Origin of the sequence: Ectopseudomonas khazarica (assembly GCF_017915135.1) — a bacterium.
In the GTDB taxonomy this organism is placed as follows: Bacteria; Pseudomonadota; Gammaproteobacteria; order Pseudomonadales; family Pseudomonadaceae; genus Aquipseudomonas; species Aquipseudomonas khazarica.
Genome location: NZ_CP068551.1, coordinates 4,001,547 through 4,057,623, shown reverse-complemented (window position 1 = coordinate 4,057,623; position 56,077 = coordinate 4,001,547). Strand labels below are relative to the sequence as shown.

Below are 56,077 nucleotides of genomic sequence, written 5' to 3'. Positions count from 1 at the left end.
CGGCCAGCGCGCCGAGGCGCTGGCGCTGGTTGCGCAGCTGGCCCTGCATGGCGCGTGGCAGGCGTTCGGCCAGGCCGTCGAGACGCTGGCGCAGCAGGGCCAGACTGCGTCCCGGATGCTGGGCCGCAAGGCGGGCGTCGAGACGGGCCAGGCGCTCGCGCTGGCTGGCCAGCTGCTGGTTGAAGGCGCGGCGCAGGCGCATGTCCAGGTCATCCAGGCGCTGCGCCTGCTGGCGCAAACGCTCGCCGGGGTGGCGCAGGCGCTTGCTCACGCCGTCCAGGCGCAGGCGCTCGCGGGCCAGGCGACCCTGCATGTGCAGGACCAGGCGCCGCTGCAGGTTGTGCAGGCGCTGCAGCAGTTCGCTGCTGTCCGGAGCCAGCAGTTCGGCGGCGGCGGAGGGCGTCGGGGCACGCACGTCGGCGACGAAGTCGGCGATGGATACGTCCGTCTCATGGCCCACGGCGCTGACGATGGGCGTGCTGCAGGCCGCCACGGCGCGGGCCACGGCCTCTTCGTTGAAGCACCAGAGGTCTTCCAGCGAGCCACCGCCACGGGCCAGGATCAGTGCGTCGAAGTCTTGCGCGTCGGCCCGTTGCAGGGCACGGACGATCTGCGCGGTGGCCTCGCGTCCCTGGACGGCGGTGGGGATCAGGTTCAGCTCGACCTGCGGCGCGCGGCGGCGGAACACGCTGATGATGTCGCGGATCACCGCGCCGGTCGGCGAGGTGACGATGCCGATGCGCCTCGGATGGGCGGGCAGGGCGATCTTGCCGGTGCTGGCGAACAGCCCCTCGGCGCCGAGTTTTTCCTTCAGCGCTTCGAAGGCCAGGCGCAGGGCGCCATCGCCGGCGGGTTCGACGGCATCGAGAATCAGCTGGTAGTCACCCCGGCCCTCGAACAGCGACACCTTGCCACGGACCTTCACCGCCAGCCCGTCGCGCAGCGCCTGGCGCACCCGTGCGGCGTTCTGCCGGAACAGCGCGCAACGCACCTGGGCCTGGCCATCCTTCAGGGTGAAGTAGATGTGCCCGGACGCCGGGCGCGCCAGGTTGGAGATTTCCCCCTCGACCCAGATGCCGGAAAACACATCCTCCAGCAGCAGGCGGGCGCGGTTGTTGAGCTGACTGACGCTGAGCACCTCGCGGTCGAGGTTCAGCCGTGCAAAGGGATCGTTGATCATGGGGCGGCATGATAAGCGCAGCGGGCTGCGGGCGCGACCTCCGTCAGGTACCGCCTTGCAGGCGCTGCAGCAACCAGGCGGCAACCGGCCCGAGCGTGCGCTGGCGCGACCAGATGGCATCGACCGCCATGCGCCGTGGCCAGCCGCTGCAGGGCAGTTCGTGCAGGGCCTCGAAGCCATAGGTCTCGACCAGTTGCCGTGGCAGCTCGGCCCAGCCGAAACCCAGGCGGGCCATCTCCAGCAGCATCAGGTAATCCGGTGCCGCCCAGCAGCGCCCCCCGCTGCCGGGCAGGTCATCGCGGTTGGCGTCATCGTCGGCCACGCTGCTCAGGCGCAGCAGGCGCCAGTGCGAGAGGTCTTCCGGGCGCACATGCGAGCGCTCGGCCAGCGGGTGTTCCCTGGCGACGAACAGGCCGAACTCGCTGCTCATCTCCAGGCGGGCATGGGCGATGTGCGGCGGGTAGCGATCCTGCGCCGCCAGCAGGCCGATCTGGGCCCGCCCCTGGTTGACCAGGTCGAGCACGTCGGCCTGCTCGGCGATCAGGCTTTCGAACTGCAGGTCGGGAAAGCGTTCGTCCAGTTCCTGCAGGCGGGCTTCGTACTGCTTCGGCTGGTAGGCGTCAGAGAGGGCCAGGGTCAGGCGCGCTTCCTGGCCGCTGGCCAGTCCGGCGGCGTGGCGGGCCAGGCGGTCAGCGGCTGCCAGCACCTCGTCGGCGTGGGCGAGCAGACTGGCGCCGGCCTCGGTGAGCTGCAGGCGACGAGGGCCGCGCTCGAACAGCGCCACGCCCAGGTCGATTTCCAGTCGAGCGACGGCTTCGCTGATCGTCGACTGGCTCTTGCCCAGGCGCCGTGCCGCTGCACTGAGTGAGCCACTGTGAGCGGCCTGGGCGAAGGCCTGAAGGGATTCGGGAGATATGTTCATATCGGTTTCACCGATGGCAACTCACTTCGTCATGGCAGGTTTGCCGATGATCATAGCGCCATCGCTTCCTGTCACGAGGTTTCAGTCATGAGTCAGCCACTGCCACGCACCCTGCGCGAACGCATCGTCCATGCCCTGGCGTTCGAAGTCATCGCCGTACTCATCTGTGCGCCAACCCTGGCCTGGCTGATGGGCAAGCCGCTGCTGCATCTGGGCGTGCTGACGCTGATGTTCTCCACGGTGGCCATGCTCTGGAACATGCTGTTCAACTACCTGTTCGACCGTGCGCAGCGGCGCATGGGCTTCGAGCGCGGCCTGGGCGCCCGTGTCAGCCACGCCTTGCTGTTCGAACTCGGCCTGGTGGTGGTGCTGGTGCCGCTGGCTGCCTGGTGGCTGTCGATCGGTCTGCTGCAGGCATTGCTGCTGGATATCGGCCTGCTGCTGTTCTTCCTGCCCTATACCCTGGGCTTCAACTGGGGCTACGACGTGCTGCGGGAGCGGGTCCTGGCCCGGCGCGAGGTGGCGATCTGCCGGGGGGCTTGATTTGCCCGCGGCAGGGCCTAAGCTGCCGCCTCTGTTCGCTGCCAGCCCAAGCCTCATGACCGCACAACTCGTTCTCGTTCCACAGATATCCACGCTTCCCGCGCATGAGCAGAAGGCGAGGGCGCTGCTGCGCTGGTTGGTCAAACGGCGCATCGTCGAGGCGCTGCCGACCACCTGTGGCCAGGGCGGCAACGGCATGGCCTATGCCATCGGTCCGGGCGCGCGGCAGATCGCCGAGCGCCCCGAGCTGCTGCCGTATGGCCAGCCCCACAATGGTCTGGAGATCATCACCCACCGCTGCATCTATGTGCCGACGCGCGGCTTTCTCGAAGAGGCGGGGTGTGCCGAGTGTCGGCGGGAGGTGGGGGTGCCGCTGTTCGACAGCCTGGAGGTCTGGTGGCCAGGGGAAACCGACAATTTCACCTGCCCGGAATGCGGGCATGAGGATGACATCAACGGTTTCCTGTTCCTGCAGCCCTGCGGCTTCTCCAACCTGGGCTTCATCTTCAACGGCTGGGTGGAGGCCGGACTGCGCCCGGCATTCGTCGAGGAGTTCGGCGAACGCCTCGGCTTCGCCCTCCGCCAGGTGCGGGTCGACGACCCGGCCTGAGCCGGGCGGCGACCGCGACGTCTGCCAGCGGCGGTCGTCGCTGGCACATCGCCTCAGAAGGTGATGCTGGCCGAGAGGCGGGCGGTACGCGGCTGGCCGACGCTGACGTTGAGCTCGCTACCCGTGGTGGAGGGGTAGTAGTGCTTGTCGAAGATGTTGTCCAGGTTCAGCTGCAATGCGGTCTGCTGGCCCAGCAGCGGATACTCCCAGCGAATGAACGCATCGGCCAGCGTGTAGCTGTCGAGGCGGAAGCTGTCGGCATTGTCGCCGGTGCGTTCGCCGACATAGCGAGCGCCGCTGCCGATGCGCCAATGGCCCAGCTGTTCGTCGATGGGCAGATCGTGGGTCAGGTAGAGGCTGCCGGTGTGGCGTGGCGCCTGGGCGAGCCGGTTGCCTTCGTTGGCGGGGTCGTCGAGAACTTCCGTGTGGGTGTAGGCGTAGGTGGCGATCAGCGCCCAGCGCTCGGCGATCTGCCCGGCGAGATCCAGCTCCACGCCGCGCGAGCCGACCTTGCCGGCGGCTTCGATGTCATCACCGGAGCCCACCACGACGTTCTCCTTGACGATGTCGAACAGCGCCAGGTTCAGGCTCAGGCCCGGTCGCAGGTCGTATTTCGCGCCCACTTCGTAGCTGCGTCCTTCTTCCGGGTCGAAGGTCTGGCCGCTGTCGGTGACGCTGGTGTTGGGGACGAACGAACGGCTGTAGTTGCCATACAGCGAGAGTGCCTCGCTGGCCTTGTAGACCAGCCCGGTGAAGGGAATCAGGGTCTGGTCATTCTTGCTGTACAGCTCGCTGCGACTGGCGCCCAGCCCCTGGGCGATGTACTGGTCGTAGTGCTGATAGCGGCCGCCCAGTACCAGAATCCAGCGTTCGTCGAGGTGCCAGTTGTCCTTGAGGTAGAGCGAGGTCGACGTCAGCTCGTTGCGACGGTTGCTCTGCGTGGCGCTGACCACGCTGGGTTCGGGCAGGTTGCCGTAGACCGGGTCGTGGATGCTGATGTCGCGCCGCATGCTGGCGAGGTTGCGGTAGGTCTTGCCGCGGTACTGGTCATTGAGTTCGTGCTCGACACCGATCAGCAGGTCATGCCGTTGGCCGAACAGGCGCTGCTGGCCGATGAAGTCCAGGCTGCTGTAGCGGGTTTCATCGTCGTAGTGCGCGCCGTTGCCGACGCGCCTGAAGGTGCCGGTCGTGGCGTTCAGCGAGTTGGCCACCGGCTGGGCGATGGAGAGGCCGTAGGTGTCATTGTTCCAGGCGTGGGTGAAACGGGTCTTCCAGTCGTCGTTCAACTGATACTCGAATACCGCGCGGGCGCTCTCGGCGATGCCCCGGGTTTCGGCCCAGCGCTCATCCAGGCGCTTGGCGTAGTCGTCAGCGGCCGGGTGGCCGTCGCTGAACACGGTGCCCCGGTCGAACGGAGCGGAGTAATCGTTGTATTCGTACGCCAGCGTCAGGCTGGCACGCTCGCCGGTCCAGGTCAGCGACGGGGCGATCAGCACCTGCTCGTGGCTACCGTAGTTGCGCCAGTAGTCTTCGTGCTGGCGCTCGGTGATGAGGCGGTAGGCCAGGCCGCTGTCACCCAGCGGGCCGGTGGTGTCCAGCGACAGCGAGCCGCCGCCCTCGCTGAACAGGGAGCCGCTCAGGGTCGTGCGCTGCTGGTGCTGCGGCAGTTTGCTGATGACGTTGATCAGCCCGCCCGGGTCCATCGCGCCATAGAGCAGCGCGGCAGGTCCCTTGAGTACCTCCACCCGTTCGCTGGTGGCGGTGAAGTTCTTCGACAGGTTCGAGCGGATGCCGTCACGCAGGATCGAGCCGTCGGAGTTGGTGCCGAAGCCGCGCTTGATGAAGGCATCCTTGGTGCTGCCCAGGGTGTTGCTCTGGCTGACACCGCTGACGAACTTCATCGCGTCGTCCAGCGAGCGGACCTGAAAGTCTTCGATGGTCTGCGGTGTCACCACCTGGACCGATTGAGCCTCATCCTTGAGTGCAACGGAGGTTTTGCTGGCCGTGCTGCTGCGCCTGGCCTGGTAACCGTCATCGTCGACGACGGGGGCGGCGACGATGTCCTGGCTGGGCAGTTCCAGTTCCTGTGCCAGCAGCTGGGAGGTCGGGAGCAGGCAAAGGCTCAGCAGCGCTGCGCGCGGGCAGCACCGGGATAGGCGGGTGAGTTTCATTTGTTACTCGGGTGCGGATGTTTTTGAGAATCATTATTTTATGATCTCTCTGCCATCGCTGCCTAGCGTCACACTTTGCATTGAGTGCATCGCGGTGGCTGGGTATAATGCCGCGCTTCTTATTTTCCCGCTCGGGAGCCCGCCCATGCTGCGCATCAGCCAAGAAGCACTCACTTTCGACGACGTCCTGCTCATCCCCGGATACTCCGAGGTACTGCCCAAGGACGTCAGCCTGAAGACCCGCCTGACCCGCGGCATCGAACTGAACATCCCGCTGCTGTCCGCTGCCATGGACACCGTCACCGAAGCGCGCCTGGCCATCGCCATGGCCCAGGAAGGCGGCATCGGCATCATCCACAAGAACATGACCATCGAGCAGCAGGCGGCGGAAGTCCGCAAGGTCAAGAAGTTCGAGGCCGGCGTGGTCAAGGACCCGATCACCATCGAAGCTGACGCCACCGTGCGTGACCTGTTCGAGCTGACCCGCCAGAACAACATCTCGGGCGTACCGGTGCTGTCCGGCGGCGACCTGGTGGGTATCGTCACCTCCCGCGACGTGCGCTTCGAGAATCGCCTGGATGCCCTGGTACGTGACGTGATGACGCCGAAAGAGCGCCTGGTCACCGTCAAGGAAGGCGCCGACAAGGAAACCGTGCGTGAGCTGCTGCACAAGCACCGCATCGAGAAGGTCCTGATCGTCGACGACGCCTTCACCCTCAAGGGCATGATGACCGTCAAGGACATCGAGAAGGCCAAGGCCTACCCGCTGGCCAGCAAGGACGACCAGGGTCGTCTGCGTGTCGGTGCTGCCGTCGGCACCGGTGCCGATACCGGTGACCGCGTGGCTGCACTGGTCAACGCCGGGGTGGACGTGATCATCGTCGACACCGCTCACGGTCACTCCAAGGGCGTGATCGACCGCGTACGCTGGGTCAAGCAGAACTTCCCGGAAGTCCAGGTCATCGGTGGCAACATCGCCACTGGCGCGGCTGCCAAGGCGCTGGTCGAAGCCGGCGCCGACGGTGTCAAGGTCGGTATCGGCCCAGGCTCGATCTGCACCACCCGTATCGTTGCCGGCGTCGGCGTCCCGCAGATTTCCGCCGTGGCCAATGTGGCTGCCGCCCTGGCCGGCACCGGTGTGCCGCTGGTCGCCGATGGTGGCATCCGCTTCTCCGGTGACCTGTCCAAGGCCATCGTCGCTGGCGCCTCCGCCGTGATGATCGGTTCCATGCTGGCCGGCACCGAAGAGGCACCGGGCGAAGTCGAACTGTTCCAGGGCCGTTCCTACAAGGCTTACCGTGGCATGGGTTCGCTGGGTGCCATGGCACAGGCGCAAGGCTCGAGCGACCGCTACTTCCAGGACTCCTCGGCCGGTGCCGAGAAGCTGGTGCCGGAAGGCATCGAAGGCCGCGTACCCTACAAGGGCGCCATGGCTGCCATCGTTCACCAGCTGATGGGTGGCCTGCGTGCCTCCATGGGCTACACCGGCTGCGCCACCGTCGAAGAGATGCGCACCAAGCCCGAGTTCGTGCGCATCACGGGCGCCGGCATGGCCGAATCGCATGTCCACGACGTGCAGATCACCAAGGAAGCCCCGAACTACCGGGTGGGCTGACGCCCACCAGCTTCAAGTTCCAAGCGACAGGCGACAAGCCATCAGGCTTCGTGGCTTGTCGCTTTCTCGTTCAACTTGCAGCTTGCAGCTTGAGGCTTGCAGCTGGCTCGCAGAGGCGCCCATGGCCCAAGACATTCACGCCCACCGCATCCTGATTCTGGACTTCGGTTCCCAGTACACCCAACTGATCGCCCGTCGCGTGCGCGAGATCGGCGTCTATTGCGAACTGCACCCCTGGGACATGAGCGACGAGGACATCCGCGCCTTCGCCCCGCGCGGCATCATCCTCGCCGGTGGTCCGGAGTCGGTGCACGAAGCCAACAGCCCGCGTGCACCGCAGGCGGTGTTCGACCTGAATGTGCCGGTGCTGGGCATCTGCTACGGCATGCAGACCATGGCCGAGCAGCTCGGTGGCAAGGTGGAAGGTTCCGACCTGCGCGAATTCGGCTACGCCCGTGTCGACGTGGTCGGCAAGAGCGAGCTGCTCACCGGCATCGAAGACCATGTCGACGCCGACGGCGTGCTCGGTCTGGATGTGTGGATGAGCCACGGTGACAAGGTCACCCGCCTGCCGGAAGGCTTCCACGTACTGGCTGCCACCCCGAGCTGCCCGATCGCCGCCATGTGCGACGACGCCCGCCACTACTACGGCGTGCAGTTCCACCCGGAAGTGACCCACACCAAGCAGGGTGGTCGCATCCTGTCGCGCTTCGTCCTGGAAATCAGCGGCTGCGAAGCCCTGTGGACCCCGGCCAACATCGTCGATGACGCCGTTGCTGCAGTACGCGCCCAGGTTGGCGATGCCAACGTCCTGCTCGGCCTGTCCGGCGGCGTGGACTCCTCGGTGGTCGCTGCGCTGCTGCACAAGGCCATCGGCGACCAGCTGACCTGCGTGTTCGTCGACAACGGTCTGCTGCGCCTGCACGAAGGCGACCAGGTGATGGCCATGTTCGCCGAGAACATGGGCGTCAAGGTGATCCGCGCCAACGCCGAAGAGCAGTTCCTCGGCAACCTGGCCGGCGAAGCCGACCCGGAGAAGAAACGCAAGATCATCGGCCGCACCTTCATCGACGTGTTCGATGCCGAGGCCAGCAAGCTGGACAACATCCGCTTCCTCGCCCAGGGCACCATCTACCCGGACGTGATCGAGTCGGCTGGCGCCAAGAGCGGCAAGGCTCACGTGATCAAGAGCCACCACAACGTCGGTGGCCTGCCGGAGGAAATGAACCTCAAGCTGGTCGAGCCGCTGCGCGAACTGTTCAAGGACGAAGTGCGCAAGATCGGCCTGGAACTGGGCCTGCCCTACGACATGGTCTACCGCCACCCGTTCCCGGGCCCGGGCCTGGGTGTGCGCATCCTCGGCGAAGTGAAGAAGGAGTACGCCGACCTGCTGCGTCGTGCCGACCACATCTTCATTGAAGAGCTGCGCAAGGCCGACTGGTACCACAAGACCAGCCAGGCGTTCGTGGTGTTCCAGCCGGTGAAGTCGGTCGGCGTGGTCGGTGACGGCCGTCGCTACGCCTGGGTCGTCGCCCTGCGCGCCGTGGAAACCGTGGACTTCATGACCGCTCGCTGGGCGCACCTGCCCTACGAGCTGCTGGAGACCGTCAGCGGCCGCATCATCAACGAGATCGAAGGCATCTCCCGCGTCACCTACGACGTGTCGAGCAAACCGCCAGCGACCATCGAATGGGAGTGATGTAGGGTCCTTCTGGGCTCATTGAGATGTATCGATAGCCAATTGCAACATGTTGATTTAAAAGGAAATTCGTTGCAATGGTTATCGAGGCCTATCGCCGATTAGCAGAACGGATTGGCGGTAGCGGTGACGGTAGTAAACAGCGGTCGGATTGAGACCGTTCTGTTTACTATCCGGTCAAAACCGGTCTTTGACGGTAAATCGCTCCTTGGGAAAGCTTGCCCCGTGCGGCTTTCCCGGCATCAACAGGTCTCCTGACCCTTGACGGTAAAAGCCGTCATGAACAGGAGTAAAAACCTCGATGCTTACTGATACCAAACTGCGCAATCTCAAGCCCAAGTCCAAGCTGTACAAGGCTTCCGACCGCGATGGTATGTACGTGACGGTATCGCCTACCGGTACCGTCACCTTTCGCTACGACTACCGTCTCAATGGACGCCGAGAAACGCTGACCATCGGGCGCTATGGGCCAACTGGCATTTCCCTGGCCATGGCTCGCGAGAAGCTGCTCGATGCCAAGCGCATGGTCGCCCTGGGCAAGTCTCCCTCTCTTGAGAAGCAGCGCGCTAAGCGGCGCCTCAACGCAGCCAAGAATTTCGGTGAAACGCTGACGAAGTGGTTGGCCGGTGCGCGCATGGCCGATAGCACGCGTGCGATGCGCAAAAGCATCATCGACCGCGACATCCTGCCGGTCTTCGAAAATCGGCTGCTGACCGAAATCACCCCTGACGATCTACGAGCCCTGTGTGCCAAGGTGAAGGCTCGCGGGGCCCCGGCAACTGCGGTCCATATTCGCGACATCGTGAAACAGGTCTATGCGTTCGCGATCTTGCATGGCGAGAAGGTCGAGAATCCGGCTGACGACGTTAAGGCGTCTTCTATCGCTATTTTCGCACCGAAGGACCGGGCGCTGAGCCCGACCGAAATTCGGCTGGCCTTCCATCAACTGGAGACAATCGCCGCGTATCCCACGATCAAGCTGGCCTTGCGGCTGGTGCTGCTGACCTTGGTACGCAAGAGCGAGCTGATCGAGGCGACCTGGGACGAGGTGGACTTCGAAAACGCCACCTGGACGATCTCCAAGGAGCGGATGAAGGGGCGTAACCCGCACGTTGTCTACCTGTCGCGCCAGGCCTTGGACATCTTCGTGGCGCTGCACACCTGTGCGGCTGGTTCCCGGTATGTGTTGCCCTCGCGCTATGACATCTACCGCTGCATGTCGCACGCCACCCTGAACCGCATCACCCAGCTCATCGCCTCCCGTGCGAAGGAAGCAGGCCTGCCGTTGGAGCCGTTCACCGTCCACGACCTGCGCAGGACTGGGTCCACTCTGCTCAACGAGGTGGGCTTCAACGGCGACTGGATCGAGAAATGCCTGGCTCACGAAGATGGTCGCTCCTCGCGCTCGGTCTACAACAAGGCTGAGTACGCGGAGCAGCGCCGGCACATGCTGCAGGAGTGGGCGGACATGATCGACGCTTGGATCGACGGCCGCACTCATGTTCCCAAGCTGCTGCCGGACCGCGTTGTAGTGCCGGTATTGAGTGCCACGGTTTAAGGAAAGTGCAAGGTTGTCAGTTGACAACCTTGCCGGTCATGCGAATACTGGAGATCACTGATGACCCGTCCTTCTCACTCGAAGAAAGAGGTCGAAGAAGCACTCAGGCATGTCGAAGAGCAGGGCTGTCGCGTAGAACTGGGTGGTAGCCACGCTTGGGGACGAATTTACTGCCCCTACAACGATGAAGAGTGTCGCTGCGGCGAGTTCTGCATCACCAGCGTGTGGAGCACACCGAAGAACCCAGGCAACCATGCGCGTGCCCTTCGGCGCGTCGTCGACAACTGCACCACGCACCGTAAGCAGCGGCAGACCGCTGAGGGCGCAGAGGAGTAGCGCTATGGAATACATCTTCACTCTGAAATACCAACTGGCTGACGATGACCGTGACCCGGAAGCGTTGGTTGAGCGCCTCGGCGAAGCTGGCTGCGACGATGCCTTGATCGGCATTGGCCAGCCAGGCCGGCTGGCGCTGGAGTTCACCCGTGAGGCGGAGAACGCTGAAGCGGCTGTGCGCAGCGCACTGGCCGACGTGCGCAGTGCCGTACCGTCGGCCAGGCTGATTGAGGTGGCACCAGATCTGGTCGGTCTCACCGATGTGGCGGAGATCGTCGGCGTGTCGCGCCAGAACATGCGCAAGCTGATGTTGGCTTATCCGAGCAGCTTTCCTGCACCAGTACATGAGGGCAGTGCATCGATCTGGCACCTGGCAGACGTGCTGACCTGGCTGCAAGCCAGAGGCAGCTATTTGCTGCCTGGCGGTGTCTTGGACGTGGCTCAGGTGGCTCTGCAGGTCAATCTAGCCAAGGAAGAACGACGGCTAACGCGCCCCGCCTCCAAGGAACTGCAAGCCCTTGTCGGATGAAGACGGCGCCGACTTCATGATTGGTTTGAGCCCGCCCGGACAGGGCGGGTTTTCCTGAGGTAAACATCCGGCTTGCTGATGTTGACCCGAGGTGCTTGCTTGCGCTCCTCAATCCAGGCCTCCACCTCGGCCAGATCCCAGACCACGCAACGTGGTGTCAGGTTGAAGCGCCGGGGGAACTCACCGCGACGTTCCATTTCGTAGATCGTGGATTCAGCCAGGGGGACGATCTGTCTTAGCTCATGCTTGCGAATTGTTCGCCGGAAGGGCAGGGGGCTGCCCTTCGGAAACTGCGGAAGCGACTCGTAGGCCTCCGTGCCCGGCAATGGGAGGGACTGATCAGAGTCGATATCGAGAACCTCGGTAGTACGCGAAGAAGTATCCATCTCTATCTCCATGATTACGCTCCATGGGGAGATGGTGGGTTTCAATACCAGGTGAGCCAACTTGCTGTAGCGTAGTCTGGTGTAGGAGATGCCTTCGGCCCAGGCTGTGTTGAAGCTCCTGCTACGTTCTGGGGTTCGCGTTGCGAACCGTGGGCCAGAGGATTATGAGTTGCCTAGAAATGCCTCAAACCCAGTAAAATCGGGAGCAGCTTACTGTAAGAAAAATAAGCTGAAAGTAGCGTGGTTACTGGGCTTGAGTGAAGTTTTGCTAAAATGACAGAAACTAAGCACTGTACCGTCAGTGTACTGTTTTTGTACCGTGAAACGCTCAGCATTGCTTGTCATAGCTCCAATAGGCCAACGCTACCGTAGGCGAACTCTAAGCGTTCTGTTCCTCTAAGTGGTCGTGGCTCTCGAAAATCTCTTCAAGGGTACGTCGAAAATCGGTTAAGAACCTAGCAAGATCTTTGGCGTTTGCAAGAACAAGAGCGGCTGGATAGCTTGGGTACTCACTTGCATGTGCAGCAGCATTCATCAGCTGATAAGCTTGATAGAAGGCGAGGATTCCTGCGTGGCAATTTTCTTCTGCTACTGTCAAGGCTATGGAGGGTCTCAACATTACGGAGAATAAGCTCGGTTTCAGCCTTTGCATTTCTGAAAGAGAAAGAGCAGACGCTAGTTTTTTTGAGAAAGCTGCAGTGGCATCTGGTGAGTTTTTAATGACTTGGTAGATTAGCTTTGAAAGAAGCGAAGCCTTGGACTTCGCACCAGGGCGGTAGGCCCTCGCCACTGAAACACTTGCAAGGTGATTCTCGTACTTTTGGATGTATGAGACGGTAGACCCCCCTTGGGGTTCGCCATCAGATCGAAGAGAGTCAATTAACCCTCTCACCTTGCCTTCCTGATGTGTGATTTGATATTTCAGCCGATTAACAAGTAGCGTCTCGGTATCAAATAGCAGGCTTGCGAGTTGTTCGATTCGGGCTCCCTCACTATTCAGCGGCGCAAGCTCTGCAGTTTCAAAGACATCTGAAATTTTTACAAAGATTTCCTTCCCGCCCAAGATTGGAAACCATTCCGGTAAATATACAGGCGAGCTCGCCTGTGGGATCGATAGCGGTTCATTTGAAATAATCACGACAGTAAGGTTAGTAAAGTTCACGCTTTTTAGTGCTTTGAACTCCTGCTCATTTCCTGAAATTAGAGTAGCCAAGTCCGCCATTAGAGCGTTAGAAGTAAGAAAGAGATTGCTTCTCAATATTATTGGAAAGATTATATGGTCCTGAAGTTGCTTGATGCTTTCAGCTAGCTCAGATCTAGGTTTTCCGTTGGCATTCAGCCAAAGGATTCTGATGGTTGCACCATCTTCCCAAGGGATGTTTTTGATTAGCTTCTTAATATCCATATTTTAACTCGTTGATACTTTTAGTTGGTGCCTGCAATTCTAGCCATCAGCTTGATCCCGGGTTTTACGATACCCCTCTCGGTTTTTAAGAAGTTAGCCATTACAGCGCTGCTCAGTAGTTGGTCGCGTGGTATTGTTAGCCCAAACGTCGCTTCTTCTACAATTTGGCGGTATTTAATCATTGAGCATTGCAAAACCTTAGGGTGTTGTTTAACTATCTGCCGCAGCACACTTGCTACACAGTACAGCCATGGATCGGTGCGCCTTGCATCTTCACTAAGGTACTCCGAAAGCATATGAGCGAAAAAGCTATAGTACTTGCTATTTCTTAGTACCGGTGCTGCTAGTCGCTGCTGTGCAAAGAGCTCAAATATAGACCGGTCTAGCTTAATTTTGGACTCTAATGCGCGTTGCTCGATTAGCCAATCACATAGGTCTATCAGGAGATTAACCGTTAAATAGGGATGTCCGCTCGTTTCTTCATACACCGCATCTGCAAATGAGACTTCAAATTGGAGTTTTTGAGAAAGTACTCGCTTGATGAGTTCTACGAATTCTGAATCCGGTGCTGATTCTTGGTGTGCAAATAGCGGGAAGTCAAGTTGCTGTACAAGTGGGCTCAACTGGTTTTGCGCAGAGAGTATGTAGTGGGCGTCAGGTCTCTGTCCCATGAAGACTATTAAGTTTCTGGTCGCAAAGCTAACCATCTGACTGAGGAGGGGAAGGCAAACCAGATGCCTCAAGTCCTCATCGCGTCGGCTCATTGCTGCAATTTTTCCAAATAAGGATTCATACTCGTCAATTATGAATATGCGCTTGGCTCCATCTAAATCACCATAGGTGGTCGAAATTTGGCATTCGTTCACTAGGCTTTCGAAGAAGTCGCGTGGGATCGGCGCGCCATTTGCTAACGCGTCTTCGATTCGTTCGGCAAATATAGTGTGTTGAGGCTGATGGCGCATGTTATCCATTGTTTGGAATATCACCAGCGAGCTATTTGATTTGTCTCCAAAATTAAGCGCGGCAGTTGTCTTTCCCGAGCGTCGAACACTACACCAGAGATGTATTCCCGTTTTGCTTGCGATGCTTTCAAGAAGCTGTTTTACCGTGTATCGTTCAACCATATACATTTGGCGATGATTCGGATCCTCCAGCGGGAAGTCTTTCGCATAATTGCGAGTCAGGCTCCCTTGCATAACTAGCTTCACGCTTGAAGTAAGCCAATCTTCTATTTTGCTGACTATTAGCGCTGCAGTGTCATGTGCATGAGTGGCATCAGACATGACACCGGAAACGTCCACAACAACACTTTTTTCATGCTGCGCAACCCAATCACCCACGTCCTTATCTAAGCATGCCAGGCAAGCAATTGGGTTGGCGTTCAAGGCTCGCTCTAAATCCCAGCGGCCATGTAAGTTTTCGCTGAAAAAGCATGAAATTATCACTTCATAAGGATTGACACCCAGGGCTGGCGTCAGGGTGACTTCTAAAAAAGGTGGGTTTCCAGACACGACACGGCTTAAGCTTGGAGTTAAATAGCCAATATCATGCGTTTTATCAATAATTAACTCGAAAGCCATGAGCATTGGTACGATGGTTGAGAAACAGTGATTCTCTCCTACAGCGTCCGCAGCTTCATTTAGTAAAGTGATAGCATCACTACCTTTGAGAAATCCTAGGGCATGTACCCAGCCACTGTTGCTGAGAAGTGTTTTCCAACCTAATACAGTAGCGTACCCCTTCACGACTCCATGAACTATGCTTGAGCACACGCCCCAGGTGAGCTTAACTTCAGATACGTTTGACGCTTTCTCACGTAGGCGTAGATATGGTTGGATCGCTAAGAGTAGGAATTTTAAGAACCCCCCTAATGCCTTGGATTGTATAATCGTTGGCTCAACACCTTTCCGGGATGAAAACTCTGTTCCTCGCTCGCAGATCTCTTTGGCATGTTCGTAGAATAAAACAGATAAACTGTCTAAGTGGCTCTGCTTGATTGCCTGTTCACGATTACACAGATCTTTGAATATAAAGGACACTACGTCGTTGTAGTGAGTTGCCCACTGGAATATATGGTGCTCTTTTAGTTCGTTAAGCATTCCCCTGTATAATTCAAGGGCCAGTTCTTCAGGGGTCAGAGTGGCAGACAATGATTCCGTATGATCTGCGGTATACTCAGCTATTCGATTTTCGAGTATTGCTGTAAGGTTTTTCTTTCTCTTTTTTTCGAATCCGTCGTTTATTAGGCTTTTCAGTTCAGGAGCGAGAAGGGCCAGTTCATCCTTATCAAGCGAATTCATGAGATTTATCAGAACTTGCTCTGCTTCCGAACGTCTCCATTCCTTAGCTAATCTTGTTGCAACCTGTAGTAAGTGCCTACTGCTGCCACTTATGGACGCCATAAATTTCCTTAGTTATCTTTAGCTGGGCTTAGGAGGATGCGTAGCGATCTCTCTCTGTTGAATGGCCCCACCTACCCATCGATCGAAGTACCATTGACTCCCAGAGACGGTTGCCAACTCCGCCTAGATAGCGGTATCAAACGTATCATGGCGGTCGGCGCCCCTATCTCAGCCGAATATCGCATGATCTCAAGCTGCCGTTATGCACATCTGAAGACAATTTCTAGTCTCCGGGTAATTTTGAGTGAACCGCATAGTACCGAAACTTAGCGTAATGGCACGATAATGTCTCGGTGCTGCCGATGCACCGTTTTGTCGCTATGGGTCAACCTTGAGCGTTTGTCGAGTACTGTATCTGGTAGCGCGTACTGCGCCCGCCACCGGGGGAGGCGGGCAAGGCAGCCCTCCTCCACAAGATCGCTCAGATCGCTCAGATCGCTCAGATCGCTCAGATCGCTCAGATGGCGCGTGGCCGTCGCTTTCGAGACCTTCGCCACGGCTTGGTATTGAGCGGCACTGATGCCGCTCTCGAACCCCCGTTCGCCGTCATCAAGCAGGCGATTAAGCACTTTGATCTGCACCGCCAATATTGTTTGGCTGCGGTGTGCCTGCCAGAAGCGTGCCTTGACCTGCACACGATTGATACGAGCAAGGGCCTGCCCCAGGCTGTTGAGCAATGTTTCGAGGAACCATTGCAGCCAGGCTCTGATATCCGGAGTGCCTTTCTGGCTTGCTTCGAGGGTGTGGGGATAGCTGGTGCAGTCCTCGAGGATGCTTGCCGACATATCGTAAAAACGGATTGCCTAGTGTTCGCCTTGGTCCAGCGCCAAGTCGGTGGTGGCGCGCGTAAGGCGACCATTGCCGTCATCGAATGGGTGCAGGGTGACGAACCAGAAATGGGCGATGCCGGCGCGCAGAAAGGGGTCAAGGTTGGCATCGCTGCGGCTGTTCTCGAACCAGGCAAGAAAGTCTGCCAGTTGCGCTTCGAGCCCTGCGCGAGGAGGGGCTTCGAAATGTACGGTAGGGCGGTCGATTCGACCGGAAACCACCTGCATGGGCTCTTCGCCGCGCAATGCGCCGATGTGTAATGGTCGAGCCAGCAGTTGGTCATCGCTGGGGAATAGCCAGCGGTGCCAGGTGAACAGTCGCTGTTCGTCTAGCGGCTCTTGATGCGCGTAGGTGGCATCGAGCAGCAGCTCTGCCAGGCCTTCGGAGCGCGAGGTGGTACGGCCTTCTTCGCTTAGCCCCAAGCGCCGCGCCAGTGATGAGCGCACCGAACCGGTATTCAGTTGCTCACCCTCGATGGCTGAAGAGGTAACGATGTTCTGAAGCATGGCATCCAGGCTGCTCTGCTCTTCGGTGTCACTGCCCACCGCACCGAGCATTTCCAACAAACGTCCCTGAGCCTGGCTGCAAGCGCGCAGCAGCGGTGCACGCGTTTCGGCTTGCAACTGAAGTGCGGCCAGTCGGGTGTTGCCAGATCCAGAGAGGGTCATTCATAAGAGTGTCATCTATGAGCCGATTAGCGGGCCTATTCGGCTCACTCAGTGAGCCGATAATGCCGGCTATTCGGCTCACTGCCTAATTCTCAGGCCGGTATTGCTAGGTTGATGAGCGCGTCTGATCAGGGTTGTTGCTCCCACGCTTTTTTCAGCGTTTCAGAAACCTCGTCGAAAGAGGTCATTTGTGGCCTTGGGGCTACAAAATGGCTCAGTCTGAGCTGTCTTGTAGCTCAAGGGCTACAAGATTCCAGGCATGACTCTGCCTCTGCATCGGTTTCCGGCTGTAGGTTCGGTTACCGATGTCTGTTCCAAGCTGATCGCAATGAGGAGAGCTAGGCACGCGCCAAAGCCAGAGCTGGCGGGTGTTTGCGCTGCGTACGGCACGCCTATGCATGCTTTGAGTGCCGTCTCCAACCCTCGTGCAGACTGCTTTTCTGGCCAACGAAGTGCCGCCACCTTTTATCTTGCCCTCCGCTTTTTCCGTGTCTTTGTGCACCTGAGCAGGGTAATCAGGTTGGGAGATACTAAGGATCTCGCAGTTGCTAGGTGGTAGCCGAGGGCAGAGGTAACCGCAGGTCCGCGGTGCTTGAATGCGCAGGCTGAGCACAGGCTATCGACATCATGATCGACGCGATAATGGGCAGCTCATCGACATGAGCCCGATCAGAAGAGCTGCACCCGAACGATCATCCCATCGACAGACACTGTGCCGAAGTAGCGGCTGTCGAGTGACTTCGGGCTGGTGCTGCTGAGCCGGAGCAGTTCATCGCCAGCCAAGCGCCGACAGGCCTGCCAGACTAGTAGCGCGACTCTGTCGATCCCTGCGCAAGAGCCAGGCAATAAGGACGCCATTGATGTGCACAGCACCTGACTATCTTGCATGCACACTTGCTGCGGCACCATCGCCGCCACGGTCTTCAATGGCGGTGCATTCGCCGGCAGGTAGCCGTGCTGCGCAGCCATTGCATTCCTCCAGTAGTAGGTGAGCCAGCATCAGATCGCCAGGCGCCAGTGAATTGGCCGGCGAAGTGCGATACCTGCCGTCAGGGACGCTGTCGGACCTTTTGTGGATCAACCGTGGTGGCGACGTTGCGAGCGCTGTCGAACCTGGGGCGAACATGCGCCTGTGAGCAGTGTCAGCGGTCGCCATGCCCGGTGAGTTCCCGACGTCATGAGGTTGCCCGCTGCTCCAGCACCTCGCGCAGCATCTTTGCCATGGTCACGCCGCGGTCGAAGGCCGCCAGCTTGATGCGCGTGCGCAGTGTTGGCGTCACGTCCAGCGTCAGCCATGCGCTGTAGCGCTCGACCTTGCCGCTGTCGACGGCGGCGCCCTGGCGTATCCAGGCTTCGGCCTGCGGATCGGCCAATGGGCGTGCACCGATACCGATGCGCTTGCCGTTCATGGCGACCACCTCAGTGGCTCGTCGACCAGGCTGCTGACCTCGCGCGCGGCGGCGCTGTCCGGCGCCAGTTCACGCGCCAGGCGACCGGCCGCCACGCTCTCGGCAAAGACGAGGCGCTGGCATACCTCGGCCTGCAGTGCCGGCAGCGGTTGGTCGGCCAAGGCGCCGCGCGCTTCCTGGCCGATCACCGTGGTGCTGACGCGGCGGTTGATGGCAAATGCCGCGCGCAGCGTCGGCCTGAACACCTGCGCCTCGCGGATCAGGTTGACCATCTCCGCGCTGGCCCACAGGTCGTAGGAGCTGGGCTGTACCGGGATCAACACGCGATCCGCTGCCAGCAACGCCGAGCGGGCGAGGGCAGCGATGCGCGGTGGCCCGTCGATGATCACATGATCGGCACGACGAGCCAGCTCCGGAGCTTCCTGGTGCAGCGTCTCGCGCGCCAGGCCGACGGCGCTAAACAGCCTGGGCAAGCCCTGCTGGCTGCGCCGCTGTGTTCAGTCCAGCGCCGAGCCCTGCGGGTCGGCATCGAGCAGGATGACGTTCTGCCCGCGCAGGGCCAGTTCGCCGGTGATATGGGTGACCAGGGTGGTCTTGCCCACCCCGCCTTTCTGGTTGAACAGGGCGGCGATCATGGCCGGATCTCCCCGACCAGACTGCCCCGATCAGCACCTGTCCACACACCGGCGCTGCCCCAATAACAAGTTAGAGCTTTTAAGTTAGTTAAGTTAAGGGAGGCTGAAAGCCGCACCAGCCGCGGCCTGCAGAGGAGTTCGTGCGCCTGATAGCACGAGAGTGATGCGCCTGATAGCACGTGCCGGCGTGCGCCTGATAGCACGACTGCATTCACAGCTTTTCCCGAAGTTATCCCCGTGCCGTTGACGGCACGCGCCGGAGATCCGCTCGCCTGGGGGCAAGCGCTGCGATGTTTCAGCGGTTTCTGAGGCTGGAGACGGCGTCGCTCCGAAGCTGGGCGCGGGCGGCTCCAGATAATCTCGCCGAGGAGATGCGTTGCGATCTGCGGCGCATCGTCCTCGTGCTGGAGTTAGCGCCGATGGTTGCCCTCCGGGCCTGTGCGCGTTTGCCGGAAACGGGCCAGGAGCGCGTTGAGGCGCTTCAGGTGACTTGGGAAAGGGCCGCAGGTGGGGTAAAGCGGCTGGAGCGTTCTAAGGGGCTCTGGAGGCGTTCCTGGCCGCTGTCGTTGAGCGTGGCACAAGGGTGAACAGACGGGCCTAACTGGTAGACCCTGGCCTGTTCGTGTGCGAGCTCGCGTCTCGCAGTCTCGCCCAACGGGCGGCATATGGCGCGTATGGCTGCAGTCTCCGAAGGTGTGGTTCTACGGCTTTCTGCAAGACCGGAAAACCGCATCGGCGGATTTCCGTAAATCCGTAAAAACGTAAATCCGCTTCCCCACCAATCCGTAAATCCGTGGATTCGGATCGACGGATTTGGGCAAAACCGTATGACCGTAACGGTCTCAATCAACTAGCGGCACAACGTGGTTGTTTCAGGCTGATCGCCGGGGGCGCGCACCCGTGCATCAGTCTTGCGGGTGGGGCGCGCGGGTGGCCGGTAGGGCAGGGGCGCAAAAAACAAGGCACCGGGGCGACCCGGTGCCTTCTGCTGGTTTAGCGATTCCAGAACACATGCACCTGCTCGAAGCCGGTTTCCAGGGTGAACAGGTCGCCGCCGTACTCCATGTCGCGGGCCATGGCGCGGTAGTCGATGTACATGGCCAGATGCTGCGAAATACTGCTGGTTTCCTCGGTCAGCTCCTGGGCGTAGTCGGCCAGCGAGCTGTAGCAGCCGCAGTAATCTTCCTCAGCCGCCTTGCGCGCTTGCTCCAGGTCGTTGAAGTGAGCGAGCAGGGCGCTGCCGAACGCGGGGTACTCCTCGATGAAACACGCGATCTGATGGGCGCTTTCGAGGCCCTCGTACTCACCGAGGCGGTAGCCGTCGAAGCCCTCGAAGTCGTGGATGGCGTATTCCTCCGCCCCCTCGACCGGGGAGGCCGCCAGCATGGCGTCGACCTGCGCCTGGATCTCGTCCAGCTCCAGGGTGGCATCGATCCAGACGCCATGCAGGTGACCGGCGTTGTAGGCGGCCAGGTCGGCCACATAGATCCTGATTTCTTCGCTCATGGCTTTCGCTCCTTCGTCTTCAGGGTTCTGCGCTTGCGCTGCGCATGAACCCCTGCCGACTAGGGCGACTAAGGCGGTCGTGAAAAAATCAGGAAAAATCGCGGAGGCTCCACCCAGCGCAGCGGCCGGGTGGAAGCCGTCTATTTTTCTTGATTTTGAGGGGGGCAAGAACCCCTGCCTTGGAAAGGGAGAACGTCACCACGGGTGGTGATAGCAACGTGTTTCGTCAGTTGGCAGTTGGCACTTGGCCGGAGCCGGCCAAAAGCGGTCATCGAGTGGATACGAAACTAGGGGCGATTCACCGAGAGATTGAGGAAAGTAGCAAGACCTGAAGCGTCTCTGAGAAAGACGCTTCCTGAGGCAGCTTCAAGTCCCATCGCATTCAGCGGGACAACGTGGCCATCACCTCCAGCCGACCATCCCACCACGAAGGCGAGTTTCTCTACGAGACCAACACTGTATAAATATACAAACAGTCGACCTAAAGTCTCCGCATTGCGTGCTGCTTAAGTTGCACTCCTGGAAAGTACCGAGTGAGGTCGATCTATATGCCCGACTAAACCAGTTGGGTATAGCTGCTCTTTAATAACATGGCCTGCCCTTGGAATGATGGCGTTATAGCATTATAGTCTTGACACAACACCAGTATGTGAAGGGACTCTAATGCACGATTTTGACGATGAAGACTGGGAGAAGCATCTCACAGTTAACACTCAATGGGTGGATAAGTTTTTCCATCAAGTACCTGGAGTGGGAGAGTTTAAAGTCAACGCTCGCGCGCTCTCACTAAAGTTTTCAGGTACAAAGCAGGATTGTTTGTCACTGGCTGATCATCTATCCAATTCAATTGAAAGCTATGTTTTCGATCAGCAGCAATTAGCCGTATTTAAAGAAGAGGGTGTTCCCGCTTACAAGCGAGCCTCTAGTTTTTTTGGAAACACCAATCCGGTTGTTGATGGAAAGTACGGTGAGCTCATGTTGTACATGCTTGTCGAAGCCATATTAAAGACACCTATGGTCTCCCACAAACTCCAGTTGCTGACAAACGTCAACGACCAAGTAAAAGGAGGGGATGGGATCTTTTTTGGCAAATATGCTAATCATATTTCCATTCTAATTGGTGAATCGAAAATCCATCAAAGGCTGCAAGGCGCTCTTGCCGATTCCATGATGTCAGTTGACAGATTCAACAAGGACTATGCGGCAAGCTCAATAGAGCATGAGTTATTTATCGCGCGCTCTAATATCTCAAAGAACTTCTCTCTCGAACAAGCGAAGAAAATATATGAGGCATTCAAGCCCGGCACTGCGGAATACCAGGCTTGCAATAGGGTGCATCCGGTTCTTCTTGTCTATGACTGCTCGAAAATTGATGAAATTGAAATTCAGGCATCCGGAAAAGCTCATGCAGAGGAACTGGTGAAAGCATGGATTGCAGAGCACGCAAAAGAGGTTCTTGAAAACATCAAGTCTGGATTCTCCCCCTATCCAGACCTAAGAAAGGTTTACCTAGACTTCTTCTTGGTGCCGATGAGTAATGTTGGCACATTCAAAAAAACGCTATTCAAGTCTATTCACGGAATAGAATTTAAGGAGTCGGTCAAGGAAAATAAATCTAAAACGCCATCGAAGAGCGCTGCGACTCCACGAAGACCGAGAAAGCAAACATCCAAGGAGGTAGAGGATGAATAGTAAGGCTGAGGATGTTTCAGAGGAGGCAGCCAAGGATTACGAGTTTACCAGCGTTTACGACGAGCTATTGGAGATACTGTTTTTCAAGAAAAAACCCGGGCTGCAATCGAGCATAAAATCAATAGAGCCGGGGCGAATCCAAAAAGCAACTTGGCTGGCGTCTATTGTGGCCCTAGGTGCTTCCGAGAGATTAAAAAACCTAGCAAACTCGTTTGGCGCTCTATTGTATCTTTACGCCCCAGACAATCCGGTATATCAGAAAGCCTGTTATATTCTTCAGTCCCGATCCGGAAATCTAATCTCCAGCCGCCACGTGCCTAACATCTTTCATAGCGGAAAATACAAAGATAGTTTTGGTACCATGCTCGATGTAGAGCTAGGGGCGCGCCGAGGGCGCTTTACACATACCTTCCGCGACACTGAGAACTTTGTCTTTACTGAGTATCAAAATAGACTGTGGCGAGAGATTTCAGCGGGAAGGAATGTGGCAATCTCCGCACCTACCTCTGCTGGAAAGTCGTTTATTATTCGTCGGCACATAGTCGAATCCCTTCTGAAGTCAGTTGGTATAGCGCTATACATCGTTCCTACCAAAGCGCTAATTAACCAAATAAGCACTGACTTCAAGAACGACTTGAAGAACGAAGCTCATGTTTATACAACTTATAGACCCAGCGACGACTTCTCCAAGTCCAAAGTATTCGTACTCACGCCCGAGCGATGCATGAAGCTTATGCAGGACAAGAGCTTTCCTGTACCAACCATCGCCTTCTTTGACGAGATCCATAACCTCGAAGACCAGAGCCGAGGCTTAATATTTGAAAATATACTTCACCGCCTAGTAAGACGCTGCCCTAGTGCGCAATTCATTTTTGCCGGCCCGTATATCGAGGACATTGTCACGCCAATTAACCAGGTGTCGGGCTTGGTTCTTGTCGATGAGACTACCATCGCTTCTCCAGTGTTCCAGATTAAAGCAGCAATTACCTTTAAACCTAGATCCAAGATGGCTGGCTATCGGGTATTCAGCCAGACCGGAAATATTATTGAAGGTGAAATTCCTTTAAAGAGAGCTTTGTACTCAAAAACCAAAAACAATCAAGGCGAAGCCATTGCTAGCTTTCTCGACAACCTAAGCAAGAAAGAAAGCTGCATTATTTTTGCTCCGCGAAAGTACTCCGCTGAACGATGGGCATTGAAGATCGCGCCGATAATTGGTATGTCAACCCCGGAGATCGTGGAAGGGGCCGATCAACGCGTTATTGACCTAATCGGCTTCCTAGAAGATGAAATCCACCCCGAGTATTGCCTCATAAGGGCGCTAAGGATGGGGGTCGCGTTCCACCATGCCGGGCTCCCTGACATAGCCAGAATTGAGGTTGAAGAGCTTTACTCGGACAACGTGATTCGACATCTTGTGTGTACCTCCACACTGCTCCAAGGCGTTAACTTACCCGCCGACAAGCTGATCGTAATCAACCCTGCCAACGATAAAACTCCGCTAACTTCTTTTGAGTTCATGAACCTTATCGGTCGTGCGGGAAGGGTTAGCACAAACTTGTATGGTGAGGTCTACTGCCTTGATGTTCAGGATGAGGAGTGGGGACAGGATCGGCTGAATGACGACAAGAAGAAGAACATTCGCCCCAGAACAATTTCATCGCTTGAGGATAAAACGGCTGAACTCCTCAGCTATGCCACAAAGAAAAAGCGCGAAATTCTAGAGACTGAGGACGGCAGAAAGCTTTACCCGTCGGTCTCTTATCTGCGTCATCTATATGCAGCTGATAAGGCACATTTTGAACGACTGCTGGCGACAGCATCGCTTACAAACGCTGAAGCTATTGGCTTATCGAGTGCATTGGAAAAATCTGTCTCTAAACTCCAGATCCCGACGCAGCTCCTCCAGCAGAACCCATATGTGGATCCGCTGCTTCAGGATGAACTCTATTTAAGGATCAGAAATGACTCTATTTCTGCCTGGATCCCCAATAAATATCCATTGCAGCGTCAAGCTGAAGATTTTTCCGAGTCTGAAATATCTCCAATTTTTGAAGAACTCACCTTTTATCGTCAGTTTGAAAGCATTGCCCTGAGACTCAACGAAATTTTCGACATTGAAGATGAGGTAAATCACGGTAAGTTCAATGACTACATTTCCATTGGCAGGCTGGTCTTTGATGCCTATCAATGGATGTCTGGAAAGTCACACCGCTTCTTCATTGATGACTACATAGAAAATAAAAACAAACACGAGCAAGAGAATGGTGAAATCGCATCAAGCGAAGAAGAAAACAAAATTGATAGAGCAGCAAGATTTGTAACCGGACACATAAGTAGAGACATCACCTTTATCCTAGTGAAATACTTCTCTCTATGGTCAGACGTGGTTTCATCATTCTTGAATGAAAAGGAGCAGGAGAAATTCGCCTACGCTCTGAGTCTACCCTCAATGATTGAACTAGGAAGTTACGATCCCAAGGTGTTGGAGCTGATGTCACTAGGTATCAACAGAAGCATTGCCCTTAGACTCAAGAAGTACATGAAAGGCGATATTGAAGATACCGAGAAGTGGCTGTATGGATTCAACATCCATCAGCTTCCTTCGCTTCTGGCCAGATACCTTTCTCGCTCCGGACTCACAAAGGAAAAGTACAGCTAGCGTGAGGCGGCTGCATTTTGACTAAGATCAAGACCGGGCGAACTGTAGACTCTAAGCAGCTCAGCTTGCTCGGTTTGAATCGCCCCAGGCTTTGTGGAAGGCCATTTCATTTAAGTCAGGCCGCCATAGACTGATTTGCTTGTTGCTGGCGGAGGTTTGCCTCAGCCTCCGCAGGCGCAGATATAGCCTATTGAGCTCAGCAACCGCTGATAGTTGTACCAATGCCCCCATTTCAACGTTGCCATCTCAACCGCCTCGCGACTCTTCCATGACTGACAGTAAATAAGCTTGGCTTTGTACAGTCCGTTGATGGTTTCGGCCAAAGCATTGTCGTAGCTGTCGCCCTTGCTACCAACCGAGGGTTCGATACCAGCTTCTGCCAGCCGCTCGGTGTAGCTGGTCGAGACGTACTGGCTGCCAAGGTCGCTGTTATGGAGCTTCAGTTGCCTGTCGCCCATAGAATGGTCTGCCAGATACCCACTCCGATCCCGACTATCGCAGCAACTAGTGCTGTAGTTTTAGCCAACCGCCCTTCAAACATCCGATCCAGCATAACTCCGAAGCCTCTAGAGGCTGTCTTTAACTTCCCATTGACCATTTTTCTGATCGTAGAGTTGAGAAAACCATTTTTTGACAAGGTGGAGTTATGCATCCGAATAAATTCTTTATTTTCGAATGCTTGAATTTCCTCTTTCCCTTCGAGGAAATGCCTCGGGATCCCTCCATTGAGCTCCATAAGAGATTTCATCTTTGGATGGGAAGCGTAGCCGGCCCCATAGCGATCAGAAAGTAGATCATTAAGGTTTAGTCTACGCTCTACGGGTATGACAGATGCATCACGCCCGCCTAGAGCCCGATAGCGATGCTCAAGATGCTCGAAACCATAAGTAAGGTTCCGCATATTCCAATGAACCCAATACTTATCGCGCCTATCTCGAATGAATTGATAAAAGCCGGTAAGCAGTTCTAGCTCTATTTCGTCAAACCTTCCCATAACGTCGTCGCGTGCGATACGTAGTTCTTCGGCAATTGCATGCGTGGAAAAGCTTACAGCCTGTCCGGTTGCGTAGTGGGCAATAGCAATTGAAGTTATTCGCGGCGACAATGCTTCGTTGTCGTCATACAAACTCTGACAAGAGTAATGAATCAGGAAGAAATTCTGAGGAGTCTTCTTGATTTCTCGAATAAATTCGCGGCTATTCGTGATACTCATCAATCCCCCAGGCTGGCTATTAGTACCCCGAGGCTTTCTGCTCGGAGCAATCATGGCGCCAATTATTGAACTGGGGCTTGATGGATGGCAACAGCAATTGCCGCGCGACGTTTGTACACACGGGCGTAAACGAAGTTATTCGGAGCAGATTTATTTTCACTAATCTATATGACCGCTCCTGGCCGCTTTCGGCCTGTTCTAGGGTGCCCGCGTTATGGAGGAGTCCCCAAAATTTGCCGGAATGTTACGGTTAGCGAGAGCCGGCGGGGCCGGCTCACGAACATCCGCTTACAGCTGGAAGGAAAGGGGGGGCTGGCTCGCCTCAGCACCTGGGTGAACATATGCGCTGGTGGACGCGGCTGAGGAAGCCCACTTCAAAGGCTCTCCGCTCTATTGCACATGGTAGTAAGTCGCGCTCGGCGATCATGACTGCCCAGAGCCAGCCGCTGCGGGCGTTGTCGAGCCAGGTCTGGGCTAGCTTCACGCCTTGGTTGAACGCTTCCCTGCAGTCGGCAGCCCAGATGATTTCGACACCTGGGTGGCCATCGTGAGGTGGCAGGCACGTCATAACGCCCTTGCTCATCTGGCACCTCCTCGTACTTCGGAGAGAGCGCGGCGATAGAGCACCACCATCTCGTCCAGCAGATCCAAGGCTGAATAGGCGGCGATCCGTACGCGTAGATCTGCCGGCTGCAGCCCATCAGGTTCAGCCAGTTGATCCAGCAGATTGCTGAGCATTACGCCGCGTAGTTCAGCCGCAGCTTCAGAGGGGTGGGGAGAGCGTTCGGATTCATGCAGCGGGCTTCGCTGCAGCGGAAAAGGTACAACGCAGGATTCGAACTCAGCCATGGCGCACCTCCAGATCAGAGGTGGACAGCAAGACCAGCAGCCCAAGGCGGAGCTCTCGGGTAAAAAGGGGGTAGCGCATTTTCCTTATGCTCCTTCGTGAGATTAAGGAGCCGCAGCCATTCGCTACCACACGAATGGAGGCGGACCGTGCAAGGGTGGTAGACCGACCCACGAAGGAAGGCCGGCCAGGCCGAAGCCTGCCTCACACGGCCCGCCATAAATGCACGAGAAAACAGCAGATCCTGAGAAGGGCCTGCTCTCGTTTATGACGCAACCGCGCCTTCGTGTGAATCGGGCTACCACACCCGGCCGTGGGATTGACCACGACGGGCGCACTCTAGCCCGAGGGTTTCACGATGGCAACCTACTGTGGCGTAGGTGAGATTGAAGACGGGTAACGCCTCGGCCTCTGATTCGGCGGCGGCATGTTCGGGCTCGTCTCGAGGGCAGGGTACGGATAATATGAGAGCTGATTGATGGTGCCGCCAGAGCCGTCGCCCCGCAAATCGATCTATCTCCCGCGTCAGCAAAAGCTCTGCGCGATTGACGGTAAAAGTGACGGTAGGGCTCCATTGCAAATACAACGAATCCCTTTAGCCAAGCGGGCTCGGGCGGCTTGTTGATGATCGAGTGGGAATAAGCGCGTAACGAAGGGCAGCCCATTGGCTGCCCTTCGTCTATCCGGGGTTATGCGCCGACCTCATTAGTGCACATCGCGACATGCGCAATCTGTCTAGAGCCCAAGCCTGGCTGGCCTAGCCTTGTAATGGAAAGGCTACTCAGGCGGGGCTATCACCATGTCCGAGCATGTTGACTGGCGCCTACGCGGCGCTGGTGTGGATCTGTGCAATTGCGACTATGGATGTCCTTGTCAATTCAACGCTCTGCCCAGTCACGGCACCTGTGAAGCTGCGGTGGGGTATCACATCGAGGAGGGGCATTTCGGCGATGTGGCGCTGGCCGGTTTGAACGTGGCCTGCACCTTCTTCTGGCCGGGTGCCGTGCACGAGGGGCATGGCCAGTGTCAGGCGTTTATCGATGAACGCGCTACGGCGGCGCAACGGCAGGCACTGCTGACCATTCTCAGCGGTCAGGAGCAGGTGCCGACTGCATTCTTCGCGATCTTTGCCAGTACTGTGGAAACCATGCATGAGCCTCAGTTCGTGCCGGTTGAGGTCAGTACGGATCGTGCCGCGCTGACGGCCACTATCCGTGTGCCGGGTGTGCTGGACGGATACGCGGAGCCCATTCGCAATCCGGTGGACGGTTCTGTGCACCGGGCTCGACTGTTGCTACCCGACGGCTTCGAGTTTGCGGAGACGGACTGCGCCAGCGCCACGTTCAACTGCTCCGGGGCGATCAGGCTGAACTATGCCGGGCGCAATGCCATGCTCTATGACCTGCACATGGGGCCCAATGGCATCATCCACGCCTAGCAACCTGGTGGACCGGCGTGCGCTGCTGGCCAGCGCGGTGATTCTGCTGATCAGCGCACTGGCCTGGTGGTGGCAGGTCGAGCAGGCCGCGCTGATGGCGGCCATGGGCGACATGCAGATGCCGCCAACCCGCTGGTGGTCGCGTGAGGGCGCGCTGACCTTGCTGATGTGGGTAGTGATGATGCAGGCGATGATGTTGCCTGCGGCGCTTCCGGTGTTCCTGCTCTATCAGCGCTGTCTGCAGCGCGATCCCTTGCGCGTGCTCAAGCTGTTGCTGTTCTGCGCCGCCTATGCCGTGCTTTGGAGTCTGTTCGCGGTACTGATGACGCTGCTGCAGATACTGGGCGAATGGCTGGGTTGGCTGGAGCCGATGACATTGCGCCTGCCGCTGTGGTTGGGGTCATCGGTGTTGCTGGTGGCAGGGGCCTATCAGCTGACCCAGGCCAAGGCGACCTGCCTGGCGCATTGCCAGAGTCCGTTGCACTTCCTGCAGCTTCATGTGCGAGCTGGCCTCTCGGGGGCATGGGGGCTGGGCTTGCATCATGGCCTGTACTGCATTGGCTGTTGCTGGGCGCTGATGCTGGTGTTGCTGGTGGTCGGCGCCATGAGTCTGTGGGGGATGGCCGGGCTGGCCCTCATGGTCTTGGCGGAGAAATGGCTGCCACTGGGGCCGCGCTGGCGCCTTTTCAGTGGCGTCAGCCTGATGCTTTGCGCGGCAGGTCTCGCCGTCTGGACGCTGCGCTAGAGGCCGGTGCGACGATTGGCCGTTCGACTTTGCCGGAAGAGGGCGCCTAAAATGCGACTCTCTCTCGTTTGGCCTCGCGAGCACTGAGTGCGAGGCTGACGGCCGCTCGGTCGAACACAGGTGATGAATGAAGTTGAAACGTAGACAGGTGCTGCTCGGCCTGGCCGGTCTCGGTGTGGTCGGCGTTGGCGCTGGCGGCGTGCGCTACTGGCTGGGGCGTCCGGAGAACGTCGCGACCCATGATTACGAGCTGATCGCTGCGCCGGTCGATATGGAGCTGGTGCCGGGACATGTGACGCCGGCCTGGGGTTACGGTGGTCAGGCGCCTGGGCTGGAGCTGCGGTGCCGCCAGGGCGAGCGGTTGCGGGTGCGCTTCATCAACAAGCTGGAGCAGCAGAGCACCATCCACTGGCATGGCATCAGGCTGCCGCTGGAAATGGATGGCGTGCCCTATGTCTCGCAGGCGCCGGTATTGCCGGGCGAGTACTTCGACTACGACTTCATCTGTCACGACGCCGGTAGCTTCTGGTATCACCCGCATACCACCAGCGCCGAGCAACTGGGGCGCGGGCTGGTCGGGCCGCTGATCGTCGAGGAGCGCGAGCCGACCGGCTTTCGCCATGAGCGCACGCTGAGCCTGAAGACCTGGCATATCGATGAGCAGGGCGCGTTCACGCCGTTCATGGTGCCGCGCCAGGCGGCGCGTGAAGGCACCCGTGGACGGCTGACGACCATCAACGGCACGCCCAACCCGACGCTGGAACTGCCGGCGGGGCAGGTGGTGCGCCTGCGTCTGATCAACCTCGACAACACCGTCACCTACCGCCTCAACCTGCCGGGTGGCGAGGCGCGTATCTATGCCCTGGACGGCAACCCCGTGCAGCCCCGGCCATTGGGCAAGGCGTACTGGCTCGGTCCGGGCATGCGCATCGACCTGGCGCTCAGGGTGCCAGCCGCCGGCGAGACGCTGTCGCTGCGCAATGGGCCTCTGCGCCTGGCGACCCTCGAGGGTGTCGCCAGCACGGAGGCAGCGGGCGACTGGCCACCGGCGCTGCCGGCCAACCCCATCGCCGAGCCTGACCTGGCGCGTGCCGAGACCCTGCGCTTCAACTTCGAGTGGGCGGCCGCCCTGGCATCGCCGGCCGACGAAGCGGCCGGGCGCTACAAGTACTGGCAGATCAACGGCCAGGCCTGGGACATCAATGACAAGACCTGTGCCGACCGGCCCATCGCCACGCTGAAGAAGGATGGTCACTACATCTTCGTGCTGCGCAACATGGCGCAGTACCAGCACCCGATCCACCTGCACGGCATGACCTTCAAGGTGCTGGGTTCCGACCGGCGCAAGATCGTGCCGTACTTCACCGATACCTATCTGCTGGGCAAGAACGAGACGGCGCGCATCGCCTTCGTCGCCGATAATCCCGGGGTATGGATGTTCCATTGCCATGTGATCGACCATATGGAAACGGGGCTGATGGCGGCCATCGAAGTGGTGTAGGGTGGGCGCCGTTTTCAGGCCGGCCTCGGTGGCCGGCCACCCTACGGATTGATGCAATGAAGCGACCGCAGATCATCGACCGCTCGCGCGACGAGCACTTCATGCGCCTGGCGCTCGACCAGGCACGCCTGGGCGCGGAGCAGGGCGAGGTGCCGGTCGGTGCGGTGCTGGTGCAGGACGGCGAGGTGGTGGGGCAGGGCTACAACTGCCCGATCCTGCGCCACGATCCCAGTGCCCATGCCGAGATGGTGGCGATCCGCGCTGCCGCGCTGTCGGTGCAGAACTATCGGCTGCCGGGCAGCACCTTGTACGTCACGCTGGAGCCCTGCAGTATGTGCGCCGGTCTGATCGTGCACGCCCGGATCGCGCGGGTGGTATTCGCCGCCAGCGAGCCGCGTGCAGGGGTGGCGATCAGTCAGGGGCAGTTCTTCGACCAGGGCTTTCTCAATCATCGCGTACTGGTTGAGGGCGGTCTGCTGGCCGACGAGAGCGGGGCGCTGCTGAAACAATTCTTCAAGGCTCGGCGTGGCTGAGCATCGTCACAGGACATCATCATGAACAAAGGGATATTGGGTCTGCTGGCACTGTTGGCGTTGCCGGTGGAGGCCGAGGAGCAGGAGGTGTACCTGCTGGCCACGGTGCAGCTGGGCGGCTCCAATCTGGCGCAGAGCATCTTCCTGCACGAGCCGCAGATCACCACGCTCGAGGATTGCCAGGAGGCCGTGCGGGTCGGTCAGCGTGACCGCGACTGGCAGCGTTATCACCACATCTTCATGCGCGACCGTTTCCAGGGCTTCACCGGCCACCTGGATTACCGCTGCGTGTTCAGTGCCCAGCGCTTCAGTGGCTGGAACGACCGGGCACGGTACAACCAGCCCTACCTGATCAGCATCGACGAGCAGGCCAATCTGCAGGTCGAGCGCATGTCGAGCCAGGCTCAGTGCGCCACGCGTCTGAAGGGGCTGTCACAGGCGCAGCGAGCGATCAGTCGCTGCTCGGTGGGCAACCAGAACCTGCTGTAAGGGCTTACAGCGGCGGGGTTTCTTCTTCGGGCTTGCGTTTGTCGATGCCCGGCACATGGACGCCACTCTCGGCGACCTGCGTGCCTTCCAGCTGCGGCTGGGTCACCCAGGTGAGGATGTCGTAATAGCGGCGGATGTTGCGCACGAAGTGCACTGGCTCACCGCCACGGGCATAGCCGTAGCGCGTCTTGCTGTACCACTGCTTCTGCGCCAGGCGCGGCAGGATCTTCTGCACATCGGCCCACTTGTTCGGGTCCAGGCCTTCGGCTTCGGTCAGTTTGCGCGCATCTTCCAGGTGACCGCCGCCGACGTTGTAGGCTGCCAGGGCGAACCAGGTGCGGTCCGGCTCGGCGATGCCTTCCGGCAGTTGCTGATGAACCTGGATGAAGTAGCGGGCGCCGCCATCGATGCTCTGCTTGGGGTCGAGCCGGTTGGAGACGCCTACCGACTGCGCGGTGCGCTGGGTGAGCATCATCAGGCCGCGCACGCCGGTCTTGGAGGTGGCATTGGGTTGCCACAGCGATTCCTGGTAGCCCATCGCGGCCAGCAGGCGCCAGTCGATCTGGTTGGCCTGGCCGGCCTGGCGGAACATCTTCTCGTAGCGCGGCAGGCGCTTCTGCAGGTGCTGGGCGAAGGTGTAGGCGCCCACGTAGCCGAGCACGTCGACATGGCCGTAGTAGCGTTCCTTCAGGCGCTGCAGGGTGCCGTTGGCCTGGGCGCGCTCGAGGAAGGCGTCGATCTCCAGCAGCAGGCTCTCGTCGTCACCAGCGGCCACGGCCCAGCGCATGGTGTTGGTGTCGTCCAGGTCGAACGCGACGCGTACGTTGGGGAAGTACACCTGGTTCATTGCCAGCTCGTTGGAGTCGACCAGGGTCAGGTCGATCTGCCCTTCGTCGACCATGCGCAGCAGGTCGACCACCTCGACGGCGTCGGAGACTTCGAACTTGAGTTCGGGGAGCTGCTGTTTCAGGGCTTCCAGCTGCTCGGCATGGCTGCTGCCGGCCAGCACCAGAATGCGCTTGCCGACCAGGTCTTCCGGCTTGGTCGGGCGAGACTCGCCGTTGCGGTAGATGACCTGCGGCGTGACTTCCAGATAAGGGATGGAGAAGCGTGCCTGGCGCTGACGCTGCGGCGTATCCACCAGGCCGGCTGCCGCCATCACCGGGCCGTCGGGGCGGGCGAGGCTGGAGAACAGGCTGTCGAGATTGTCTGCCGTCTCGATCTTCAGTTCGAGGCCGAGGTCGGCGGCGAAACGCTTGGCCAGTTCGTACTCGAAACCGGTAGCGCCGTTGCGGTCCTGGAAGTAGGTGGCGGGGCTGTTACGAGTGACCACGCGCAGCTCACCCTCCGCCTTTACCTGCTCGAGTACGCTGGGCTTGGGGTCTTCGCCACAGCCAGTGAGCATCAGGAGGGTTCCAATCGCCAACAGCCCTGTGGCGCAACGCATGCGTATCGCAGGTCGTGCAAACATCGGCGCAGTATACGCAAAGCATCGTCGCTGCCATATCTCGACAGCGACGCGCTTCTCTGCTAGCGATCGCCCGTCTCGAAAGCGCCCGGCACGGGTGCTGTGAACGCGGCTTTAGGCTAGAATGCACGGCCTCTAAGCACACCCCTTCTCCAGAGGCTGTACCGACGATGTTGATCCTGCGCGGCGCTCCCGCCCTTTCCGCTTTCCGCCATGGCAAATTGCTCGAGCAACTGACCAGCAAGGTGCCGGCCGTGACCGGGCTGTACGCCGAGTTCGCGCATTTCGCCGATGTCACCGGCGTACTCAACACCGATGAAGAACAGGTGCTGGCGCGCCTGCTCAAGTACGGCCCGAGCGTCGCTGTGCAGGAACCCAGCGGCAAGCTGTTCCTGACCATTCCGCGTTTCGGCACCATCTCGCCCTGGTCGAGCAAGGCCAGCGATATCGCCCGCAACTGTGGCCTGGCCAAGATCCAGCGCCTGGAGCGCGGCATCGCCTATTACGTCAGCGGTGAACTGAGCGAGGCCGATAGCGCTGCCGTCGCCGCGCTGCTGCATGACCGCATGACCCAGCTGGTGCTGAGCACCCTCGAGGACGCTGCGGCACTGTTCAGCCATGCCCAGCCCAAGCCGCTGACCGCCGTGGACATCCTCGGTGGTGGCCGGGCGGCGCTGGAGCAGGCCAACCAGGACCTCGGTCTGGCACTGGCCGAGGACGAGATCGACTACCTGGTCAAGAGCTTCAACGACCTGGGGCGCAACCCGCACGACATCGAACTGATGATGTTCGCCCAGGCCAACTCCGAGCACTGCCGCCACAAGATCTTCAATGCCAGCTGGGACATCGACGGCGAGAGCCAGGACAAGTCGCTGTTCGGCATGATCAAGAACACCTACCAGATGCACAGCGACGGCGTGCTGTCCGCCTACAAGGACAACGCCTCGGTCATCGAAGGCTTCAGCGCCGGGCGCTTCTTCCCCAATCCGGAAAGCCGCCAGTACGGCGCGGTGCAGGAGCCGGTGCACATCCTGATGAAGGTGGAGACGCACAACCACCCGACCGCCATCGCGCCGTTCCCAGGCGCCTCCACCGGCTCCGGTGGCGAGATCCGCGACGAAGGCGCGACCGGTCGTGGCGCCAAGCCCAAGGCGGGCCTGACCGGTTTCTCGGTGTCCAACCTGAACATCCCCGATTTCCTCCAGCCCTGGGAAAAGCCGTACGGCAAGCCCGAGCGCATCGTCAGCGCGCTGGACATCATGATCGAAGGCCCGCTCGGCGGCGCCGCGTTCAACAACGAATTCGGCCGTCCGGCGCTCAATGGCTACTTCCGTACCTTCGAGCAGGCGGTCGGCAGCCCGCGTGGCGAGGAAGTGCGCGGCTACCACAAGCCGATCATGCTCGCTGGCGGCCTCGGCAACATCCGTGAGAACCATGTGCAGAAGGGCGAGATCTCGGTCGGCGCCAAGCTGATCGTGCTCGGTGGCCCGGCCATGCTCATCGGCCTGGGTGGTGGCGCCGCGTCGTCGATGGCCACCGGCGCCAGCTCGGCCGACCTGGACTTCGCCTCGGTGCAGCGCGAGAACCCGGAAATGGAACGCCGCTGCCAGGAGGTCATCGACCGCTGCTGGCAACTGGGCGAAGCCAACCCGATCAAGTTCATCCACGACGTCGGCGCCGGTGGTATCTCCAACGCCCTGCCGGAACTGATCAACGATGGCGGCCGTGGCGGTCGCTTCGAGCTGCGCAAGGTGCCCAACGACGAGCCGGGCATGGCCCCGCACGAGATCTGGTGCAACGAGTCGCAGGAACGCTACGTGATGAGCGTGGATGCTGCCGACTTCGAGCGCTTCCAGGCCATCTGTGAACGCGAGCGCTGCCCGTTCGCCGTGGTCGGCGAGGCCACGGCCGAACCGCACCTGACCGTGACCGACAGCCATTTCAGCAACACCCCGGTGGACATGCCGCTGGAAGTGCTGCTGGGCAAGCCGCCGCGCATGCACCGCAGCGTGCAGCGTGAAGCCGAGCAGGGTGACGACTTCGCCGCCAGCGCAGTGGCCATCGATGACGCCATCGAGCGCGTGCTGCGCCACCCGGCCGTGGCCAGCAAGAGCTTCCTGATCACCATCGGCGACCGCAGCATCACCGGCCTCGTCGCGCGCGACCAGATGGTCGGCCCGTGGCAGGTGCCGGTGGCCGATTGCGCCGTCACCGCCACCAGCTTCGACGTCTACACCGGTGAAGCCATGGCTATGGGCGAGCGCACGCCGCTGGCTCTGCTCGATGCCCCGGCTTCCGGGCGCATGGCAGTCGGTGAAACCATCACCAACCTGGCGGCTGCGCGAATCGGCAAGCTGTCCGACATCAAACTGTCGGCCAACTGGATGGCCGCAGCCGGCCACCCGGGCGAAGACGCGCGTCTGTACGACACCGTCAAGGCCGTCGGCATGGAGCTGTGCCCGGCACTGGGTATCACCATCCCGGTGGGCAAGGACTCCATGTCGATGAAGACCCGCTGGCAGGACGAGGGCGTCGACAAGAGTGTCACCGCGCCGCTGTCGCTGGTCATCTCCGGCTTCGCGCCGGTGCAGGACATCCGCCAGACCCTGACCCCGCAACTGCGCATGGACAAGGGCGAAACCGATCTGATCCTGATCGATCTGGGCCGTGGCCAGAACCGCATGGGCGCGTCGATCCTGGCGCAGGTCTATGCGCAGATCGGCCAGCAGGCACCGGACCTCGACGACGCCGAAGACCTCAAGGCCTTCTTCGCCGTGATCCAGGGCCTGAATGCCGACGGCCACCTGCTGGCCTACCACGATCGCTCCGACGGCGGCCTGCTGACCACCGTGCTGGAAATGGCCTTCGCCGGTCATTGCGGGCTGTCGCTGAACCTCGACGCACTGGCGGACGATGCCTCCGAGCTGCCGGCGGTGCTGTTCAACGAAGAGTTGGGCGCGGTGATCCAGGTGCGCCAGGACGCCACTCCGGAAGTGCTGGCGCAGTTCAGCGCCGCAGGCCTGGATGACTGCGTGGCGGTGATCGGCCAGGCGGTGAACAACGGCGACGTCAACATCAGCTTCAACGGCGAGTCGGTGTTCGCCGGCGAGCGTCGTCTGCTGCAGCGTCAGTGGGCGGAAACCAGCTATCGCATCCAGCGCCTGCGCGACAACGCCCAGGGTGCCGACCAGGAATTCGACCTGCTGCTGGAAGAAGACAACCCCGGTCTGTCGGTCAAGCTCGGCTTCGACGTCAACCAGGACATCGCCGCGCCCTACATCAAGAAGGGCGTGCGTCCGCAAGTGGCGATCCTGCGCGAGCAGGGCGTCAATGGCCAGGTGGAAATGGCCGCCGCGTTCGACCGCGCCGGTTTCTCGGCCATCGACGTGCACATGAGCGATATCCTCGCCGGTCGTGTCAGCCTGGAAGAATTCAAGGGCCTGGTGGCCTGTGGTGGCTTCTCCTACGGTGACGTGCTCGGCGCCGGTGAGGGCTGGGCCAAGTCGGTGCTGTTCAATGCCCGCGCCCGCGATGCCTTCCAGGGCTTCTTCGAGCGTCGCGACAGCTTCGCCCTCGGCGTGTGCAACGGCTGCCAGATGATGAGCAACCTGCACGAGCTGATTCCGGGCACCGAGTTCTGGCCGCACTTCGTGCGCAACCGCTCCGAGCAGTTCGAGGCGCGCGTGGCCATGGTCCAGGTGCAGGAGTCGGCGTCGATCTTCCTGCAGGGCATGGCCGGTTCGCGCATGCCGATCGCCATCGCCCACGGCGAGGGCCATGCCGAGTTCGAAAGCGAAGAGGCGCTGCTGGAGGCGGACCTGTCCGGCACCGTGGCCCTGCGTTACGTCGACAACCATGGCAAGGTCACCGAAGCCTACCCGGCCAACCCCAACGGTTCGCCGCGTGGCATCACCGGCCTGACCAGTCGTGACGGCCGCGTGACCATCATGATGCCGCACCCGGAGCGGGTGTTCCGCGCCGTGCAGAACTCCTGGCGCCCGGATGAGTGGCAGGAAGACGGCGGCTGGATGCGCATGTTCCGCAACGCCCGCGTCTGGGTGGACTGACAGCGGCCGCCTAGCGGCCCTCTGCCGACCCTCTCCCGTCATCGGGAGAGGGGCCGGCCCTGGCGTTCGTAGCCCGGATGCAATCCGGGAAAGCCTGTGGCATACCTTCCCTGGATTTCATCCGACTACGCAGGCCTTGTGCATGGCCGATGATCCTCTGCCCATCCTCCCCGAAGTTCGCCTGGTCAGCCCCGGTGAAGCCCATCGCCTGTGCCGCTGCGGCCAGTCTGCGCAGTTGCCGGACTGCCACGCCGGTTGCCCGCAATCCCTGATCCTGCGTCCCGAGCGCGAGCAGCGACTGTTGCTCTGCCGCTGCGGACGCTCACGGAGCATGCCTCATTGCGATGGCAGCCACAGCCCGCCGGCACCCAGCCTGGCCGACAAGTGGCGGCGTTTTTTCGCCGGCAGCTGAGAACGTCGCGCCGATCATTCGAGTCGAACGCAGCGAATCGTTTCCCGCCTCGGGCGGATTTGTGCGGGCGACCGCAAGACAAAGTTATGGCGAAATGACACTATATTGGCGTCATGACTTGTCTGCTGTTCGGTTGCCCATCTGCGGAGAACTTGATGTACAAACTGTGTTTCTACGTGCCGGAAGCTCATCTGGAACCGGTGAAAAAAGCGGTGTTCGCTGCCGGGGGCGGGCGTATCGGCCTCTATGACAGTTGCTGCTGGCAGGTGCTCGGCCAGGGCCAGTTTCGCGCTCTGGAGGGCAGTCAGCCGTTCCTGGGGCAGGTCGGCGAGATCGAACAGGTTGCCGAGTGGAAGGTGGAGATGGTCGTCGCGGACGAGCTGATCCACGATGCGGTCAAGGCCCTGAAAAAACACCACCCATACGAGACGCCGGCCTTCGACGTCTGGCGACTGTCCGATCTGCAGTTCTGAAAAAGGCGCCGATGGCGCCTTTTTCGTGGCGTGACCTCAGGGGCGAATCTCGATCAACGTCCCGTCCTTGACCAGGCTCCACACCTCGCGCATGTCGTCGTTCTTCATGGCGATGCAGCCCTCGGTCCAGTCGAGGGTGTGGAAGAACCACTCGGGGTACTCCTCGTCCAGCGGCGTGCCGTGGATCATGATCATGCCGCCCGGTGGCACACCGGCGTTCTTCGCGTGTGCCAGGTCACGGGCATTGGGGTAGGAGATGTGCAGCGACAACTGGTACTTGTCGCTCGGCTTGCGCCAGTCGATCCAGTAGAAGCCTTCCGGCGTGCGCAGGTCGCCCTCGCGCTGCTTGGCGCCGGTGGGCTGCTTGCCCAGGGAAATGCGGTAGGACTTGATGGTCTCGCCGCGCTGCTGCAGGTGCAGCTGGCGCTCGGACTTGAGGATGAGCACCTTGTCGACGGTGCGCGTGCCGCTCGCCGGCGTGGTGCTGGCGAAGGCATTGAGGCTGAGGGTCAGGCAAAGCAGGAGCAGCAACCAGCGCATCGGGATCGTCCGCAAGGGTCAACGGGGTGTGTAGTGGGCGCGCAGCGCTTCGAGGGGTTCGTTGCGTACCGGAAAGAGATTCTGCCGACGGTCGGCGAAGAAGCATTCTAAGGTACGGCCTATGGTGGGGAAAGCCAGCTCTGACCAGGGGATCTGCGCTTCGTCGAACAGGCGCACCTCCAGGCTTTCCTCGCCCACGGCGAAGTCGAGGTCGACCAGCTCCGCGCGAAACATCATGTACACCTGGCTGATGTGCGGCAGGTCGAAGAGGGTATAGAGACTGAGGTCGCGTACCCGTGCGCAGGCCTCTTCCAGGGTCTCGCGGGCCGCGGCCTGTTCGATGGTCTCGCCGTTCTCCATGAAACCGGCCGGCAGGGTCCAGTAGCCACGGCGCGGCTCGATGGCGCGCCGGCACAACAGGACCTGCTCGCCCCATACCGGCAGGCAGCCCGCGACGATGCGCGGGTTCTCGTAATGCACGGTGGTGCACTGGCTGCACACGTGGCGCATGCGGTTGTCGCCCGCTGGGATCATGCGGGTGACCGGGTTGCCGCACTGGCTGCAGAATTTCATGCCTGATCCTCGTTCATGGCCTTATCTTGGCGGTCCTGGTTCGGGCCGGCAAGCCCGCGATTCTGGCCGGCCAGCCCTTTCGTCGGGGTTGGGCGTGCGGCCGCTTTCATGCCATGATGCCGGGCAAAACAAGACTCCGAGTATGGCCATGCTGGACGAGTTGCTCCATCGCGTGCGCGATTATCGACCGCGCCCTCTGGAGGCCGGGCACAGCTTCCCCGAGGCGGCAGTGCTGGTCCCCATCACCCGTAGCGACGAACCTGAACTGGTGTTGACCCTGCGCGCCAGCGGCCTGTCGACCCACGGCGGTGAGGTCGCCTTCCCCGGTGGGCGTCGTGATCCGGAGGATCGTGACCTGGTGCATACCGCGCTGCGCGAAGCCGAGGAGGAGGTGGGGCTGCCACCGGGGCTCGTGGAGGTGCTCGGACCGCTCAGCCCGCTGGTGTCGCGCCACGGCATCCGCGTCACGCCCTATGTCGGGCTGGTGCCCGATTACGTCGAGTACAAGGCCAACGATGCGGAAATCGCCTCGGTGTTCTCCGTGCCGCTGGAGTTCTTCCGCAACGACCCGCGCGAAGTCACTCACCGTATCGATTACCTCGGGCAGAGCTGGTACGTGCCGTCCTACACCTATGACCAATATCGCATCTGGGGGCTGACGGCGATCATGGTCGTGGAGCTGGTCAACCTGCTCTACGACGCCGGGATCGCCCTGCACCAGCCGCCCGAACACTTCATACACCTGCGCTGAGGACTGACGAGCATGAAATATCGCCTGGGAGGCTCCCGTGTCGACGCCCATCCCGAAAGCTGGGTCGCGCCCAGCGCCGACCTGATCGGCAAGGTTCGTCTGGACGCGGGGGCCAGCGTCTGGTTCGGCGCCGTGCTGCGTGGCGACAACGAGCTGATCCACATCGGTGAGAACAGCAACGTGCAGGATGGCACCGTCATGCACACCGACATGGGCTTTCCGCTGACCCTGGGCAAGGGCGTCACCGTGGGCCACAACGTGATGATGCACGGCTGCACGGTGGACGATTGCAGCCTGATCGGCATCAATGCGGTCATCCTCAACGGCGCGAAGATTGGCAAGAACTGCATCATCGGCGCCAACAGCCTGATTCCCGAGGGCAAGGTCATTCCCGATGGCAGTCTGGTCATGGGCAGTCCGGGCAAGGTGGTGCGTGAACTCACCGAGCAGCAGAAGAAGATGCTGGAGGCCAGTGCCGCCCATTACGTTCATAATGCCCAGCGCTATGCCCGAGAGCTGGTCGTTGACGATGAATGACGAGAAACCCGTGCGCTCTCCCTGCGTGCATGTCTGCGCGCTGGACGAGCAGGACATCTGCATCGGCTGTCAGCGCACGGCCGCCGAAATCACCCGCTGGGGCCGCATGGACAATGCCGAGCGCCGCGAGGTGCTGCAATGCTGCCTGGAGCGCGCCCGCGCTTCGGGCCATTTACTGATCCCCTCCTGATTCACTGTTCGAGGAACATTCATGCCCCGTATTGGAACCCCTCTATCGCCGAGTGCGACCCGTGTACTGCTCTGTGGTTGCGGTGAGCTCGGCAAGGAAGTGGTCATCGAACTGCAGCGTCTGGGTTGTGAAGTGATCGGTGTCGACCGCTACGCCAACGCCCCGGCGATGCAGGTCGCCCATCGCGCCCACGTGATCGACATGCTCGACGGTGCCGCCCTGCGTGCCGTGATCGAGAAGGAGCAACCGCACTACATCGTCCCGGAAATCGAGGCCATCGCCACCGCCACGCTGGTCGAGCTGGAGGCCGAGGGGTTCAACGTGGTGCCGACCGCGCGTGCGGCGCAACTGACCATGAACCGTGAAGGCATCCGTCGCCTGGCGGCCGAAGAACTGGGGCTGCCGACCTCGCCCTATCATTTCTCCGACACCTACGAGGGCTACGCTGCGGCGGTGAAGTCCGTCGGCTATCCCTGCGTGGTCAAGCCGATCATGAGTTCCTCCGGCAAGGGCCAGAGCGTGCTGCGCAGCGATGCCGATCTGCAGAAATCCTGGGACTACGCCCAGGAAGGCGGGCGTGCGGGCAAGGGCCGGGTGATCGTCGAGGGCTTCATCGATTTCGACTACGAGATCACCCTGCTCACCGTGCGTCATGCCGGTGGCACCAGCTTCTGCGCGCCGATCGGCCATCGCCAGGAGGGTGGTGACTATCAGGAGTCCTGGCAGCCGCAGCCGATGAGCCCGAAGGCACTGGCCGAGTCCGAGCGCGTGGCGCTGGCGGTGACCGAGGCGCTCGGTGGGCGTGGCCTGTTCGGCGTCGAGTTGTTCGTCAAGGGCGATCAGGTCTGGTTCAGCGAGGTGTCGCCGCGTCCGCACGACACCGGCCTGGTGACCCTGATCTCCCAGGAGTTGTCCGAGTTCGCCCTGCATGCACGGGCCATTCTCGGCCTGCCGATTCCGCTCATTCGCCAGATGGGGCCGTCGGCTTCGGCGGTGATCCTGGTCGAGGGCAGCTCGCAGCAGGCCAGCTTCGCCAACCTCGGTGCCGCCCTGAGCGAAGAGGACACGGCGCTGCGTCTGTTCGGCAAGCCCGAGGTCAAGGGGCAGCGCCGCATGGGCGTGGCGCTGGCCCGCGACGAGTCCATCGAAGCTGCCCGGGCCAAGGCCCTGCGCAGCGCGCAAGCGGTTCGCGTCCAGCTGTGAGCCGGCACGCGTTGTGGTGGCTGGCGACTCTGCCATTGCTGCCCATCGCGCTGCCGTTGGCCGTGCATACGCGGCGCACGGCCCTGCGACTGCCCGTGGCGCAGGGTGAACCTTGCGGACTGGCGGGCGCCGATCGGCCGGGTGAACCGCTACGCCTACTGCTGATCGGCGAGTCGACCGTGGCGGGCGTCGGTGTGCGGGGGCTCGATCAGGCGCTGGCAGGCTGCCTGGCTGCCGCGCTGGCCGAGCACCTCGGGCGACCGGTGCAGTGGCGTGCCTGTGGCGAGAACGGCATCACCGCGCGCCAGGCGTGTGAGCGCCTGTTGCCGCAGGCATTGGCCGAGCCGGCTGATCTGGTGCTGCTGGTCTTCGGGGTCAACGACACCACGCATCTCACTCCGGCCAGGCGCTGGCACCAGGCGCTGGTCGAGATGGCCGAGGCTTTCCGGGGGCAGGGCTGTCACGTGGCGTTCAGCGCCGTGCCGCCCCTGCGGCACTTCACGGCGTTGCCCTGGCTGTTGCGCCAGTTGATGGGCTGGCGGGCGAGTCTGCTGGACCGTGAGCTGCAAGCGCTGGCGCAGCGTTCTGGGGCGCTGCATTGCGCACTGGACCTGCCGTTCGAGGCGCGCTACCTGGCCGAGGATGGTTACCACCCTTCGGCATTGGGCTATCGGGTATGGGGCGAGGGCCTCGCCGGGCGACTCAGTCCGCTGCTGCAGCGTCCGTCTTGACCTTTTCCACCTGCCAGACACGCACGCTCTTCACGCGGTTTTCCGCCGCCTGGAGGATTTCCAGGCGGTAGGGGCCGATCTTCAGGCAGACGCTGCTGTCGGGGATGCTCTCCAGCGCTTCGGTGATCAGGCCGTTGAGGGTCTTGGGGCCGTCGCTGGGCAGGTGCCAGCCGAGGGTCTTGTTCACTTCGCGGATGTAGGCGGCGCCATCGATGACCAGGGTGCCGTCTTCCTGCGGGTGGATGTCCGGGCTGCGCAGGCTGTCCTGGTTGCTGAAGTCGCCGACGATCTCCTCGAGGATGTCTTCCAGAGTGACGATGCCGATCACGTCACCGTACTCGTCGACGACGATGCCGATGCGGCGTTTCTGCTTCTGGAAGTTGATCAGCTGGGTCGACAGCGGCGTGTTCTCCGGCACGAAGTAGGGTTCGTGGCAGGCCGCGAGCAGGGCCTCCTTGGTCAGCTGGTTGTGGCTCAGCAGGCGGGCGATCTGGCGCATGTGCACCACGCCCTCGATCTGGTTGATATCGCCGCGGAATACCGGCAGCCGGGTGTGCGGTGTGCTGCGCAGCTGGCCGACGATACTTTCCAGGTCGTCGTCGAGGTCGATGCCGGCAACTTCGTTGCGCGGGATCATGATGTCGTCGACCGTGACCCGCTCCAGATCGAGGATTCCTAGCAGCATGTTCTGGCGATTCTTCGGCAGCTCGGAACCGGATTCGCGCACCACGCTGCGCAGTTCCTCGGTGGACAGGCTGTCGCTGGCGCGCTGCGCCGGGTCGACGCCGAACAGGCGCAGCAGGCCGTTGCTGATCACGCCAGTCAGCCAGACCACGGGATAGAGCACGCGTTGCAGCAGGCTCAGTACGCGGCTGGCGGGGAAGGCCACCAGCTCGGGGCGCAGCGCCGCCAGGGTCTTGGGGGTGATCTCGCCAAAAATCAGCACGACGATGGTCAGACCGGCCGTCGCGATGGCGATCCCGGCTTCGCCCCACATGTCCACGGCCAGTACGGTGGCGATGGAGGCGGCGAGGATGTTCACCACGTTGTTGCCGACCAGGATGGTGCCGAGCATGCGGTCGGGCCGGTCGAGCAGGCGGGTGACACGGCGGGCGCCACTGTGTCCTTCCTTGGCCAGGTGCTTGAGCCGGTAGCGGTTGAGGCTGAGCATGCCGGTCTCGGAGCTGGAGAAGAACGCCGAGCAGAGGATGAGGAAAATCAGCAGGCCGAGCAGATAGCTCGAATGAAGGTCGTCCACGACGGCTGCCTCAGATATGCAGGATGAATTCGCGTACCAGCTTGCTGCCGAAGTAGGCCAGCATCAGCAGGCAGAACCCTGCGAGGGTCCAGCGAATGGCCTTGTGGCCGCGCCAGCCGAGCTGGTGGCGACCCCAGAGCAGAACGGCGAACACCACCCAGGCGAAGCAGGACAGGATGGTCTTGTGCGCCAGGTGCTGGGCGAACAGGTCGTCGATGTACAGCGCGCCGGACAGCAGCGACAGCGACAGCAGCAGCCAGCCCGCGAAGAGGAAGCCGAACAGCAGGCTCTCCATGGTCTGCAGCGGCGGGAAGTTGCGGATGAGCCCAGATGGATGCTTGTGCTTGAGCTGATAGTCCTGCAGCAGCAGCAGGACCGACTGGAACACGGCGATGGTCAGCATGCCGTAGGCCAGGATCGAGAACAGGATGTGGGCGAGGATGCCGGGGTGTTCGTCGATCGGGTTGATGGTGCCGCTGGGAATGAATTCCGCCGCCAGCACCGTCAGGGTGCCGAGCGGAAACAGCAGCAACAGCAGGTTCTCCACCGGAATGCGGGCGCAGGCCAGGAGGATCAGGGCGATGACGGCGCAGGCGATGAGGCTGGCGGCGTTGAAGAAGTCCAGATTCAGGCCGTGGGCGTCATACAGCTGGAAGAACAGGCTGACGACATGCAGGCACAGGGCAAGCGTACCGAGCGCTACCAGCAGGCGTTTGTCCGGGATGCTGCGCTTGGTCAGGCGCAGCCCTTGATAAGCAGTGGCGCCGGCATAAAGGAAGGCGGCGGCAAGACTGGGCAACAGAGGGTGCATAAATCCGTGTAAGGCGAGCCCGAAAGGCGCTGAGTGTGGCACAGAAGGGTATCGGCACGAAAGACTGGCGGCGGTGTCGGCCGCTCGGCGACTTCGCTATAATCCGCCGCTTGTCGCACATCCGGTACGCCGGGTCGCACCCTATTCAAGGAACGCGCATGTTCGAAAATCTTACCGATCGCCTGTCCCAGACGCTGCGTAACGTCACGGGCAAGGCCAAGCTGACCGAAGACAACATCAAGGACACCCTGCGTGAAGTGCGCATGGCGCTGCTCGAGGCCGACGTGGCTTTGCCGGTGGTCAAGGAGTTCGTCGGCAAGGTCAAGGAGCGCGCCGTCGGCACCGAGGTGTCCAAGAGCCTGACCCCGGGCCAGGCCTTCGTGAAGATCGTCCGCGCCGAGCTGGAAGAGCTGATGGGCGCGGCCAACGAGGACCTGGCGCTGAATGCCGCGCCGCCTGCCGTGGTGCTGATGGCTGGTCTGCAGGGTGCGGGCAAGACCACCACCGCCGGCAAGCTGGCCAAGTTCCTCAAGGAGCGCAAGAAGAAGTCGGTGTTGCTGGTCTCTGCCGACGTCTATCGTCCGGCGGCGATCAAGCAGCTGGAAACCCTGGCTGGCGACCTCGACGTCACCTTCTTCCCCTCCGATGCCAGCCAGAAGCCGGTGGACATCGCCAACGCGGCGATCCGCGAGGCCAAGCTCAAGTTCATCGACGTGGTCATCCTCGATACCGCCGGTCGCCTGGCCGTCGACGCCGAGATGATGGCCGAGATCCAGGCGCTGCACGCGGCGGTCAAGCCGGTGGAGACGCTGTTCGTGGTCGATGCCATGACCGGCCAGGATGCCGCCAACACGGCCAAGGCGTTCAGCGACGCGCTGCCGCTGACAGGCGTGGTGCTGACCAAGGTCGACGGCGACGCCCGTGGCGGTGCCGCGCTGTCGGTGCGGCATATCACCGGCAAGCCGATCAAGTTCATCGGTATGGGCGAGAAGAGCGATGCGCTCGAGCCTTTCCACCCTGATCGTATTGCCTCGCGCATCCTCGGCATGGGCGACGTGCTCAGCCTCATCGAGCAGGCCGAGCAGACCCTCGACCGCGAGAAGGCCGAGAAGCTCACCAAGAAGCTGAAGAAGGGCAAGGGCTTCGATCTCGAAGACTTCCGCGACCAGCTGCAGCAGATGAAGAACATGGGCGGCCTTGGCGGCCTGATGGACAAGTTGCCGTCCATCGGCGGCGTCAACCTGTCGCAGATGGGCAACGCCCAGGGCGCGGCCGAGAAGCAGTTCAAGCAGATGGAGGCGATCATCAACTCGATGACGCCTGCCGAGCGACGTGACCCGGAGATGATCAGCGGTTCGCGCAAGCGCCGTATCGCGCAGGGTTCCGGCACCCAGGTGCAGGACATCGGGCGTCTGATCAAGCAGCACAAGCAGATGCAGAAGATGATGAAGAAATTCACCGCCAAGGGCGGCATGGCCAAGATGATGCGCGGCATGGGCGGCATGTTGCCCGGCGGCGGCATGCCGAAATTCTGATCTCTGCAGCCCGGTCGATGGCCGGCTGGAAAAAGAGATTTGCAAACCGCCGCATAATCCTTAAAATATGCGGCCTTTCGGGCCCAGGCCCATTTTTAATGTGTGCCTCAAGTTAGCACCGACTATAGGAACGATGTTCACATGGTAACCATCCGTCTTGCTCGTGGCGGCTCCAAAAAGCGCCCCTTCTACCACCTGACCGTGACCAACAGCCGCAATGCGCGCGATGGTCGTTTCGTTGAGCGTATCGGTTTCTTCAACCCGATCGCTGCCGGTGGCGAAGTGCGTCTGTCCGTCGACCAGGAGCGTGCGACCTACTGGCTGGGCCAGGGCGCTCAGCCGTCTGAGCGTGTTGCTCAGCTGCTCAAGGAAGCTGCCAAGGCTGCTGCCTAAGCATCTTTATGAGTACGACGCCGGCCGTCGCCGAGGACCTGATCGTTCTCGGCAAGATTGTCTCGGTGCACGGCGTCAGGGGTGAAGTGAAGGTGTACTCCTTTACCGATCCCATCGATAACGTGCTCGATTACCGAAACTGGACGCTCAAGCGTGACGGTGAGGTAAAGAAAGTGGAACTGGCCAGCGGCCGCCTGCAAGGCAAGGTGCTGGTAGCCAAGTTGAAGGGTCTGGATGATCGCGAAGTCGCGCGTAGCTACGCCGGTTTCGAGATCTGCGTGCCGCGTAGCGAGCTGCCGGATCTGGAGGAAGGTGAGTTCTACTGGTACCAGTTGCAGGGCTTGAAGGTCATCGATCAGGCAGGGCAGTTGCTCGGTGTGATCGACCACTTGTTTGAGACCGGTGCCAACGATGTGATGGTGGTCAAGGCCTGCGCGGGCAGCCTGGATGATCGCGAGCGGCTGTTGCCCTATACGGAGCAATGCGTGCTGTCGATCGACCTGGCCGCTGGCGAGATGCGGGTCGACTGGGATGCGGATTTCTAAGGCTCATGCGCGTAGAAGTCATCACGCTGTTCCCGGAGATGTTCGCCGCCATTGGCGAGTACGGCATCACCAGTCGTGCGGTGAGGCAGGAGCTGCTCAAGCTCAACTGCTGGAATCCGCGGGACTACACAACGGATCGCCACCATACGGTGGATGACCGTCCCTTCGGCGGTGGCCCGGGGATGGTGATGAAGATCAAGCCTCTCGAGGATGCCCTGGCCAGCGCCAGGCAAGCCGCGGGGGAGACGGCGAAGGTGATTTACCTGTCGCCGCAGGGGCGTCGTCTGAATCAGGCGGCGGTCCGCGAGCTGGCACAGGAGGATGCACTGATCCTGATCGCCGGTCGTTATGAAGGCATCGACGAGCGTTTCATCGAGACGCATGTCGATGAGGAATGGTCGATTGGCGACTACGTCCTGTCCGGCGGTGAGCTGCCGGCCATGGTGCTGATCGATGCGGTGACGCGCCTTTTGCCTGGTGCATTGGGTCATGCCGATTCGGCCGAGGAGGACTCCTTTACGGATGGCCTGCTCGACTGCCCGCACTACACCCGACCGGAGGTGTATGCGGATAAACGTGTTCCTGACGTGTTGCTTAGTGGCAACCACGAACACATCCGGCGCTGGCGTTTGCAGCAGTCCCTTGGTCGGACCTGGGAACGTCGCGCTGATCTTCTGGATAGCCGCTCGCTTTCTGGAGAAGAGAAGAAGCTGCTGGAGGAATACATCCGCCAGCGGGACGATAGTTAACGTATCGATGGCAGGCCGGGAGGCTTGTCTTAGGAGCGCAGCATGACCAACAAGATTATCCAGATGCTCGAAGCCGAGCAGATGAACAAAGAAATCCCGACTTTCGCACCGGGCGACACCGTTGTCGTGCAAGTGAAAGTGAAGGAAGGCGACCGTCAGCGTCTGCAGGCCTTCGAAGGCGTCGTTATCGCCAAGCGTAACCGTGGCCTGAACAGCGCTTTCACCGTGCGCAAGATCTCCAGCGGTGTAGGCGTCGAGCGTACCTTCCAGACCTACTCCCCGCTGGTCGACAGCCTGAGCGTCAAGCGTCGCGGTGACGTGCGCAAGGCCAAGCTGTACTACCTGCGCGACCTGTCCGGCAAAGCCGCGCGTATCAAGGAAAAGCTGTCCTAAGTTCGGACGCTTCTCTGAAAAAAGCAGCCCACGGGCTGCTTTTTTCGTTTCTGGGTCGCGTTGACCGATGGGTTTCGTGGCCAGGTCCATCCATAGAATGAGCAGTCGTGGCATGACCCCGAGAGAGCAGGAAATCCAGCGGCGTACCCAGTTGTCGGAAACCCGCGTGACCAAGGCGGTGTTCCCGCCGACCACCAACCATCACAACACCCTGTTCGGCGGCACGGCGCTGGCCTGGATGGACGAGGTGTCGTTCATCGCCGCCACGCGTTTCTGCCGCCTGCCGCTGGTGACCGTGTCCAGCGATCGTATCGATTTCAAGCATGCGATCCCGGCGGGGTCGATCGTCGAGTTGATCGGTCGGGTGGTCAAGGTTGGCAACACCAGCCTCAAGGTGGAGGTCGAGGTGTTCGTCGAGGGCCTTTACCAGGAGGGGCGCGAGCGGGCCATCAGCGGCAGCTTCAGCTTCGTCGCCGTCGACGAGCAGCAGAAGCCGGTGCCGGTGCTGCCGGGCTTCGCGCAGTAGGCGGGCAGCGGCTCAGGGGCGCAGGCTGACTTTCAGGCTGGCCTGCGACAGGTCGATGTTGTGCAGGCTCAGGTTGCCGAAGCTCTGCCCGGCAGGGGCGCCCTTGACCCGGATGTTGTCGAAGCGCAGCTCACCGATCGAGCTGGGCAGGTTGACGTTGAACGAACCGTCATTGTTCAGCGTCGAGCGCAGCTTGCCGGTGTCGTAGCGCACGTCGCTCAGGCGGGTTTCGGCGTCCAGGTTGTCGAGTACCGGCATCACCAGCTTGGCCAGCTGCTTGACCGTGCCCAGTCCGTCGCCGCTTTCCGCACGCAGCAGCAGCCCCTGCAGCGCGTCGTCCAGGCCCTGCGCGCTGACCTCGCTCATCTCGCTGTCGCTCAGTGACTGCATGCCTCGCGGCGTTTCTTCCTGGCTGATGCTGCTGGGGGGCTGCAGGCGCTGGATGTCGGCGCTGGCCATCTGAAAGGGGGTCATCAGCGCGGCCACCAGGGTGGCGGCGAGGCGCAGGTTGCTCTGCTTCTTCAGCGCCTTGCCCAGTTGCTTCTGGGTCAGCAGACCCTGTTCCACCAGCACCTCGCCGAGGCGCTTGTGGCTGGTCAGCTGTGCCTTGATGGCAGCATCCAGCTGCGCGGTGCTGATCAGTCCCTTGTTGATCAGTATCTGGCCGAGTCGAGAGTTGACGTGCTGGGACATGAAGGGCTACCAGGTGTGTGATGGCATGGTGGAATCATGGGTGTGACATCCCTGTCTGTCACCCAACCAAAGATAGGCTACCCCGCAGTCGATTCCGTGGCCGCGGGTTATTCCTCTACGGGCGCGGCAGGTGCTGTTTCCTCTGTTTCGATAAGTGCCATCAGTGTCCAGCCCGTGCCGGGCGTGAAGGCCAGTGGCTGGGTGGCGATGTGCAGCCAGCCGTTGGGTGCGCGGGCCAGCAGCAGGGTCGCGCGCTTGCCGTACAGCGCGGTGTAGGCATCCCAGTCGAAGGTCTCGCTCAGGGTGGTGCTGCGGACCTCGTCGCCACGCGCCAGCCGGCTGGCGAATTGAGGATAGCTCAGTGCCTGGCTGCCGATCGCCGTGCCCCGTACTTCATCGCTGCTGCGATGCTTGTCGCTGCGCCTGCCGTCGGCGCTGGTGGGCAGGGTGAAGCGCCGGTTCCTCGGGAAGTCATGGCGGAAATGCATGCAGGCCAGGGCGTTCAGCTCCGCCGACGGTGCCAGTGCCAGCAAGTGGCCGAGGCCGACCAGGTCCAGGTGCGCTTCGGCGTGTTGCGAGGTCGGGTTGCCGAAGTAGGTGGGCAGTCCGGCCATGCGCGCGGCGCGGATGTTTTCCCAGCTCGAGTCGGTCAGCAGGACCTGGCTGCCGAGCCCCTGGATGGCCTTGCCCACTGCCCGGGCGACCGGGTTGGCGCCGACGATCAGGAAGCCGCTCGGCGAGGGTTCCGTCACCTTCAGCAGGCGCGCCAGCGGGCGTGCCGTGGCGCTTTGCAGCACCACGGTGCCGATGATGACCAGGAAGGTCAGCGGCACCAGCAGCTGGGCCTGTTCGTTCCCCTGCTGCTCCAGGCGCAGGGCGAAGATCGCCGAGACCGCGGCGGCGACGATGCCGCGCGGGGCGATCCAGGCCAGCAGGGCGCGTTCACGCCAGTTCAGGCTCGAGCCCAGCGTGCAGGCGAGGATGTTCAGCGGCCGGGCGATCAGCTGGATCACGGCGAGCAGCACCAGCGTCGCCGGCCCCAGGGCCAGCAGGGCATAGAGGTCCAGCCGGGCGGCGAGGATGATGAACAGGCCGGAGATCAGCAGCACGCTGAGGTTCTCCTTGAAATGCAGGATCGGGCGGATGTCCACGCCGCGCATGTTGGCCAGCCACATGCCCATGATCGTCACCGCCAGCAGGCCGGACTCGTGCACCAGCAGGTTAGCGGCGATGAAGATGCCCAGCACGGCGGCCAGCGAGGCGAAGTTGTGCAGGTACTCCGGCAGCCAGCGACGGCGCAGCACGATACCGAAGGCCCAGCCGGCGGCGGCGCCGAGCAGGCTGCCGCAGGCGATCACCGCGGCGAAGGTGCTGAGGCTCTCGCTCAGCGCGTTGCCTTCGCCGTAGCTGACGATGAAGGCGAAGGTCACCACCGCCAGCAGGGCGCCGATGGGGTCGATGACGATGCCTTCCCAGCGCAGGATGTTGGCGACTGCCGATGTGGGGCGAACCACGCGCAGCATCGGGGCGATCACCGTGGGGCCGGTCACCAGCGTCAGGGTGCCGAACAGCAGGGCGAGGTCCCAGGCGAAGCCCAGCAGGTAGTGGCTGGCCAGGCTGATCACGGCCCAGGTGAGCAGGGCGCCGAGGGTCACCAGGCGATGCACGACCTTGCCGATCTCGCGCCATTCGGAGAGGTGCAGGGTCAGGCTGCCTTCGAACAGGATCAGGGCGACGGCCAGCGAGATGAAGGGAAACAGCAGCGGGCCGAACAGCTCCTGCGGGTCGAGCAGACCCAGCAGGGGGCCGGCGAGAATGCCGCCGAACAGCAGGAACAGAATGGCCGGCAGGCGCAGTCGCCAGGCCAGCCATTGGCTGGCCAGTGCCAGCAAGCCGATGCCGCCCAGGCTCAGCAGGATCTGTGTTTCGCTCATCGAATCTCCCTATCTGGTATTTCTAGAAACTGCCTGCGTGGCCATCACTGCGTCGAAAACAGGCGCAAAGTGCTCATTCATAGCGCGTAGACTGCACGTCTTCGCCTGTTCTTGCCTTGCGCTGGCTGCCTCGCCCACGGCTTTGGAGTTGCCCTATCGCGGTGAGGCTGTGGAAAACTAGCGGTACATTTTGTCATGGGTCGTCGATGTCAACGTTAACTCATCCCCTGATTGAGCGCTTCCTCGAGGCGTTGTGGTTGGAAAAGGGGCTCTCCGCCCATACGCAGGCCGCCTATCGCAGCGACCTGGAACACTTCAACGCCTGGCTGGATGCGCGTGGCCTGGCGTTGCAGCACATTGGTCGCGACGCGATTCTCGATCACCTGGCCTGGCGTCTGGAACAGGGCTACCAGGCGCGCTCGACGGCGCGCTTCCTGTCCGGGTTGCGGGGGTTCTACCGTTTCCTGCTGCGCGAGACCCTGATCGGCGAAGATCCGACGTTGCAGGTCGACCTGCCGCAGATCGGTCGGCCGCTGCCCAAGTCGCTGTCGGAGGCCGATGTCGAGGCCCTGTTGCAGGCGCCCGATCTGGACGACTCCATCGGCCTGCGCGATCGCGCCATGCTCGAGGTGCTCTACGCCTGCGGGTTGCGGGTCAGCGAGCTGGTGGGCCTGACGCTGGAGCAGGTCAATCTGCGCCAGGGGGTGTTGCGGGTGTTCGGCAAGGGCAGCAAGGAACGCCTGGTGCCGCTGGGCGAGGAGGCCATCGCCTGGATCGAGCGCTACACGCGCGAGGCGCGCCCGCTGTTGCTCGGCGGCAAGCCCAGTGATGTGCTGTTTCCCAGTCTGCGGGGTGAGCAGATGACCCGGCAGACCTTCTGGCACCGGATCAAGCACCAGGCCCGCGTCGCGGGGATCGCCAAGGCGCTGTCGCCGCATACCCTGCGGCATGCCTTCGCCACCCACCTGCTCAACCATGGTGCCGATCTGCGCGTGGTGCAGATGCTGCTGGGGCACAGCGACCTGTCCACCACGCAGATCTATACCCACATCGCCCGCGCGCGACTGCAGGAACTGCACGCCCAGCATCATCCGCGCGGCTGATCGCGGATGAACGAAACCCCGCCGTCGTTGCCGAGGGCGGGGTGCGTTCTGCCGGTGGTTTATTTCAGGCTGTTCTTCAGCGCCTGGGCGGCCTGGTCCATGGCACTGCGTACCGCTGGGACCTCCGCGATCACGTTGAGCAGCCCGTAGTCATGGATCATGCCGTTGTAGCGCACCGAGGTGACCGCGACGCCGGCGGCGTTCAGGCGGCGAGCGTAGGCTTCGCCTTCATCGCGCAGCACGTCCATCTCGGCGGTCTGCACCAGTGCCGGCGGCAGGCCCTGCAACTGTTCCAGGCTGGCGCGCAGCGGCGAGGCGTAGACCTCGTTACGCTGCTTCGGGTCGCTGGTGTAGTTGTCCCAGAACCATTCCATCATGCCGCGGGTCAGGAAGTGGCCTTCGGCGAACTGGTTGTAGGACGCGTTGTTGAAGTTGGCATCGGTGACCGGCCACAGCAGCAACTGGAAGCGCAGCTTCGGTGTACCGGCGGCCTTCGCCTTGAGGGCGACCACGGCCGCCATGTTGCCGCCGACGCTGTTGCCGGCCACGGCCAGGCGCGAGCCGTCGACACCGATCTTGCTGCCGTTGTCCGCGACCCATTTGGTCGCTGCATAGGCCTGGTTGATCGCGGTCGGGTACCTGGCTTCCGGCGACGGCGTGTAGTCGACGTAGATCGCCGCGGCGCCGGAGCCCACCACCAGGTCACGGATCAGCCGCTCGTGGGTCGGATAGTCACCCAGTACCCAGCCGCCACCGTGGAAGAACATGAAGCCGGGCAGTACGCCGCGAGCGCCTTCGGGACGCACCACCTTGAGGGTGATGGCCTGGCCGTCCACGTCGATCGTCCTGGTCTCCACGGTGATGCCGGACAGGTCCACCTTGACGCTGGCCTGGGCGCCCACCAGCACGCCGCGGGCGTCTTTCGGGGTGAGCGTTTCCAGGGGCTGGCCAGCACCTGCGGCCAGTGCGTCGAGGAAGCCCTGGGTGTTGCGTTCCACGCCGGGGCTGCCGGCGGCGAAGCTGTTGCCGATGGCCAGGGCGAGCAGCCCGGCGGTCAGGGTGCGAGAGATGTTCATGGTCAAACTCCTGTCGTTAGGTAGGGCTGCTGGGTTCAGTTCTGGTTGCTGCACACGCTGGACAGCTGTTCGTAGTCGAGGACGTGCACCTCGCCCGCACTGTTGCGGTAGGTCATCTTCGCCGTCACGACCTCGCACTGCGGGCTATTCGGCACCTCGATGGCGATCACCTTGGCGATATCCAGGTCCTGCCCGTAGCGATAGGGCGTGGCTTGCGCGCCGTGGGCGACGCTGGTCAGCGAGGCGCCAAGCGAGAGAGTCGTCAGGGCGATGGCGAACAGGGGGCGGGTTTTCATGCTGCTTCTCCTCTCGGGCAGCGCTCGGGTCCTGGCCGCGAGCGCTGGCTGCTGTCTGTCAGACGATGGTCAGGGTGACGTCGATGTTGCCGCGGGTGGCGTTGGAGTACGGGCAGACGATGTGCGCGCGATCCACCAGGGTCTGTGCCGCTTCAGGGGCGAGGCCGGGCAGGCTGATCCGCAGCTCGACCTCGATGCCGAAGCCGGTGGGGATGGCGCCGATGCCTACGGTGCCTTCGATGAAGGTGTCAGCCGGGATGCTCAGCTTGTCGCGGGCCGCGACGAACTTCAGCGCGCCGAGGAAGCAGGCGGAATAGCCGGCTGCGAACAGTTGCTCGGGGTTGGTGCCGTTGCCGCCTGCGCCGCCGAGTTCCTTCGGGGTGGTCAGGGCGATGTCCAGGATGCCGTCGGAGGAGACGGCGCGGCCTTCACGGCCACCAAAGGCTTCGGCGGTTGCACGGTAGAGAACGTTTTCGATGGTCATGGCGGTAATCCTCTTGGGTTGGGGTTGGATGGAGTGGCTTGCTAATTATTTGTGCGCTAACCGTTTCCATGGAGCGAACTGTATTGCGCAAAAGATTTGCGCGCAAGATAAATTTATCGAGTATTTCGCTATATGGATATGTTGCGCAGGAATAAGGAGCGAAGAGGTGGTGGAGAGTGCGCGCGTAAAATGCCCGTGTGCTGCTGGCGCGTGTGCCGTCTGTTAGCTGTTCGGCTGTCTGCAACGCCATCTGTGGTAGGCTGTTGCGATTTTCACCGGTCCGTCGTTCGACAGGAGTGTTCATGTCCCTGACCCGTATTTCCGCTGCCCTGGCGCTCATGCTGGGCGCTGGCGTCTCGATGGCTGCAGAACCTGACCAGGCCATTCGTCAGGCGCTGCAGTCGCTCGACGCCAACTTGCCGATCGAAGCCATTGCCGAGAGCCCGATGTCGGGCATCTATCAGGTTCAGCTGGAGGGTGGGCGGCAGCTCTACACCAGTGCGGACGGCCAGTTTCTGATCCAGGGCTATCTGTTCCAGGTCAAGGATGGCAAGGCGGTCAACCTCACCGAGATCGAAGAGAGCCGTGCGGTGGCCAAGCAGATCAATGCCATTCCGGCCAAGGAAATGGTGGTGTTCGCGCCCAAGGCGCCGAAAACCCATATCACCGTGTTCACCGACACCGATTGTGGCTACTGCCAGAAGCTGCACAGCGAAGTGCCGGAGCTCAATCGCCTGGGCGTCGAAGTGCGCTACGTGGCCTTCCCGCGCCAGGGCCTGAACAGCCCGGCAGCCAAGGAACTGGCCAGCGTCTGGTGCAGCAAGGATCGCCAGGCGGCGATGAACCTGGCCAAGACTCGCCAGGCGGTGCCGGAGGCGGACTGCGACAACCCGGTGGCCAAGCAGTATCAGTTGGGCCAGATGATCGGTGTCAACGGTACGCCGGCCATCGTGCTGGCCAACGGCAAGATGATTCCGGGTTACCAGCCGGCGCCGCAGCTGGCCAGGATCGCCCTGGAGTCGAACGATTGAGTGCGGATTGACTAACAAACAGCCGCTTCGTAATGTGCGGCTCTTTTCGGCGGCCGGGGCTTGCTCCGGCCGTTTTATGCAGTGCTGATGGGGATATAGAGCGTGAAGCCGGTCAAAGTGGGTATCTGTGGGCTGGGGACCGTAGGTGGCGGTACTCTGAATGTACTCAAGCGCAACGCCGAGGAAATTACCCGGCGTGCCGGTCGCGGCATCGAGATTGCCCAGATCGCCATTCGTTCGCCCAAGCCGCAGTACGACACGACCGGTATCCAGATCACCCGTGACGTCTTCGAGCTGGTCAACAACCCGGACATCGATGTGGTCGTCGAGCTGATCGGCGGCTACACCCTGGCCCGCGAGCTGGTACTCAAGGCCATCGACAACGGCAAGCACGTGGTCACCGCGAACAAGGCGCTGATCGCCGTACACGGCAACGAGATCTTCGCCCGTGCCCGCGAGAAGGGCGTGATCGTCGCGTTCGAGGCGGCGGTTGCCGGTGGCATTCCGGTGATCAAGGCGATTCGCGAAGGCCTGGCGGCCAACCGCATCAACTGGCTGGCCGGCATCATCAACGGCACCGGCAACTTCATCCTCACCGAGATGCGTGAGAAGGGGCGTGCCTTCGAGGACGTGCTCAAGGAAGCGCAGGCGCTGGGTTATGCCGAGGCCGATCCGACCTTCGACGTCGAAGGTATCGACGCCGCGCACAAGCTGACCATCCTGGCCTCCATCGCCTTCGGCGTGCCGCTGCAGTTCGACAAGGCCTACACCGAAGGCATCACC

Annotated in this window: 52 protein-coding genes and 4 pseudogenes (2 of these 56 only partly in view); 31 read left to right on the top strand and 25 right to left on the bottom strand. The window is 61.1% G+C overall.

Features of this window, described 5'->3' with window-relative positions; translation table 11 throughout:
* Positions 1–1,180, bottom strand: the 5' portion of a protein-coding gene (gene xseA, locus JLK41_RS19115; RefSeq protein WP_210389604.1) for an exodeoxyribonuclease VII large subunit. It extends 200 nt beyond the left edge of the window; 1,180 of the gene's 1,380 nt are visible here — the first part of the coding sequence; the start codon lies at positions 1,178–1,180; the stop codon falls past the left edge of the window.
* A gap of 43 nt (positions 1,181–1,223) precedes the next feature.
* Complete coding sequence (locus tag JLK41_RS19110) at positions 1,224–2,102, bottom strand: LysR family transcriptional regulator (RefSeq protein ID WP_179554778.1); 879 nt, start codon at positions 2,100–2,102, stop codon at positions 1,224–1,226.
* An 87-nt stretch (positions 2,103–2,189) separates the two neighbouring features.
* Here JLK41_RS19110 and JLK41_RS19105 point away from each other — a divergent pair, with 87 nt between their 5' ends.
* Both JLK41_RS19105 and JLK41_RS19100 read left to right on the top strand, forming a co-directional pair.
* Positions 2,190–2,645 carry a multidrug/biocide efflux PACE transporter gene (locus JLK41_RS19105; protein ID WP_210389603.1) on the top strand — a complete coding sequence of 152 codons (456 nt, stop codon included), beginning with the start codon at positions 2,190–2,192 and terminating at the stop codon, positions 2,643–2,645.
* Positions 2,646–2,700: 55 nt separating this feature from the next.
* Positions 2,701–3,255, top strand: a complete 555-nt coding sequence (locus JLK41_RS19100; RefSeq protein WP_037049534.1) for a hypothetical protein — start codon at positions 2,701–2,703, stop codon at positions 3,253–3,255.
* 53 nt (positions 3,256–3,308) lie between these two features.
* Here the strand turns inward: JLK41_RS19100 and JLK41_RS19095 are convergent, their stop codons facing one another.
* The gene (locus JLK41_RS19095) at positions 3,309–5,426 is read right to left on the bottom strand and encodes a TonB-dependent siderophore receptor (RefSeq protein ID WP_210389602.1); all 2,118 of its coding nucleotides are present in this window, start codon (positions 5,424–5,426) and stop codon (positions 3,309–3,311) included.
* Between the two features lie 145 nt (positions 5,427–5,571).
* Between JLK41_RS19095 and guaB the strand changes: the two genes are divergently transcribed.
* The 5 genes from guaB (at position 5,572) to JLK41_RS19070 (ending at position 11,163) form a co-directional block, all read left to right on the top strand.
* Positions 5,572–7,041: an IMP dehydrogenase gene (guaB, locus tag JLK41_RS19090; RefSeq protein ID WP_037049532.1), complete on the top strand. Its 1,470-nt coding sequence runs from the start codon at positions 5,572–5,574 to the stop codon at positions 7,039–7,041.
* A gap of 121 nt (positions 7,042–7,162) precedes the next feature.
* On the top strand, positions 7,163–8,740 hold the full coding sequence (gene guaA / locus JLK41_RS19085; protein WP_047589986.1) for a glutamine-hydrolyzing GMP synthase: 1,578 nt from the start codon (positions 7,163–7,165) through the stop codon (positions 8,738–8,740).
* A 301-nt stretch (positions 8,741–9,041) separates the two neighbouring features.
* The gene (locus JLK41_RS19080) at positions 9,042–10,298 is read left to right on the top strand and encodes a tyrosine-type recombinase/integrase (RefSeq protein ID WP_174517133.1); all 1,257 of its coding nucleotides are present in this window, start codon (positions 9,042–9,044) and stop codon (positions 10,296–10,298) included.
* Between the two features lie 60 nt (positions 10,299–10,358).
* Positions 10,359–10,634, top strand: coding sequence for a hypothetical protein (locus tag JLK41_RS19075; protein WP_210389601.1), 276 nt, complete (start codon positions 10,359–10,361; stop codon positions 10,632–10,634).
* Positions 10,635–10,638: 4 nt separating this feature from the next.
* Positions 10,639–11,163 carry a helix-turn-helix transcriptional regulator gene (locus JLK41_RS19070; RefSeq protein ID WP_210389600.1) on the top strand — a complete coding sequence of 175 codons (525 nt, stop codon included), beginning with the start codon at positions 10,639–10,641 and terminating at the stop codon, positions 11,161–11,163.
* Between the two features lie 14 nt (positions 11,164–11,177).
* Here JLK41_RS19070 and JLK41_RS19065 read toward each other — a convergent pair whose 3' ends face one another.
* The 8 genes and pseudogenes from JLK41_RS19065 to JLK41_RS19030 form a co-directional block, all read right to left on the bottom strand.
* Positions 11,178–11,561 carry a helix-turn-helix transcriptional regulator gene (locus JLK41_RS19065; protein ID WP_210389599.1) on the bottom strand — a complete coding sequence of 128 codons (384 nt, stop codon included), beginning with the start codon at positions 11,559–11,561 and terminating at the stop codon, positions 11,178–11,180.
* Between the two features lie 367 nt (positions 11,562–11,928).
* Positions 11,929–12,954, bottom strand: a complete 1,026-nt coding sequence (locus tag JLK41_RS19060) for a hypothetical protein (RefSeq protein WP_210389598.1) — start codon at positions 12,952–12,954, stop codon at positions 11,929–11,931.
* A 20-nt stretch (positions 12,955–12,974) separates the two neighbouring features.
* A complete protein-coding gene (locus tag JLK41_RS19055) occupies positions 12,975–15,254 on the bottom strand; it encodes a hypothetical protein (protein WP_210389597.1) in 2,280 nt (759 codons plus the stop codon).
* A 427-nt stretch (positions 15,255–15,681) separates the two neighbouring features.
* A pseudogene (locus tag JLK41_RS19050) lies at positions 15,682–16,856 on the bottom strand (Fic family protein).
* A 665-nt stretch (positions 16,857–17,521) separates the two neighbouring features.
* Positions 17,522–17,821, bottom strand: a complete 300-nt coding sequence (locus JLK41_RS19045; RefSeq protein ID WP_128651305.1) for a S26 family signal peptidase — start codon at positions 17,819–17,821, stop codon at positions 17,522–17,524.
* A 206-nt stretch (positions 17,822–18,027) separates the two neighbouring features.
* The gene (locus JLK41_RS19040) at positions 18,028–18,261 is read right to left on the bottom strand and encodes a hypothetical protein (protein WP_210389596.1); all 234 of its coding nucleotides are present in this window, start codon (positions 18,259–18,261) and stop codon (positions 18,028–18,030) included.
* Positions 18,258–18,896: pseudogene (gene parA, locus JLK41_RS19035) on the bottom strand (ParA family partition ATPase). The gene JLK41_RS19040 and the pseudogene parA overlap by 4 nt, the downstream one beginning before the upstream one ends.
* 993 nt (positions 18,897–19,889) lie before the next feature.
* Positions 19,890–20,402, bottom strand: coding sequence for an antirestriction protein ArdA (locus tag JLK41_RS19030; protein WP_210389595.1), 513 nt, complete (start codon positions 20,400–20,402; stop codon positions 19,890–19,892).
* 663 nt (positions 20,403–21,065) lie between these two features.
* Between JLK41_RS19030 and JLK41_RS19025 the strand changes: the two genes are divergently transcribed.
* Complete coding sequence (locus JLK41_RS19025; RefSeq protein ID WP_179574286.1) at positions 21,066–22,094, top strand: Hachiman antiphage defense system protein HamA; 1,029 nt, start codon at positions 21,066–21,068, stop codon at positions 22,092–22,094.
* Positions 22,087–24,756 (top strand): DEAD/DEAH box helicase, encoded by a 2,670-nt coding sequence (locus tag JLK41_RS19020; RefSeq protein WP_210389594.1) that lies wholly within the window; start codon positions 22,087–22,089, stop codon positions 24,754–24,756. The genes JLK41_RS19025 and JLK41_RS19020 overlap by 8 nt, the downstream gene beginning before the upstream one ends.
* A 115-nt stretch (positions 24,757–24,871) precedes the next feature.
* Here the strand turns inward: JLK41_RS19020 and JLK41_RS19015 are convergent.
* From JLK41_RS19015 to JLK41_RS19000, 4 genes and pseudogenes are all read right to left on the bottom strand, one after another.
* A pseudogene (locus tag JLK41_RS19015) lies at positions 24,872–25,193 on the bottom strand (integrase core domain-containing protein); the annotation flags it as partial.
* Positions 25,194–25,195: 2 nt separating this feature from the next.
* Complete coding sequence (locus JLK41_RS19010; RefSeq protein ID WP_179574288.1) at positions 25,196–25,969, bottom strand: hypothetical protein; 774 nt, start codon at positions 25,967–25,969, stop codon at positions 25,196–25,198.
* 288 nt (positions 25,970–26,257) lie between these two features.
* Positions 26,258–26,552: pseudogene (locus JLK41_RS19005) on the bottom strand (LasR-specific antiactivator QslA).
* Positions 26,549–26,818 (bottom strand): hypothetical protein, encoded by a 270-nt coding sequence (locus tag JLK41_RS19000; RefSeq protein WP_092377142.1) that lies wholly within the window; start codon positions 26,816–26,818, stop codon positions 26,549–26,551. The pseudogene JLK41_RS19005 and the gene JLK41_RS19000 overlap by 4 nt, the downstream one beginning before the upstream one ends.
* A 797-nt stretch (positions 26,819–27,615) precedes the next feature.
* Here JLK41_RS19000 and JLK41_RS18995 point away from each other — a divergent pair.
* From JLK41_RS18995 to JLK41_RS18975, 5 genes are all read left to right on the top strand, one after another.
* Positions 27,616–28,254 (top strand): DUF1326 domain-containing protein, encoded by a 639-nt coding sequence (locus JLK41_RS18995; protein ID WP_037049487.1) that lies wholly within the window; start codon positions 27,616–27,618, stop codon positions 28,252–28,254.
* On the top strand, positions 28,235–28,999 hold the full coding sequence (locus JLK41_RS18990) for a DUF2182 domain-containing protein (protein WP_210389593.1): 765 nt from the start codon (positions 28,235–28,237) through the stop codon (positions 28,997–28,999). Before JLK41_RS18995 ends, JLK41_RS18990 begins: the two co-directional genes overlap by 20 nt.
* 127 nt (positions 29,000–29,126) lie before the next feature.
* Positions 29,127–30,500 (top strand): multicopper oxidase family protein, encoded by a 1,374-nt coding sequence (locus JLK41_RS18985; protein WP_210389592.1) that lies wholly within the window; start codon positions 29,127–29,129, stop codon positions 30,498–30,500.
* A 56-nt stretch (positions 30,501–30,556) separates the two neighbouring features.
* A complete protein-coding gene (gene tadA / locus JLK41_RS18980) occupies positions 30,557–31,033 on the top strand; it encodes a tRNA adenosine(34) deaminase TadA (RefSeq protein ID WP_037049474.1) in 477 nt (158 codons plus the stop codon).
* 21 nt (positions 31,034–31,054) lie between these two features.
* Complete coding sequence (locus tag JLK41_RS18975; protein ID WP_179554774.1) at positions 31,055–31,522, top strand: hypothetical protein; 468 nt, start codon at positions 31,055–31,057, stop codon at positions 31,520–31,522.
* A gap of 4 nt (positions 31,523–31,526) precedes the next feature.
* Here JLK41_RS18975 and mltF read toward each other — a convergent pair whose 3' ends face one another.
* The gene (gene mltF / locus JLK41_RS18970; protein WP_037049469.1) at positions 31,527–32,993 is read right to left on the bottom strand and encodes a membrane-bound lytic murein transglycosylase MltF; all 1,467 of its coding nucleotides are present in this window, start codon (positions 32,991–32,993) and stop codon (positions 31,527–31,529) included.
* Positions 32,994–33,160: 167 nt separating this feature from the next.
* On the opposite strand from mltF, the gene purL reads away from it, so the two are divergent.
* From purL to JLK41_RS18955, 3 genes are all read left to right on the top strand, one after another.
* Positions 33,161–37,057, top strand: a complete 3,897-nt coding sequence (gene purL, locus JLK41_RS18965; protein WP_150606119.1) for a phosphoribosylformylglycinamidine synthase — start codon at positions 33,161–33,163, stop codon at positions 37,055–37,057.
* A gap of 142 nt (positions 37,058–37,199) precedes the next feature.
* On the top strand, positions 37,200–37,469 hold the full coding sequence (locus tag JLK41_RS18960; RefSeq protein ID WP_047589961.1) for a CDGSH iron-sulfur domain-containing protein: 270 nt from the start codon (positions 37,200–37,202) through the stop codon (positions 37,467–37,469).
* Positions 37,470–37,624: 155 nt separating this feature from the next.
* Positions 37,625–37,942 (top strand): YqfO family protein, encoded by a 318-nt coding sequence (locus JLK41_RS18955; protein ID WP_047589958.1) that lies wholly within the window; start codon positions 37,625–37,627, stop codon positions 37,940–37,942.
* A 36-nt stretch (positions 37,943–37,978) separates the two neighbouring features.
* Here JLK41_RS18955 and JLK41_RS18950 read toward each other — a convergent pair whose 3' ends face one another.
* Both JLK41_RS18950 and JLK41_RS18945 read right to left on the bottom strand, forming a co-directional pair.
* The gene (locus tag JLK41_RS18950) at positions 37,979–38,482 is read right to left on the bottom strand and encodes a L,D-transpeptidase family protein (RefSeq protein ID WP_210389591.1); all 504 of its coding nucleotides are present in this window, start codon (positions 38,480–38,482) and stop codon (positions 37,979–37,981) included.
* An 18-nt stretch (positions 38,483–38,500) separates the two neighbouring features.
* Positions 38,501–39,055 (bottom strand): NUDIX hydrolase, encoded by a 555-nt coding sequence (locus JLK41_RS18945; RefSeq protein WP_037049459.1) that lies wholly within the window; start codon positions 39,053–39,055, stop codon positions 38,501–38,503.
* A gap of 148 nt (positions 39,056–39,203) precedes the next feature.
* On the opposite strand from JLK41_RS18945, the gene JLK41_RS18940 reads away from it, so the two are divergent.
* The 5 genes from JLK41_RS18940 to JLK41_RS18920 are packed head-to-tail and all read left to right on the top strand — an operon-like array spanning position 39,204 to position 42,467.
* Positions 39,204–39,806, top strand: coding sequence for a CoA pyrophosphatase (locus JLK41_RS18940; RefSeq protein ID WP_037049712.1), 603 nt, complete (start codon positions 39,204–39,206; stop codon positions 39,804–39,806).
* Positions 39,807–39,818: 12 nt separating this feature from the next.
* On the top strand, positions 39,819–40,343 hold the full coding sequence (locus JLK41_RS18935; RefSeq protein ID WP_210389590.1) for a gamma carbonic anhydrase family protein: 525 nt from the start codon (positions 39,819–39,821) through the stop codon (positions 40,341–40,343).
* Entirely contained in the window at positions 40,336–40,533 is a 198-nt protein-coding gene (locus tag JLK41_RS18930) for a DUF1289 domain-containing protein (protein ID WP_037049454.1), read from the top strand. Before JLK41_RS18935 ends, JLK41_RS18930 begins: the two co-directional genes overlap by 8 nt.
* Positions 40,534–40,554: 21 nt before the next feature.
* Positions 40,555–41,736 carry a formate-dependent phosphoribosylglycinamide formyltransferase gene (gene purT, locus JLK41_RS18925; protein ID WP_210389589.1) on the top strand — a complete coding sequence of 394 codons (1,182 nt, stop codon included), beginning with the start codon at positions 40,555–40,557 and terminating at the stop codon, positions 41,734–41,736.
* Positions 41,733–42,467 carry an SGNH/GDSL hydrolase family protein gene (locus tag JLK41_RS18920; RefSeq protein WP_210389588.1) on the top strand — a complete coding sequence of 245 codons (735 nt, stop codon included), beginning with the start codon at positions 41,733–41,735 and terminating at the stop codon, positions 42,465–42,467. Before purT ends, JLK41_RS18920 begins: the two co-directional genes overlap by 4 nt.
* Here the strand turns inward: JLK41_RS18920 and JLK41_RS18915 are convergent.
* The gene (locus JLK41_RS18915) at positions 42,439–43,725 is read right to left on the bottom strand and encodes an HlyC/CorC family transporter (RefSeq protein ID WP_037049445.1); all 1,287 of its coding nucleotides are present in this window, start codon (positions 43,723–43,725) and stop codon (positions 42,439–42,441) included. The genes JLK41_RS18920 and JLK41_RS18915 overlap by 29 nt on opposite strands.
* 10 nt (positions 43,726–43,735) lie before the next feature.
* Positions 43,736–44,536 (bottom strand): cytochrome C assembly family protein, encoded by an 801-nt coding sequence (locus tag JLK41_RS18910; RefSeq protein WP_037049443.1) that lies wholly within the window; start codon positions 44,534–44,536, stop codon positions 43,736–43,738.
* Positions 44,537–44,694: 158 nt separating this feature from the next.
* Here JLK41_RS18910 and ffh point away from each other — a divergent pair, with 158 nt between their 5' ends.
* From ffh to JLK41_RS18880, 6 genes are all read left to right on the top strand, one after another.
* Positions 44,695–46,071 (top strand): signal recognition particle protein, encoded by a 1,377-nt coding sequence (ffh, locus tag JLK41_RS18905; RefSeq protein ID WP_037049441.1) that lies wholly within the window; start codon positions 44,695–44,697, stop codon positions 46,069–46,071.
* A gap of 141 nt (positions 46,072–46,212) precedes the next feature.
* Positions 46,213–46,464, top strand: a complete 252-nt coding sequence (gene rpsP / locus JLK41_RS18900) for a 30S ribosomal protein S16 (protein WP_003246162.1) — start codon at positions 46,213–46,215, stop codon at positions 46,462–46,464.
* An 8-nt stretch (positions 46,465–46,472) separates the two neighbouring features.
* On the top strand, positions 46,473–47,009 hold the full coding sequence (gene rimM / locus JLK41_RS18895; protein ID WP_037049438.1) for a ribosome maturation factor RimM: 537 nt from the start codon (positions 46,473–46,475) through the stop codon (positions 47,007–47,009).
* Between the two features lie 5 nt (positions 47,010–47,014).
* On the top strand, positions 47,015–47,758 hold the full coding sequence (trmD, locus tag JLK41_RS18890) for a tRNA (guanosine(37)-N1)-methyltransferase TrmD (protein ID WP_037049436.1): 744 nt from the start codon (positions 47,015–47,017) through the stop codon (positions 47,756–47,758).
* A 42-nt stretch (positions 47,759–47,800) separates the two neighbouring features.
* A complete protein-coding gene (gene rplS, locus JLK41_RS18885; protein ID WP_003246155.1) occupies positions 47,801–48,151 on the top strand; it encodes a 50S ribosomal protein L19 in 351 nt (116 codons plus the stop codon).
* A 112-nt stretch (positions 48,152–48,263) separates the two neighbouring features.
* Positions 48,264–48,677 (top strand): acyl-CoA thioesterase, encoded by a 414-nt coding sequence (locus JLK41_RS18880; RefSeq protein ID WP_037049434.1) that lies wholly within the window; start codon positions 48,264–48,266, stop codon positions 48,675–48,677.
* A 12-nt stretch (positions 48,678–48,689) separates the two neighbouring features.
* On the opposite strand, the gene JLK41_RS18875 is transcribed toward JLK41_RS18880, so the two are convergent.
* Together JLK41_RS18875 and JLK41_RS18870 are read right to left on the bottom strand one after the other, a co-directional pair.
* On the bottom strand, positions 48,690–49,370 hold the full coding sequence (locus tag JLK41_RS18875) for a cyclic di-GMP-binding domain-containing protein, MshE-related (protein ID WP_210389587.1): 681 nt from the start codon (positions 49,368–49,370) through the stop codon (positions 48,690–48,692).
* A 107-nt stretch (positions 49,371–49,477) separates the two neighbouring features.
* On the bottom strand, positions 49,478–51,304 hold the full coding sequence (locus tag JLK41_RS18870) for a cation:proton antiporter (RefSeq protein WP_210389586.1): 1,827 nt from the start codon (positions 51,302–51,304) through the stop codon (positions 49,478–49,480).
* A 206-nt stretch (positions 51,305–51,510) separates the two neighbouring features.
* On the opposite strand from JLK41_RS18870, the gene xerD reads away from it, so the two are divergent.
* Complete coding sequence (gene xerD, locus JLK41_RS18865) at positions 51,511–52,407, top strand: site-specific tyrosine recombinase XerD (protein ID WP_210389585.1); 897 nt, start codon at positions 51,511–51,513, stop codon at positions 52,405–52,407.
* 59 nt (positions 52,408–52,466) lie between these two features.
* On the opposite strand, the gene JLK41_RS18860 is transcribed toward xerD, so the two are convergent.
* From JLK41_RS18860 to JLK41_RS18850, 3 genes are read right to left on the bottom strand one after another with little or no spacing between them, the layout of a single operon-like run.
* Positions 52,467–53,483: an alpha/beta hydrolase gene (locus JLK41_RS18860; RefSeq protein ID WP_210389584.1), complete on the bottom strand. Its 1,017-nt coding sequence runs from the start codon at positions 53,481–53,483 to the stop codon at positions 52,467–52,469.
* A 35-nt stretch (positions 53,484–53,518) separates the two neighbouring features.
* Entirely contained in the window at positions 53,519–53,779 is a 261-nt protein-coding gene (locus JLK41_RS18855) for a DUF2790 domain-containing protein (protein ID WP_037049420.1), read from the bottom strand.
* 58 nt (positions 53,780–53,837) lie between these two features.
* Complete coding sequence (locus JLK41_RS18850; RefSeq protein ID WP_036994554.1) at positions 53,838–54,263, bottom strand: organic hydroperoxide resistance protein; 426 nt, start codon at positions 54,261–54,263, stop codon at positions 53,838–53,840.
* A 302-nt stretch (positions 54,264–54,565) separates the two neighbouring features.
* Here JLK41_RS18850 and JLK41_RS18845 point away from each other — a divergent pair, with 302 nt between their 5' ends.
* Entirely contained in the window at positions 54,566–55,294 is a 729-nt protein-coding gene (locus JLK41_RS18845; RefSeq protein WP_037049417.1) for a disulfide isomerase DsbC N-terminal domain-containing protein, read from the top strand.
* Between the two features lie 102 nt (positions 55,295–55,396).
* A protein-coding gene (locus JLK41_RS18840) for a homoserine dehydrogenase (RefSeq protein WP_037049416.1) crosses the window boundary here: on the top strand, positions 55,397–56,077 show its 5' portion. It continues 624 nt past the right edge of the window; the window shows 681 of its 1,305 coding nt (coding positions 1–681); the start codon lies at positions 55,397–55,399; its stop codon lies beyond the right edge, outside the window.

Coding starts and splice junctions, on each gene's coding strand:
- JLK41_RS19070 (WP_210389600.1), top strand. CDS start 10,639: ATGGAATACATCTTCACTCTGAAATACCAACTGGCTGACGATGACCGT.
- JLK41_RS18955 (WP_047589958.1), top strand. CDS start 37,625: ATGTACAAACTGTGTTTCTACGTGCCGGAAGCTCATCTGGAACCGGTG.
- JLK41_RS18860 (WP_210389584.1), bottom strand. CDS start 53,483: ATGAACATCTCTCGCACCCTGACCGCCGGGCTGCTCGCCCTGGCCATC.
- tadA (WP_037049474.1), top strand. CDS start 30,557: ATGAAGCGACCGCAGATCATCGACCGCTCGCGCGACGAGCACTTCATG.
- JLK41_RS18910 (WP_037049443.1), bottom strand. CDS start 44,536: ATGCACCCTCTGTTGCCCAGTCTTGCCGCCGCCTTCCTTTATGCCGGC.
- JLK41_RS19105 (WP_210389603.1), top strand. CDS start 2,190: ATGAGTCAGCCACTGCCACGCACCCTGCGCGAACGCATCGTCCATGCC.
- JLK41_RS19000 (WP_092377142.1), bottom strand. CDS start 26,818: ATGGCTGAGTTCGAATCCTGCGTTGTACCTTTTCCGCTGCAGCGAAGC.
- JLK41_RS18880 (WP_037049434.1), top strand. CDS start 48,264: ATGACCCCGAGAGAGCAGGAAATCCAGCGGCGTACCCAGTTGTCGGAA.
- JLK41_RS19020 (WP_210389594.1), top strand. CDS start 22,087: ATGAATAGTAAGGCTGAGGATGTTTCAGAGGAGGCAGCCAAGGATTAC.
- JLK41_RS19060 (WP_210389598.1), bottom strand. CDS start 12,954: ATGGATATTAAGAAGCTAATCAAAAACATCCCTTGGGAAGATGGTGCA.
- JLK41_RS18995 (WP_037049487.1), top strand. CDS start 27,616: ATGTCCGAGCATGTTGACTGGCGCCTACGCGGCGCTGGTGTGGATCTG.
- JLK41_RS18930 (WP_037049454.1), top strand. CDS start 40,336: ATGAATGACGAGAAACCCGTGCGCTCTCCCTGCGTGCATGTCTGCGCG.
- JLK41_RS18960 (WP_047589961.1), top strand. CDS start 37,200: ATGGCCGATGATCCTCTGCCCATCCTCCCCGAAGTTCGCCTGGTCAGC.
- JLK41_RS18845 (WP_037049417.1), top strand. CDS start 54,566: ATGTCCCTGACCCGTATTTCCGCTGCCCTGGCGCTCATGCTGGGCGCT.
- purT (WP_210389589.1), top strand. CDS start 40,555: ATGCCCCGTATTGGAACCCCTCTATCGCCGAGTGCGACCCGTGTACTG.
- JLK41_RS18985 (WP_210389592.1), top strand. CDS start 29,127: ATGAAGTTGAAACGTAGACAGGTGCTGCTCGGCCTGGCCGGTCTCGGT.
- rpsP (WP_003246162.1), top strand. CDS start 46,213: ATGGTAACCATCCGTCTTGCTCGTGGCGGCTCCAAAAAGCGCCCCTTC.
- guaA (WP_047589986.1), top strand. CDS start 7,163: ATGGCCCAAGACATTCACGCCCACCGCATCCTGATTCTGGACTTCGGT.
- JLK41_RS19040 (WP_210389596.1), bottom strand. CDS start 18,261: ATGAACGGCAAGCGCATCGGTATCGGTGCACGCCCATTGGCCGATCCG.
- JLK41_RS19100 (WP_037049534.1), top strand. CDS start 2,701: ATGACCGCACAACTCGTTCTCGTTCCACAGATATCCACGCTTCCCGCG.
- JLK41_RS18870 (WP_210389586.1), bottom strand. CDS start 51,304: ATGAGCGAAACACAGATCCTGCTGAGCCTGGGCGGCATCGGCTTGCTG.
- purL (WP_150606119.1), top strand. CDS start 33,161: ATGTTGATCCTGCGCGGCGCTCCCGCCCTTTCCGCTTTCCGCCATGGC.
- JLK41_RS19055 (WP_210389597.1), bottom strand. CDS start 15,254: ATGAATTCGCTTGATAAGGATGAACTGGCCCTTCTCGCTCCTGAACTG.
- JLK41_RS19075 (WP_210389601.1), top strand. CDS start 10,359: ATGACCCGTCCTTCTCACTCGAAGAAAGAGGTCGAAGAAGCACTCAGG.
- JLK41_RS18875 (WP_210389587.1), bottom strand. CDS start 49,370: ATGTCCCAGCACGTCAACTCTCGACTCGGCCAGATACTGATCAACAAG.
- JLK41_RS18935 (WP_210389590.1), top strand. CDS start 39,819: ATGAAATATCGCCTGGGAGGCTCCCGTGTCGACGCCCATCCCGAAAGC.
- JLK41_RS18940 (WP_037049712.1), top strand. CDS start 39,204: ATGCTGGACGAGTTGCTCCATCGCGTGCGCGATTATCGACCGCGCCCT.
- JLK41_RS19045 (WP_128651305.1), bottom strand. CDS start 17,821: ATGGCTGCGCAGCACGGCTACCTGCCGGCGAATGCACCGCCATTGAAG.
- JLK41_RS19010 (WP_179574288.1), bottom strand. CDS start 25,969: ATGAGTATCACGAATAGCCGCGAATTTATTCGAGAAATCAAGAAGACT.
- JLK41_RS19025 (WP_179574286.1), top strand. CDS start 21,066: ATGCACGATTTTGACGATGAAGACTGGGAGAAGCATCTCACAGTTAAC.
- ffh (WP_037049441.1), top strand. CDS start 44,695: ATGTTCGAAAATCTTACCGATCGCCTGTCCCAGACGCTGCGTAACGTC.
- JLK41_RS19095 (WP_210389602.1), bottom strand. CDS start 5,426: ATGAAACTCACCCGCCTATCCCGGTGCTGCCCGCGCGCAGCGCTGCTG.
- JLK41_RS18990 (WP_210389593.1), top strand. CDS start 28,235: ATGGCATCATCCACGCCTAGCAACCTGGTGGACCGGCGTGCGCTGCTG.
- JLK41_RS18975 (WP_179554774.1), top strand. CDS start 31,055: ATGAACAAAGGGATATTGGGTCTGCTGGCACTGTTGGCGTTGCCGGTG.
- JLK41_RS19065 (WP_210389599.1), bottom strand. CDS start 11,561: ATGGAGATAGAGATGGATACTTCTTCGCGTACTACCGAGGTTCTCGAT.
- xerD (WP_210389585.1), top strand. CDS start 51,511: ATGTCAACGTTAACTCATCCCCTGATTGAGCGCTTCCTCGAGGCGTTG.
- JLK41_RS18850 (WP_036994554.1), bottom strand. CDS start 54,263: ATGACCATCGAAAACGTTCTCTACCGTGCAACCGCCGAAGCCTTTGGT.
- JLK41_RS18945 (WP_037049459.1), bottom strand. CDS start 39,055: ATGAAATTCTGCAGCCAGTGCGGCAACCCGGTCACCCGCATGATCCCA.
- rimM (WP_037049438.1), top strand. CDS start 46,473: ATGAGTACGACGCCGGCCGTCGCCGAGGACCTGATCGTTCTCGGCAAG.
- JLK41_RS19110 (WP_179554778.1), bottom strand. CDS start 2,102: ATGAACATATCTCCCGAATCCCTTCAGGCCTTCGCCCAGGCCGCTCAC.
- guaB (WP_037049532.1), top strand. CDS start 5,572: ATGCTGCGCATCAGCCAAGAAGCACTCACTTTCGACGACGTCCTGCTC.
- rplS (WP_003246155.1), top strand. CDS start 47,801: ATGACCAACAAGATTATCCAGATGCTCGAAGCCGAGCAGATGAACAAA.
- JLK41_RS18950 (WP_210389591.1), bottom strand. CDS start 38,482: ATGCGCTGGTTGCTGCTCCTGCTTTGCCTGACCCTCAGCCTCAATGCC.
- trmD (WP_037049436.1), top strand. CDS start 47,015: ATGCGCGTAGAAGTCATCACGCTGTTCCCGGAGATGTTCGCCGCCATT.
- JLK41_RS18855 (WP_037049420.1), bottom strand. CDS start 53,779: ATGAAAACCCGCCCCCTGTTCGCCATCGCCCTGACGACTCTCTCGCTT.
- JLK41_RS19030 (WP_210389595.1), bottom strand. CDS start 20,402: ATGAGCGAAGAAATCAGGATCTATGTGGCCGACCTGGCCGCCTACAAC.
- JLK41_RS19080 (WP_174517133.1), top strand. CDS start 9,042: ATGCTTACTGATACCAAACTGCGCAATCTCAAGCCCAAGTCCAAGCTG.
- mltF (WP_037049469.1), bottom strand. CDS start 32,993: ATGTTTGCACGACCTGCGATACGCATGCGTTGCGCCACAGGGCTGTTG.